The 55,119-nt window shown below is 70.4% G+C and carries 54 protein-coding genes and 6 pseudogenes (2 of these 60 running past the window's edge); 22 read left to right on the forward strand and 38 right to left on the reverse strand.

The genetic code is table 11. The features are described 5' to 3' along the window. From ACGFZ2_RS19265 to ACGFZ2_RS19285, 5 genes and pseudogenes are all read right to left on the reverse strand, one after another. Positions 1-605 carry the 5' portion of a cytochrome c biogenesis CcdA family protein gene (locus tag ACGFZ2_RS19265; RefSeq protein ID WP_393455220.1) on the reverse strand. Its footprint begins 262 nt before the window's first position, so only the first 605 of its 867 coding nucleotides appear in the window; it begins with the start codon at positions 603-605; its stop codon lies beyond the left edge, outside the window. Positions 606-611: 6 nt separating this feature from the next. Continuing rightward, positions 612-1,367: a DsbA family protein gene (locus ACGFZ2_RS19270; protein ID WP_393455223.1), complete on the reverse strand. Its 756-nt coding sequence runs from the start codon at positions 1,365-1,367 to the stop codon at positions 612-614. Between the two features lie 80 nt (positions 1,368-1,447). Beyond that, positions 1,448-2,656 carry an MFS transporter gene (locus ACGFZ2_RS19275; protein WP_393455226.1) on the reverse strand — a complete coding sequence of 403 codons (1,209 nt, stop codon included), beginning with the start codon at positions 2,654-2,656 and terminating at the stop codon, positions 1,448-1,450. Between the two features lie 111 nt (positions 2,657-2,767). Further along, positions 2,768-2,974 (reverse strand): thioredoxin family protein, encoded by a 207-nt coding sequence (locus ACGFZ2_RS19280; protein WP_393455229.1) that lies wholly within the window; start codon positions 2,972-2,974, stop codon positions 2,768-2,770. A gap of 17 nt (positions 2,975-2,991) precedes the next feature. Next, positions 2,992-3,267: pseudogene (locus tag ACGFZ2_RS19285) on the reverse strand (NAD(P)/FAD-dependent oxidoreductase); the annotation flags it as partial. Between the two features lie 197 nt (positions 3,268-3,464). On the opposite strand from ACGFZ2_RS19285, the gene ACGFZ2_RS19290 reads away from it, so the two are divergent. Continuing rightward, a complete protein-coding gene (locus ACGFZ2_RS19290) occupies positions 3,465-4,124 on the forward strand; it encodes a GntR family transcriptional regulator (protein ID WP_393455232.1) in 660 nt (219 codons plus the stop codon). A 42-nt stretch (positions 4,125-4,166) separates the two neighbouring features. On the opposite strand, the pseudogene ACGFZ2_RS19295 reads toward ACGFZ2_RS19290, so the two are convergent. Then, a pseudogene (locus tag ACGFZ2_RS19295) lies at positions 4,167-4,365 on the reverse strand (glyoxalase/bleomycin resistance/dioxygenase family protein); the annotation flags it as partial. 137 nt (positions 4,366-4,502) lie between these two features. Between ACGFZ2_RS19295 and ACGFZ2_RS19300 the strand changes: the two are divergent. Next, positions 4,503-5,753 carry a hypothetical protein gene (locus ACGFZ2_RS19300; RefSeq protein ID WP_393455235.1) on the forward strand — a complete coding sequence of 417 codons (1,251 nt, stop codon included), beginning with the start codon at positions 4,503-4,505 and terminating at the stop codon, positions 5,751-5,753. Between the two features lie 254 nt (positions 5,754-6,007). Here ACGFZ2_RS19300 and ACGFZ2_RS19305 read toward each other — a convergent pair whose 3' ends face one another. The 3 genes from ACGFZ2_RS19305 to ACGFZ2_RS19315 form a co-directional block, all read right to left on the reverse strand. Beyond that, positions 6,008-6,832 carry an SAM-dependent methyltransferase gene (locus tag ACGFZ2_RS19305; protein WP_393455238.1) on the reverse strand — a complete coding sequence of 275 codons (825 nt, stop codon included), beginning with the start codon at positions 6,830-6,832 and terminating at the stop codon, positions 6,008-6,010. Between the two features lie 204 nt (positions 6,833-7,036). After that, positions 7,037-8,152, reverse strand: a complete 1,116-nt coding sequence (locus ACGFZ2_RS19310) for an McrC family protein (RefSeq protein WP_393455241.1) — start codon at positions 8,150-8,152, stop codon at positions 7,037-7,039. A gap of 76 nt (positions 8,153-8,228) precedes the next feature. After that, positions 8,229-11,033 (reverse strand): McrB family protein, encoded by a 2,805-nt coding sequence (locus ACGFZ2_RS19315; protein ID WP_393455244.1) that lies wholly within the window; start codon positions 11,031-11,033, stop codon positions 8,229-8,231. A gap of 435 nt (positions 11,034-11,468) precedes the next feature. Here ACGFZ2_RS19315 and ACGFZ2_RS19320 point away from each other — a divergent pair, with 435 nt between their 5' ends. Genes ACGFZ2_RS19320 through ACGFZ2_RS19345 form a run of 6 tightly spaced genes read left to right on the forward strand, consistent with a single transcriptional unit; the run spans position 11,469 to position 22,577 of the window. Continuing rightward, a complete protein-coding gene (locus ACGFZ2_RS19320) occupies positions 11,469-12,074 on the forward strand; it encodes a VWA domain-containing protein (RefSeq protein WP_393455247.1) in 606 nt (201 codons plus the stop codon). 2 nt (positions 12,075-12,076) lie between these two features. After that, complete coding sequence (locus ACGFZ2_RS19325) at positions 12,077-13,453, forward strand: protein kinase (RefSeq protein WP_393455250.1); 1,377 nt, start codon at positions 12,077-12,079, stop codon at positions 13,451-13,453. Further along, positions 13,443-16,754: a DEAD/DEAH box helicase gene (locus ACGFZ2_RS19330; RefSeq protein WP_393455253.1), complete on the forward strand. Its 3,312-nt coding sequence runs from the start codon at positions 13,443-13,445 to the stop codon at positions 16,752-16,754. The genes ACGFZ2_RS19325 and ACGFZ2_RS19330 overlap by 11 nt, the downstream gene beginning before the upstream one ends. After that, positions 16,735-18,339: a hypothetical protein gene (locus tag ACGFZ2_RS19335; RefSeq protein WP_393455256.1), complete on the forward strand. Its 1,605-nt coding sequence runs from the start codon at positions 16,735-16,737 to the stop codon at positions 18,337-18,339. The genes ACGFZ2_RS19330 and ACGFZ2_RS19335 overlap by 20 nt, the downstream gene beginning before the upstream one ends. Beyond that, on the forward strand, positions 18,275-20,668 hold the full coding sequence (locus ACGFZ2_RS19340; RefSeq protein ID WP_393455259.1) for an AAA family ATPase: 2,394 nt from the start codon (positions 18,275-18,277) through the stop codon (positions 20,666-20,668). The genes ACGFZ2_RS19335 and ACGFZ2_RS19340 overlap by 65 nt, the downstream gene beginning before the upstream one ends. A 1-nt stretch (position 20,669) precedes the next feature. Next, positions 20,670-22,577, forward strand: a complete 1,908-nt coding sequence (locus ACGFZ2_RS19345) for a DUF2357 domain-containing protein (protein ID WP_393455262.1) — start codon at positions 20,670-20,672, stop codon at positions 22,575-22,577. Here the strand turns inward: ACGFZ2_RS19345 and ACGFZ2_RS19350 are convergent. Beyond that, positions 22,532-23,320: a hypothetical protein gene (locus tag ACGFZ2_RS19350; protein WP_393455265.1), complete on the reverse strand. Its 789-nt coding sequence runs from the start codon at positions 23,318-23,320 to the stop codon at positions 22,532-22,534. The genes ACGFZ2_RS19345 and ACGFZ2_RS19350 overlap by 46 nt on opposite strands. Here ACGFZ2_RS19350 and ACGFZ2_RS19355 point away from each other — a divergent pair. After that, positions 23,319-23,891 carry a DUF6892 domain-containing protein gene (locus ACGFZ2_RS19355; protein ID WP_393455268.1) on the forward strand — a complete coding sequence of 191 codons (573 nt, stop codon included), beginning with the start codon at positions 23,319-23,321 and terminating at the stop codon, positions 23,889-23,891. The two genes, ACGFZ2_RS19350 and ACGFZ2_RS19355, sit on opposite strands and share 2 nt — an antisense overlap. A 21-nt stretch (positions 23,892-23,912) precedes the next feature. Here the strand turns inward: ACGFZ2_RS19355 and ACGFZ2_RS19360 are convergent, their stop codons facing one another. From ACGFZ2_RS19360 to ACGFZ2_RS19375, 4 genes are all read right to left on the reverse strand, one after another. Then, complete coding sequence (locus ACGFZ2_RS19360) at positions 23,913-26,672, reverse strand: DNRLRE domain-containing protein (protein ID WP_393455271.1); 2,760 nt, start codon at positions 26,670-26,672, stop codon at positions 23,913-23,915. Between the two features lie 22 nt (positions 26,673-26,694). Continuing rightward, complete coding sequence (locus tag ACGFZ2_RS19365; RefSeq protein ID WP_393268789.1) at positions 26,695-26,823, reverse strand: hypothetical protein; 129 nt, start codon at positions 26,821-26,823, stop codon at positions 26,695-26,697. A gap of 148 nt (positions 26,824-26,971) precedes the next feature. Then, positions 26,972-27,694, reverse strand: a complete 723-nt coding sequence (locus ACGFZ2_RS19370; RefSeq protein WP_393455629.1) for a dihydrodipicolinate synthase family protein — start codon at positions 27,692-27,694, stop codon at positions 26,972-26,974. 26 nt (positions 27,695-27,720) lie between these two features. Beyond that, positions 27,721-28,956, reverse strand: a complete 1,236-nt coding sequence (locus tag ACGFZ2_RS19375; protein ID WP_393455274.1) for an RNA-guided endonuclease InsQ/TnpB family protein — start codon at positions 28,954-28,956, stop codon at positions 27,721-27,723. A 34-nt stretch (positions 28,957-28,990) separates the two neighbouring features. Here ACGFZ2_RS19375 and ACGFZ2_RS19380 point away from each other — a divergent pair, with 34 nt between their 5' ends. Continuing rightward, positions 28,991-29,161 (forward strand): type II toxin-antitoxin system Phd/YefM family antitoxin, encoded by a 171-nt coding sequence (locus tag ACGFZ2_RS19380; RefSeq protein WP_393268795.1) that lies wholly within the window; start codon positions 28,991-28,993, stop codon positions 29,159-29,161. 147 nt (positions 29,162-29,308) lie between these two features. Here the strand turns inward: ACGFZ2_RS19380 and ACGFZ2_RS19385 are convergent. The 7 genes and pseudogenes from ACGFZ2_RS19385 to ACGFZ2_RS19415 all read right to left on the reverse strand — a co-directional run. Then, a pseudogene (locus ACGFZ2_RS19385) lies at positions 29,309-29,842 on the reverse strand (family 20 glycosylhydrolase); the annotation flags it as partial. Beyond that, entirely contained in the window at positions 29,842-30,696 is an 855-nt protein-coding gene (locus ACGFZ2_RS19390; RefSeq protein WP_393455277.1) for a sugar phosphate isomerase/epimerase family protein, read from the reverse strand. The gene ACGFZ2_RS19390 and the pseudogene ACGFZ2_RS19385, both read right to left, overlap by 1 nt. Then, positions 30,693-31,721, reverse strand: a complete 1,029-nt coding sequence (locus ACGFZ2_RS19395) for a Gfo/Idh/MocA family protein (RefSeq protein ID WP_393268801.1) — start codon at positions 31,719-31,721, stop codon at positions 30,693-30,695. The genes ACGFZ2_RS19390 and ACGFZ2_RS19395 overlap by 4 nt, the downstream gene beginning before the upstream one ends. A 112-nt stretch (positions 31,722-31,833) precedes the next feature. Further along, on the reverse strand, positions 31,834-32,694 hold the full coding sequence (locus tag ACGFZ2_RS19400) for a carbohydrate ABC transporter permease (protein WP_393455280.1): 861 nt from the start codon (positions 32,692-32,694) through the stop codon (positions 31,834-31,836). Continuing rightward, positions 32,687-33,655: a sugar ABC transporter permease gene (locus tag ACGFZ2_RS19405; protein WP_350705220.1), complete on the reverse strand. Its 969-nt coding sequence runs from the start codon at positions 33,653-33,655 to the stop codon at positions 32,687-32,689. The genes ACGFZ2_RS19400 and ACGFZ2_RS19405 overlap by 8 nt, the downstream gene beginning before the upstream one ends. 35 nt (positions 33,656-33,690) lie before the next feature. Next, entirely contained in the window at positions 33,691-35,010 is a 1,320-nt protein-coding gene (locus ACGFZ2_RS19410; protein WP_393455283.1) for an ABC transporter substrate-binding protein, read from the reverse strand. A gap of 87 nt (positions 35,011-35,097) precedes the next feature. Beyond that, entirely contained in the window at positions 35,098-36,210 is a 1,113-nt protein-coding gene (locus tag ACGFZ2_RS19415) for a substrate-binding domain-containing protein (protein ID WP_393455286.1), read from the reverse strand. Between the two features lie 160 nt (positions 36,211-36,370). Between ACGFZ2_RS19415 and ACGFZ2_RS19420 the strand changes: the two genes are divergently transcribed. Beyond that, positions 36,371-37,588, forward strand: coding sequence for a mandelate racemase/muconate lactonizing enzyme family protein (locus ACGFZ2_RS19420; protein WP_393455289.1), 1,218 nt, complete (start codon positions 36,371-36,373; stop codon positions 37,586-37,588). A gap of 78 nt (positions 37,589-37,666) precedes the next feature. Here ACGFZ2_RS19420 and ACGFZ2_RS19425 read toward each other — a convergent pair whose 3' ends face one another. After that, on the reverse strand, positions 37,667-38,470 hold the full coding sequence (locus tag ACGFZ2_RS19425) for a metallophosphoesterase (protein WP_393455292.1): 804 nt from the start codon (positions 38,468-38,470) through the stop codon (positions 37,667-37,669). Next, positions 38,428-38,766, reverse strand: a complete 339-nt coding sequence (locus ACGFZ2_RS19430) for a sigma factor (protein WP_393455295.1) — start codon at positions 38,764-38,766, stop codon at positions 38,428-38,430. The genes ACGFZ2_RS19425 and ACGFZ2_RS19430 overlap by 43 nt, the downstream gene beginning before the upstream one ends. Positions 38,767-38,993: 227 nt before the next feature. On the opposite strand from ACGFZ2_RS19430, the gene ACGFZ2_RS19435 reads away from it, so the two are divergent. The 3 genes from ACGFZ2_RS19435 (at position 38,994) to ACGFZ2_RS19445 (ending at position 39,869) form a co-directional block, all read left to right on the forward strand. After that, positions 38,994-39,290 (forward strand): hypothetical protein, encoded by a 297-nt coding sequence (locus tag ACGFZ2_RS19435; protein WP_393455298.1) that lies wholly within the window; start codon positions 38,994-38,996, stop codon positions 39,288-39,290. Beyond that, on the forward strand, positions 39,287-39,448 hold the full coding sequence (locus ACGFZ2_RS19440; RefSeq protein WP_393455301.1) for an NAD-dependent epimerase/dehydratase family protein: 162 nt from the start codon (positions 39,287-39,289) through the stop codon (positions 39,446-39,448). Before ACGFZ2_RS19435 ends, ACGFZ2_RS19440 begins: the two co-directional genes overlap by 4 nt. Positions 39,449-39,584: 136 nt before the next feature. Further along, positions 39,585-39,869 (forward strand): winged helix-turn-helix domain-containing protein, encoded by a 285-nt coding sequence (locus ACGFZ2_RS19445; protein WP_393455304.1) that lies wholly within the window; start codon positions 39,585-39,587, stop codon positions 39,867-39,869. 22 nt (positions 39,870-39,891) lie between these two features. Here the strand turns inward: ACGFZ2_RS19445 and ACGFZ2_RS19450 are convergent, their stop codons facing one another. The 3 genes and pseudogenes from ACGFZ2_RS19450 to ACGFZ2_RS19460 all read right to left on the reverse strand — a co-directional run. Then, the gene (locus ACGFZ2_RS19450; RefSeq protein ID WP_393271113.1) at positions 39,892-40,098 is read right to left on the reverse strand and encodes a hypothetical protein; all 207 of its coding nucleotides are present in this window, start codon (positions 40,096-40,098) and stop codon (positions 39,892-39,894) included. A 545-nt stretch (positions 40,099-40,643) separates the two neighbouring features. Further along, positions 40,644-41,291: pseudogene (locus tag ACGFZ2_RS19455) on the reverse strand (PQQ-dependent sugar dehydrogenase); the annotation flags it as partial. 55 nt (positions 41,292-41,346) lie between these two features. Further along, positions 41,347-41,580: pseudogene (locus ACGFZ2_RS19460) on the reverse strand (PQQ-dependent sugar dehydrogenase); the annotation flags it as partial. A gap of 393 nt (positions 41,581-41,973) precedes the next feature. Here ACGFZ2_RS19460 and ACGFZ2_RS19465 point away from each other — a divergent pair. Further along, positions 41,974-42,621 carry a hypothetical protein gene (locus ACGFZ2_RS19465; RefSeq protein WP_393455307.1) on the forward strand — a complete coding sequence of 216 codons (648 nt, stop codon included), beginning with the start codon at positions 41,974-41,976 and terminating at the stop codon, positions 42,619-42,621. Between the two features lie 26 nt (positions 42,622-42,647). Here ACGFZ2_RS19465 and ACGFZ2_RS19470 read toward each other — a convergent pair whose 3' ends face one another. Continuing rightward, positions 42,648-43,535, reverse strand: coding sequence for a LysR family transcriptional regulator (locus ACGFZ2_RS19470; protein ID WP_393271109.1), 888 nt, complete (start codon positions 43,533-43,535; stop codon positions 42,648-42,650). Between the two features lie 73 nt (positions 43,536-43,608). On the opposite strand from ACGFZ2_RS19470, the gene ACGFZ2_RS19475 reads away from it, so the two are divergent. Together ACGFZ2_RS19475 and ACGFZ2_RS19480 are read left to right on the forward strand one after the other, a co-directional pair. Next, positions 43,609-44,877, forward strand: a complete 1,269-nt coding sequence (locus ACGFZ2_RS19475) for an MFS transporter (RefSeq protein WP_393455310.1) — start codon at positions 43,609-43,611, stop codon at positions 44,875-44,877. A gap of 13 nt (positions 44,878-44,890) precedes the next feature. After that, entirely contained in the window at positions 44,891-45,307 is a 417-nt protein-coding gene (locus ACGFZ2_RS19480; protein ID WP_393455313.1) for a hypothetical protein, read from the forward strand. Between the two features lie 78 nt (positions 45,308-45,385). Here ACGFZ2_RS19480 and ACGFZ2_RS19485 read toward each other — a convergent pair. The 5 genes and pseudogenes from ACGFZ2_RS19485 to ACGFZ2_RS19505 form a co-directional block, all read right to left on the reverse strand. Then, a pseudogene (locus ACGFZ2_RS19485) lies at positions 45,386-45,791 on the reverse strand (WxL protein peptidoglycan domain-containing protein); the annotation flags it as partial. A 405-nt stretch (positions 45,792-46,196) separates the two neighbouring features. After that, entirely contained in the window at positions 46,197-46,502 is a 306-nt protein-coding gene (gene rpsN / locus ACGFZ2_RS19490) for a 30S ribosomal protein S14 (protein ID WP_393455316.1), read from the reverse strand. Beyond that, complete coding sequence (gene rpmG / locus ACGFZ2_RS19495; protein ID WP_013287204.1) at positions 46,502-46,669, reverse strand: 50S ribosomal protein L33; 168 nt, start codon at positions 46,667-46,669, stop codon at positions 46,502-46,504. The genes rpsN and rpmG overlap by 1 nt, the downstream gene beginning before the upstream one ends. Continuing rightward, a complete protein-coding gene (gene rpmB / locus ACGFZ2_RS19500) occupies positions 46,669-46,905 on the reverse strand; it encodes a 50S ribosomal protein L28 (RefSeq protein WP_393271103.1) in 237 nt (78 codons plus the stop codon). Before rpmB ends, rpmG begins: the two co-directional genes overlap by 1 nt. A gap of 69 nt (positions 46,906-46,974) precedes the next feature. Continuing rightward, complete coding sequence (locus ACGFZ2_RS19505; protein WP_393455318.1) at positions 46,975-47,184, reverse strand: helix-turn-helix domain-containing protein; 210 nt, start codon at positions 47,182-47,184, stop codon at positions 46,975-46,977. A gap of 45 nt (positions 47,185-47,229) precedes the next feature. Between ACGFZ2_RS19505 and ACGFZ2_RS19510 the strand changes: the two genes are divergently transcribed. The 3 genes from ACGFZ2_RS19510 to ACGFZ2_RS19520 are packed head-to-tail and all read left to right on the forward strand — an operon-like array spanning position 47,230 to position 49,168. Continuing rightward, positions 47,230-48,561 carry a CobW family GTP-binding protein gene (locus ACGFZ2_RS19510; RefSeq protein WP_393271100.1) on the forward strand — a complete coding sequence of 444 codons (1,332 nt, stop codon included), beginning with the start codon at positions 47,230-47,232 and terminating at the stop codon, positions 48,559-48,561. Further along, a complete protein-coding gene (locus ACGFZ2_RS19515) occupies positions 48,558-48,818 on the forward strand; it encodes a type B 50S ribosomal protein L31 (protein WP_393271098.1) in 261 nt (86 codons plus the stop codon). Before ACGFZ2_RS19510 ends, ACGFZ2_RS19515 begins: the two co-directional genes overlap by 4 nt. After that, on the forward strand, positions 48,815-49,168 hold the full coding sequence (locus ACGFZ2_RS19520) for a hypothetical protein (protein WP_393455321.1): 354 nt from the start codon (positions 48,815-48,817) through the stop codon (positions 49,166-49,168). Before ACGFZ2_RS19515 ends, ACGFZ2_RS19520 begins: the two co-directional genes overlap by 4 nt. 116 nt (positions 49,169-49,284) lie before the next feature. Here ACGFZ2_RS19520 and ACGFZ2_RS19525 read toward each other — a convergent pair whose 3' ends face one another. From ACGFZ2_RS19525 to rpmF, 6 genes are all read right to left on the reverse strand, one after another. After that, a complete protein-coding gene (locus tag ACGFZ2_RS19525; RefSeq protein WP_393271117.1) occupies positions 49,285-49,677 on the reverse strand; it encodes a Fur family transcriptional regulator in 393 nt (130 codons plus the stop codon). Between the two features lie 90 nt (positions 49,678-49,767). Beyond that, positions 49,768-50,004: a hypothetical protein gene (locus tag ACGFZ2_RS19530; RefSeq protein ID WP_393455324.1), complete on the reverse strand. Its 237-nt coding sequence runs from the start codon at positions 50,002-50,004 to the stop codon at positions 49,768-49,770. A gap of 18 nt (positions 50,005-50,022) precedes the next feature. Then, complete coding sequence (locus ACGFZ2_RS19535) at positions 50,023-50,358, reverse strand: hypothetical protein (RefSeq protein ID WP_393455326.1); 336 nt, start codon at positions 50,356-50,358, stop codon at positions 50,023-50,025. Beyond that, positions 50,355-51,068: a class I SAM-dependent methyltransferase gene (locus ACGFZ2_RS19540; protein ID WP_393455328.1), complete on the reverse strand. Its 714-nt coding sequence runs from the start codon at positions 51,066-51,068 to the stop codon at positions 50,355-50,357. The genes ACGFZ2_RS19535 and ACGFZ2_RS19540 overlap by 4 nt, the downstream gene beginning before the upstream one ends. Positions 51,069-51,070: 2 nt before the next feature. Further along, a complete protein-coding gene (locus tag ACGFZ2_RS19545) occupies positions 51,071-52,303 on the reverse strand; it encodes a GTP-binding protein (protein WP_393455331.1) in 1,233 nt (410 codons plus the stop codon). Then, entirely contained in the window at positions 52,300-52,479 is a 180-nt protein-coding gene (gene rpmF / locus ACGFZ2_RS19550; protein WP_393271089.1) for a 50S ribosomal protein L32, read from the reverse strand. The genes ACGFZ2_RS19545 and rpmF overlap by 4 nt, the downstream gene beginning before the upstream one ends. Positions 52,480-52,627: 148 nt before the next feature. Between rpmF and ACGFZ2_RS19555 the strand changes: the two genes are divergently transcribed. Then, entirely contained in the window at positions 52,628-53,350 is a 723-nt protein-coding gene (locus tag ACGFZ2_RS19555) for a class I SAM-dependent methyltransferase (protein WP_393455334.1), read from the forward strand. 175 nt (positions 53,351-53,525) lie between these two features. Continuing rightward, positions 53,526-55,119, forward strand: partial view of an ABC transporter ATP-binding protein/permease gene (locus tag ACGFZ2_RS19560; protein ID WP_393455337.1) — the 5' portion only. It continues 131 nt past the right edge of the window; only the first 1,594 of its 1,725 coding nucleotides appear in the window; it begins with the start codon at positions 53,526-53,528; the stop codon falls past the right edge of the window.

Here is a 55,119-nt window from a genome sequence, read left to right on the forward strand (position 1 = left end):
GTGAGCGCGCCGCCGATGATGCCGGTCCAGGTGTTCCACCACCGGCCGATGGTGACGGCGCGCGGGCGGACGAGCCGTTTCACGAACGGCAGCCGCCCCCACAGCAGGGCGAGAACAAACAGGGGCAGCGCCATGCCCGCGGCGAAGACCAGCAGGACGATTCCGCCGGACAGCGCGTTGCCGGCGACGGCGGCGAAGGTCAGCACAGCGCCCAGCAGCGGCCCGGCGCAGACCCCGGCCAGGCCGTAGACGGTTCCGAGCGCGTACACGGCGGCGACCGACGTGCCCTCGGCGGCCTTCCGACCGGGCACAAACGGCATCGGGATATTCAGCAGCATGATCACTCCGAGGACGATCACGACGATCGCGGCGACGGTGACCAGGACGAAGCGGTGCTGGTTCACGAGCGCTCCGAGGGTCCCGGCGAGCACCCCGAGCGGGACCAGGGTGGTGATCAGCCCGAGATAGAACACACCGGTGCGGGCGACAAGCGCGGCGGGGCTGCTGAACGCATAGGAGAAGAACGCCGGTAGCAACATCGCCGAGCACGGGCTCAGCAGCGTGAGCACGCCGCCGAGGAAGGCGCCCAGAAGGCCGAGCTCCATGGAGATCTACTCCGCCTGCGCCAGCGCCGTGTCAAGGAACTCGCGGAACGCGCCGAGTGGCTGCGCACCCGACAGCGCGGTGGTCCCGGCGACGAAGAATGGCACGCTGTTGACGCCAAGCTGTTGCGCCGAACGGGTGCTCTCCTGCCCGGCCGCGCGAAGCTTCGGGTCGTCGAGGTCGGCGGCGTACCGGTCGATGTCGGGCACACCCGCCTTCTTGGCGAACGCGATCAGCTTCTCCCTGGGCAGATCCGGGTGCCCGCGCTCCGGTGCGGCGTCGTACACGGCGGTGACGAACTCCATGAACTTGCCTTGCTTCGCCGCGGCGCCCGCAGCGACCGCCGCGTCCTCGGACTGCTCGCCGAAGAACGCCACGTCGTGGAACTCGATGCGCACCTTGCCCGTGTCGACGTACTCCTTGATCAGCGTGGGCAGGGTGTCCCTGCTGAACACCGCGCAGTACGGGCATCGCAGGTCAGTCCACTGGGTGAGCACGACGGGTGCGTCGATGTCGCCGATCGCCATCGGATCGTCGGCGTCCCGGCGTACAAAAACTGGGTCGTCTGTCGCTTCCTCGGACCGTTCCGATGACGCCGACGTCGAAGGTGTCGATGCGCTGGTCGGGCTCTGCCCGGGCAGCGACTGAGCTGCCACCACTACCCCGAGGAACGCGGCGATCACGCCCAGCACGACGTTCAGCCGTCGTGAACGGCGATACTTCGCCTCCATCACTTGCAGTGAGGCCTTTGTCGAAGAGGTCACCCCGCTAGGATACAAGATGAATCCAAAGGGGGGCCTGGCAGCGGTACCTCATGACTGGCGACAGCGCGCGATCGCCGGGCTCACGATGCCTGCGGGGTGAGTGCGCGGGTGACCATGAGGACGGTGAGTGGGATGAGCGTGATCATCGCGAGGATGGACAGCGCCGAGAAGCTGGTGAGGACGAGCAGGGGGCCGGCGGCGAACGCTGCGGTTGCGCCGCAGAGGTTCGAGAGCGCGTCCACACCTCCTTGGGATGCGGCTCGTGTCTGGGTGGCGACGGCGGTGCTGAACAGTGCGGATCCGGCGACGTTGACGAACGACCAGCCGATGCCGAGCAGGATCAGCGACACGATGATCCACGCGGTGTCGTCGGGTTTCACGGCACCGATCACGAGCGAGGCGAGGAAGATGACGATGCCGGTGCTGATCGCGAACCGGTGACCGCGCCGGTCGGCGATCAGGCCCACGAGCGGGGAGAGGGCATACATTCCGGCGATGTGCAGGCTGATCGTGATCCCGATGATGCTGATCGATCCGCCTTGGTGGGCGACGTGAACCGGGGTCATGGTCATGATCGAGACCATCACCACCTGGGCGGTGAGAATCGCGATCATCGCCACTCGGGCCCGCCGGTTCGTGCGCAGCTCGATGAGTACCTGGCGGATGCGGCCGGGGCGCTTGCCCGCGGGAGTGCTTCGTGGCGTCTGCGCAGACTGTTCGAGCAGGAGGAGAGGGTCGGGGCGCAGCCACGCGAACACGACGACGCCGGCGAGGGCGAGGCAGACCGCGGCGATGAGGAACGCGCTGGCGAAGATGGTGAGCCCGGTGGCGGCACCGACGAGTTCGCCGGGCATGCCGAGGTTCGGGCCGAGGACGGAGCCGAGTGTTCCCACCCAGACGACCAGGGCGAGTGAGCGGGCTTTGTGTCGGGGTTCGGCGAGGTCTGTCGCAGCGAATCGTGATTGGAGGCTCACCGCGGAGCCGGCCCCGATCAGGAGGAGGCCGATGAAGAGCGGGACGACCATGCTCCACTGTGCGGCGGCGACCAGCAGTGCTGCGCCGGCGGCGGCCATCCACCATCCGCCGCTGAGTGCGACGCGACGTCCGCGGCGCGCGGCGAGGTTCCCCAGTGGCAGGCCCAGGAGCGCCGCACCGAGTGTGCTGGCGGTGCGGGCCAGTCCTGCCCAGGCTTCGTTGTCGGTGACCTCTCCTGCCAGCAGCACGCCGATCGAGGGTGCGACGCCGACGCCGACGGTGCCGATGATCTGCGCGATGACGAGCACTGTCATCGTGCGTCGTTGGACGGCGTCGACGGTCGGACCCGCCGGGGTGAGGGAGGCGCTGTCGGCGCGGACCGAGCATTGGGGTTCTAGCACGTGATTCCTTGTCTGCGTGACGTGTCAGGCGAGAACGTCGCCCAGCAGTTGCGATTCGATGACCCGCTTCGGTGCCGCTCCCACCATCTCCTTGGTGACCATCCCGGCGGAGAACACCTTCAACACGGGGATCGAGGTGATGCCGTACTTCGCGGCGGTCGCAGGGTTCTCGTCGACGTTCAGCTTGAACACGCGCAGCTTGTCGACGTGCTCATCGGCGATCTGCTCCACGATCGCTCGACCGTCTTGACCTCGCCGGCCAGCGACACCGCCGTGACATCGTCCAAGATCACCTGCGCGCCGAACCGTTGCGCCTGGGCCTGCATCCGCGCCATCAGCTCCGGGCCCATGACCCCCTCGGGGAACCCGGGGAAGTTTTCGACCTCGGTGGTGTTCATCAGCTCACCGCCCGCCTCGACCGAGGAGGCGACGACCAGCGGGTGAAGGTTCGCGCGGGCTGCGTAGACCGCAGCGGTGTAGCCGGCCGGCCCTGAACCGATGATGATGAGCTGCCTCACGGGCACTCCTTCCTCTCGCGCCCGTCCGATGGGTGCTTCCCGAACAACGCCTGTCACCAGCGTTGGATTCCTACAGGACGCAACTTGTATCCTAGATACCGAGGCTCGTTCCCGCCAGTCGGGCGGCGGCCCGGTATGCTGGGCCGGTTGAATGCCAGTTGCACTGAAACGGAAACAAGATGTTCCGAGGGGAGGGGCCGCGAGTGACGTCCGCTGCTGGCGAGTCAGCCACCGACCAGGCGTACCGCAGGATTCGCGATGACATTCTCGGCGGCGTGTTTCCCAGCGGCACCATGCTCGGGGAGGCGGCGCTGGCCGCACAGATCGGCGTGAGCCGCACCCCCGTCCGCACCGCCCTGGCCCGGCTGCAGGACGAAGGGTGGATCACGATCTACCCCAAGCGCGGCGCCCTGGTCCAAGGGCTCAGCGACCGCGCGATCAAAGACCTGGCCGACACCCGTCTCATCCTCGAGGTCACCTCCGTTCGACGCGCCTCAAGCCAAGCGCGTGAGATGCTCGCGGACCGTCTCGAGCAGGCGGTCGTCGAACAGGAACGCGCGTTCCGGGAACGCGATCTGGACCGCTTCATCGAACTGACGATCGCGTTCCACCGATCGTTCGTGGAGTCCAGCCGCAACGAGGTCATGCTGGAACTCAACGACCGCCTCGCCGATCGACAACGGTTCCTCCTGTTCAGCCACGGAGAACGCCTGCTCGCGCGGTGCGAGGCCATCATCGCCGAACACCAACACCTGCTCGCATCCCTGCGCACCGGTGACATCACCGGTTTCGGCGACGCGCTCCGCTCCCACCTCAGCGACAACTACGGCAAACCACTCGACCCCGTATGCCCGCCACCGTGACTGTGTGTGCTCACCTCCCGTTCGATCCCCGACACCGGCGGTCTTCTCCAACTGCGGGGAGTCGGCCTTGACGGTGTGGACCTCCCCGGGCTCGTTGCCAGCGCCGCGTACCCAGACCTTGTCCTGGAGGGTGTGACCAGCACTCGGTGTTGTTCTCCTCCAAAGTGATCAGACCGGCGTCTGTGAGGCGCGTGGTGGCGGCGTTGACCTCGTCGGTGCCGAACACCTCGACGTCCAGGTGGTGATGAATGGATGGCCTCTCATCGCCATACCCGGTTCGCCCGCCCTGGCCGACGCCCGTGAACGTCCCCACCTGCCCCGGCGTCCGAGGCGACACCCCCACCCGCACGCCGGTATGGGCGACGGGGAACATAGGGCATGCTCGAAGGCCTTGACGACATCGAGTGGCGGCGGCTCGGCCACGCCTACGGGGCGGCCGACGACCTGCCCGGCCAGATCCGCGCCCTGCGATCGCCCGATCCGGCTGAACGAGACGAGGCCCTCGGTACCCTCTACACCAACATCTTCCACCAGGGCAGCCGGTTCCAGGCGAGCGCCTACGCAGTGCCGTTCCTGCTGGAACTGCTCGCCGACCCCGCCACTCCGGACCCGGCGGCGATACTCGCCCTGCTGACCTCCCTGGCGGTCGGCTACGACGAGAACTTCCTGCCGGACGGTTTCCCGGTGACCGACCAGCGCCGGGCCGCCGAAGGCGGGCGAGAACTGCTCGCCGCCAAGCCACCCCCCTGGACCGGCGAGGACGAGGCGAAGAAGGAGTACGTCGAGTACGCGTACGTCCAGTCCCTGACCGCAACGGAGCAGAACCGGCTGTGGTCGTACATCGAACTGGCGGTGTACGACGCGGTACGGGCCGGGGTGCCGCTGTTCCGTAGCCTGCTGGGCCACCCTGATCCGGGGGTGCGAATCGGGGCGGCGCACGCCCTCGCCTGGTTTCCGGAGGAGGCCACCGGTAGCCTGCCCACGCTGACCCACGCGACCGCGGCCAGACTGGAGCCCGACGGGACGGAGGTCGTACCGGAGCCCGATGCGGTGGCCACCATGCTGGTGGCCACCGGGTTGCTCGGCGCCGCGCCGGACATCCGGTTTCTGGCCGACCCGCACCCGCTGGTCCGCTGGGCCGCCGCGATCGGGCGGGCCCGGGTACTGGGTGCGAAGGCCGACGAGGCGACCGTTGACGAGCTGTTGGCCTGGGCAGCCGCCCCGCCCGATGACACGGTGAACCCGCCGGCGGACGCGGGGTGGGTGCCGTTCCTCAATGGAGACCTGGGCGGGTACGCCGGACTCGCCCTGCGGCAGCTCGGCCCCCAGCACACGGACCGCGCCTTCGACGCGCTGCTCCGCCGGCTGCCCACCGTCAGCGGCGACCAGTCGCTGACCGTGCTGGGAGAGGCGTTGCGCCTCGCGTTCCCGGATGGGCCGCTGCCGGCGGCGACGCCCCCTGCGGCGTTGACGCCACGACAACGACGACTCGCCGAGGTGCTGAGCCGGTCACCCGTTCCCTGGCTGATCGACGGGCAGGACTTCGGCAACGTCGCCGAGCTCGTTGACGAGTACGGGCTGCCGGACAGCCGTGAGGCGCTGCTCGCGTACCTCACGCGTCTGCCGTAGACCGCCGCGTGCCGGTCGCAGAACCTGCTGGACACCTGCGCCTACCACGCGATGCGCTACTCACTGGCGGCGAAGTCGACCGGCGACCGCTGCCCCGTACGGGTAGCGGAAGTCGAAGGCGACCGCCCGCCTCCGGTGCCAGTGTGGTGCCGTTGTCGACCTGTGCCCTGCCGCGGCGATCGTCCTGTCGACCGACCGCCGACCACGGGGTGAGTGGGGGACGGTGGTCGAAACGGGTCCACCGACGCAGAGGGTCAGGGCTTGCGGGCGACGCCGGCCCAATAGTAGGCCGCATGCGGGTCGTCCGGGCCTGCGTCATCGGGCCGCCACGCCATGACGGGCACGATGCCCGGCTCGATCAACTCCCACCCGTCGAAGAACCGCTCCACCTCGGCGCGCGTGCGCGGCACCAGCGTCATGTGGCCCTGATTGGCGGCGGCCACCGCCGCGCCCATCTCTGAGGGGTTGAAGTCCTGCGTCGGATGGGTGATGGCCAGGTAGCTGCCAGAAGGCAAGGCCCGCGTTATGGTACGCAGCCTCTCCCCCGGCTCGTCCTCGTCGCGCAACAGCATGAGCACCGCGATGAGCGTAAGCGCCACGGGCCGGCTCAGGTCTAGCGTGCCAGTGAGGCGGTCGGCGAGGATCGTCTCCGGCCGGCGCAGGTCGGCGTGGATGTACTCACTGCGCCCCTCCTCGCTGCTAATCATCAGCGCCCGGGCGTGCGCCAACACGATGGGATCGTTGTCCACGTACACCACCCGGGTCTCGGGCGCCAGCGCCTGGGCGACCTCATGCAGGTTCGGCCGGGTGGGGATGCCGGTGCCGATGTCGAGAAACTGGCGGATTCCGGCCTCGGCCACCAGGTAGCGGGCCACCCGGTGGACGAACCGCCGGTTCTCGGCGGCCATCATCCGCAGGGTGGGGATCGCCTCGATCAACGCGGCGCCCACCGCCCGGTCGACAGCGAAATTGTCCTTTCCACCGAGCCACCAGTCGTAGACCCGGGCCGAATGCGGTACGGAGACGTCCACACCGGTGGGCGGGATCTCCTCGGTCCGACTTCCGGCGTAACGCGTCACGGTCGACTCCCTCAAAGAGGCCGGGATAGACGTGCGTAGCCTAGACGACGTCCACCCACCTCGCGATCCGGTCCTAATCAGATGTGGGCCCGACCCGCTTGGACGAACATCCGGCATCCTTGGCGCACTGCGGCGCAAGACGTGGCCGGCGACTCGTCTCCGCACGCAGGCCGCCAACGGCCATCGAGAGTTCCGTGTGGGCCGTCAGGCCAGCTTCCTGATCGACTCCGCGACCACGTCAAGCGCCTCGGCCACCACTTCAGGCGACCCACTCAGATCCACGGGACGGGTGTGCAGGCGCTGGTTGCCCCCGACCACTGTGATGACTCGGTCCGGAGCGAGGTCGGCACGGCAGTAGATGAGCATCCCGCGCGGTAGTCGCAGGGCCGTGGTGTAGGCCAGCAGTTGGTAATAGTCGCTGGTACGTGCCAGACCGCCCCCGGTCAGCTTGTACTTGACGTCCGCAACGAAAACGACCTCCGCGCCCCGCAGGAAGAGCAGGTCGGGGTTCATGGTGACGGGTGGCGAGACGCTCAGGGGAACGTCCATCTGCTCGAGGACCTCGATCGTGGGGTAGAGCCTTGCGCGTAGCTCGTCCCCGATCCACTTCTCGAATAGCCTGTTCATGTCGACCAGGAAGCTCTGCGCTGTCAGTCCACCCGCGCCTTGGGTGAGGCCGAAGCCCTCGAGGACCAGCCGAGCAAGGGCAAGAGCCGGTTGGTAGTGCTCATTGAGCGGTGTGCGCCGGATCAGGTCGCACTCGGTAAGCGCGACCGGCGAGTCACCCACTCCTTCGAGGCGCTGGAGCAGCTCACCGGCCATGCGACGCAGGACGGGGCCCACTGGCCACCGCACGACATGCCGGACGGCCGCCAGCAGAATCCGGTTCTCGGGGATGTCCGCGGTGAAGTCGTCGAAGCGGCACGGCACTGGCCAGGAGTCCCACGGCCGTGCGGCCAACTGCTGGACGTCCATGCGTCCACGGATCACCGGGAGTCGCTGGTCGACAGCACGGTAGCCGTGGACGAGCCCTCGGCGGGTCGCCCCGTTGATCGCCCGTAGCACCAGTTCCGCGACGCCTTCGACGAAGTCACTCCGGTCGTACGCCGCCGCGTCGGTTCCCCACTCGACCAGGCCCGCGCCGGAGGTGAACATGGTCAGAACGGTCCGCAAGTCCCGCACCTTGGGCAGGATCTGGATGGTCAGCCGAGGCAGGACCACGGCGCCCACCCAGGAGGTGGCCTGAAGGAAGTACGAACCGGCCTCGTCCGACGGGGTGAGTTCGAGGCGGCCGCCGGGGAGGCCGCGGAGCAGGGACACCTCCGCGACGTCGAGAGCTACGGGTCGCGGCGAGGCCTCGTACTCGCGAAGCCTCACCACGCCGGCGACCTGGGATTCAGAAGGAAGACTCATCGGAATCGTCCGAGGCGGCATCCACGGCCGCGCTCCCCGAAGCGGAGGACGGCCCGTACGCGGCGTGCACCTTCGCCCAGGCGAACTGCTCCAGTTGGTCGGGCCGGCCGTACAACTGGTCCTCGATGAAGGGGTAGACGTCGTACTCCCAGATGCGTGCGAGCCGCTCGTCGGTGAGGCCCTGTCTCATGAAGTGGCTGTGACCGACCTGCAGGTGCGGCCCCTTCAGCAGGACCCGGAGCCGCTCGTTCACCTGATCCACCAGTCCGGCGACCCACACCGGTTCCCCGTTCTTCTTCAACCAGGCGGCGAGCACCGACCGCATCGCTCCCTCGTGCGGCATGAACGGGATGAAATGGAACCGTCGGCGCAGGGCCGCATCCACCATCGCGATCGACCTGTCAGCGGTGTTCATGGTGCCGATGAAGAAGAGGTTGCGCGGCAGCTCGAATGGTTCGTCGGGTCGATAGGCGGTGCGTACGGCCTTGTTCCGGTATTCCAGCAGGAACAGCAGTTCGCCGAAGACGCGCGGCAGGTTGGCGCGATTGATCTCGTCGATGATCAGGTAGTGCGGCACGCCGGGGTTGTTCTCCGCCTTCTCCGCCATCAGCGCAAGCGGCCCGGAGCGAAGCTCGTAGGTCAGCTGCCCCCGGTCATCGGTGCGGGGCCGGTAGCCCTCGAAGAAGTCCTCGTACGAGGTGGACGGATGGAACTGGACGAGCATCCGCCTTTCCGGGTCCTGCTGCAAGGCGCCGGCGAGCCGGTCCGCCAGGTAGGTCTTGCCGGTGCCCGGAGGGCCGTAGAAAATGAGTTGTCCCTTCTCGTGGAGCAGTTCAGCGAGCTCGCGCAGGAACGGTTCGGGCAAGAGGAGATCCTGCGCGGTCCGGGCGATGCGGTCCTCCTCCTCGACCGGCTCCACGGCGTCGTGGTTGAGCATCCAGTAGGCGAACTGGCCCTGCCCCCAGGGATCGCCGGGCAGCAACTGCTCGAGGGTTGCCCGCAGCCGGTCGTTCGCCTCGACGTGCTGCTGGCCGCGGCTCAGCGCGCCGTTCGGCTCCGCAAGCCCGAACCGGCGAAGCATGGCGATCTTCCCCATCGGGCCCGTCAGCGGGAAGATCGGCAAGAAGCGCCGGGGGTCGGTGACGGCGAACAGCTTCAGCAGCACGCTCTCGCCCAGCCCTTTCGTGCCGAGGTCTTTCCAATCCAGGCCTCGGTCGATGCGGGTAGCGACCTCCCCGTCGCCGAAGAGGATCTCACGAAGTTTGTTGGCGAAGGCGTCGAGGGCGACCGAGTCCATGCCCGAAAGGCTGGCGTTGAGCACCGACTGGGGACCCGGGTTGCCGTAGCGCTTGCCGTTCACGAGCAGCCGGAACTGGTCCAGGTCGAAGATGGTCAGGTTCTCGGGTGAGAGGGCCTCAGCGAACTGCTGTCGCTGTTCGGCATGCCACTCGTCCTTGTCGTTCGGGTAGGGGCGCTCAGCCTTGAACCTGGCGAGCGCCGCCGCCAGGTCCTCCCCTTCGGAGGTTGTCGCCGGCCCGGCCTCTCCCTGACCGGCGACCAGCCTCACCAGCGGCTTGAGCCGACCCACCTCCTCGAGTATCGCGTCCCTCAGGGCGACGCCCCGGGGAACCTCGGACCAGGGCCACCACTTCCCCACGAGCGTGCTCCCACCCGGATCGGCGTCGACCGGAACGAGCCGGTCTCCGGTGAGGTGGGGCCGGATCTCGAAGAACCGGTGACCCGAGGGGAGCGGACCCGTGGCAAGCGCCGCGCCGGCGACCGGGTTCCGCCAGTCATACAGGCCGAGCGCAAGCCCCGAGCGCGTGGCCCACAGCCGTAGGCCGGCCGCAGACACCGCCCCGGGCAGCGACCAGGTGGCGTAGGCGTCCGCGCGATACGCAGCCGCCTTGTCCGAGGCGATTCGGTCCTGCGGTTGCGAGGTCTCCAGCTCGAGTCCCGTGGCGGCCCGCAAGTCCGCCAGCAGCCCCTTGGCGGCGATGTGCAGCTCGCCCTTGAGTTGGGCGGCGAGAGCGGCTGCTCGACTCGAACGTTCCTCGTCCGGATAGCGCGCGCCCACCTCGTAGGTGGCCATGATGCCGGCGGCCTCGTCGCACATCTCGCGCACGGCGGGGTTGACTCCCACGAACCCCTGGCGCTCGGCCAGGAACCACATCAATCGCTCGAACCGGTGGACATCGTCGGGACAGAACGCGCGTGCCGCTTCAACCACCGCCAGGTAGCGGTCGGCGTTCTCCCATGTCCGCAGCCAACCCAGCGCCCACATCCGCTCCGGCGCGCTCTTCCACATCACCGGCCAGCCCGGCTGCACATCGTCCGTCGACCAGAACACCGACAAGACGTACGGGATCCGCCCGACGGCCGGTTGCCCCTTGCTCGCCAGGTCCCGGGTCACCCGCTCGACCTCGGCGAGCCGGGAGCGCGCCTCATCCACGGTCGCCGGCGTGGTGAACGCGCGCACCAGCACGTCCAGCGCCTCGGGGTCATCGGGCAGGTTGTTGGCGACCTGGTTGAGCCACATCTGGCCGAAACCGGAGAAGGCGATGTACGGGCCTTCCCGACGCGACCACTTGTCCGAACCTGCCCGGAACGCCGCGAAATCCCGGGTGGCGACGAGCTCCGAAACCAGATCACGGGCCTCGGCGTCCCGGGTGGGCCGCAGCTCGTCCGCCTCCGCCCAGCGCTGCTTCACTTCCTCGTCGAGGTCCACGGCCGCCTCGATCTGATCGAGCTTGCGCCGCCACCGGGGCAGGTCGTCGGGATGGATCACCAGAGTGCACTCGTCCCTGTCATCGGCTCCATGCCGCAGCCACGGCACACGACAGCATCCCACGATCGTGTCGCCAGCTAACAAAGGAAAGCGACCGAGATGGAAGGGCCAGGTGGAACGAGCAACAGGTGAAGACCGCCAAAGGGCCAGCTCCCTGGCTGCCTGGATCAGCGTGGCGGCAGCACGCCCAAGGCGCTCGAGATAGCCCGTTGCCTGTCGGGATACCGACACAGTCCATTCTGGTCGGAAAGAGATATTGACCTGTCGGAAGGTGCCTGAGAGCCTGACTGGCTCGGTCGCGTGACGAGCACACGTACAGAGCGGTTTTGGAGAGGAGCCGGTGGAGTGGCGCCGGAAAACCTGACGGCATATGGCTCAACCCTCGACGCCGACCAGCAGGTGTTGGCGAACCAGTCGCGACGTCCGCCCCGGCCGATGCCAGTGATCGTCCTCGCCGACATCAGCGGAAGCATGGACGGCGAGAAGATCCACGTGCTCAATCGCAGTATCCGGAGCATGCTGCACGCGTTCGCCATGGAGGACTCCGCGCGGGGAGAGATCCACGTCGCGGTGATCGCTTTCGGCGGGGACGAGGCCGTCGTGCACCAGCCGCTGGTCCGCGCCTCACAGGCACAGTGGGCCGAGTTGACACCGCGGGGCAGGACCCCGATGGGTGGTGCGTTCAACCTGGCCCGGGCGCTGCTCGACGACCCGACCGCCGTGCCGAAGCGGGCCTTCCCGCCCACCCTGATCCTGGTCTCCGACGGGCTGCCCACAGACGACTGGCAGGGTCCGCTGACCGCGCTGCTCGGCACCCGTTGGGGTGCCCGGGCACTGCGGCTGGCCATCGGGATCGGCGTCGATCGGACCTCGGAGGCCGACGAGGTGCTGACGCAGTTCAGCACTCCCGGCACCGAGGTGCTTCGGAGCGACCAGGTGCACGAGATCCCGGCGCAGTTCCGGTGGGTGACCGCGACGGTGACCGAACAGCTGCACCAGCGCACCGCACCGAGAGCCGTCCGGTTGGAGGATCTGGATTGAGCATGCAAGGCGCTGCGTGGCCGAGCAGTGTCCGGGCCGCGAGCAACAACCTGCACCTCGATCTCCTGCTCGACAACCAGTTGGGAAGCGGCGGCGAAGGGGCGGTCTTCCGCACCCGGTACGGCGGCCTGGCTGTGAAGCTGTGCGCCCCCGACGATTCCAGCCGGGACCGGATGGCCGAGCTCTTCGCCCGCCTTCGGTGGCTGCCACTGGACGGCATTCCCCTCTGCCGCCCGCTGGAGCAACTGGCGCCGCCGCATGTCGGCTACGTCATGGAACTGTTGGAGGACATGGTTCCGCTGCGGGAGCTGTGCGACCCGCCCCAGCAGGACGAGGACGCGTGGTATCTCGGCGGTGGTGGCCTACGTCGCCGGCTCGTCCTGCTCGCCCGGTGCGCCGGTGTCCTCGCCACCCTGCACGACCGGGGAATCGTCTACAGCGACGTCTCTCCGGGTAACGTGCTGGTCTCCGCCGACCTCGGATACGACGAAGTCCGGCTGATCGACGCCGACAACCTGCAGACCGAGAGCAGCACGGCGGCCCGTCGGCTCGGAACGCCCTTCTACACCGCACCGGAGCTCCTGCGCGGGCAGAGCGGCAACACCGTCTTCAGCGACGTCTACTCGTTCGCCGTGCTCGCGTACGAGGTCCTGACCATGAATCACCCGCTGATCGGCGACTACGTCAACGAGGGCGAGGTCGAGCTGGAGGACGACGCCCAGCGTGGGCTGGTGCCGTGGATCGACCACTCCACGGACGATCGTAACCGGACCCGGTTCGGCTACCCGGCCGACCGGGTGCTCACCCGGCGCCTGCGGGATCTGTTCCGACGTACCTTCGAGGAGGGGATGACCGACCCGTGGGCGCGCCCCGGCGCCGGGGAGTGGTCGGCGGCCCTGCACGCCGCCGCCGACCGCTGCCTGGTCTGCCCGTGCGGTCAGAGCTTCCTCGCCGCGCACCCCACCTGCCCGTGGTGCCGGGCCACCCGCCCGCCCGCACTGACGGTCACCGTGCTCGAACAGTTTCCCCGCCTGGGTGAGGGGCCACCACCGTTGCTCGCCCAGGACGACCTGGCGCTGGTGCTGCAGGCGCACCGGCCGCTCCTGGTCACGAACCGCACGGCGGTCCGACACGCGGAGGACCCGACCGTGGCGCTGCTCAGGATGGAGTGGGAGGGCGGCGCCGAGGTCCGGGTGCGCAACTGCGGACGGTCGATGGTGCGCCGCGTGCCGCCGCAGGGCGGCACCGGACTCCAGCTCATTCCCGGCTCCGCCACGGTCGAGCACCTGCGGGCGCCGTGGTGGATCCACTTCGACACCGAGTTGCGGCCGCACCGGATCCTGGTCCTGCAGTCGGTCGGGGCGCCCGATGCGCGCTGACGAACTGACGGTGGGCGACACCCGGCTGATCCGCGTCCACCCGGTGATGGGAGCGGTGGTACCGCCGTGGCTGAAGGCGCTCGCGGAGAAGGATCGCCAGGACCGCGAGATCGAGGTGCGGCTGCCCGCGGCGACGGCCGCGTACGACCTGGCGGTGCACCAGGGCCGCCAGTACGGCCCCCTCCGAACCCAAGTGACGGATCCGGACGCGCGGGACTGGATCTCCGCGGCCGGACAGACCGTCGTGGCCTGGGTCGCCCACGCGACCGACCGCGAGGCGCACCTCCAGTGCCACGGCTTCGCCGGTGCCGACCTCGGCCCGCGGTTGGAGATCGGTGTCGACGACCGGGTCGCCGGGCAGGTCCGCGTCGCCGCCCGGGCGCGCACCGCAGGCTTCGACGAGGTGCGGGACTGGCTGCGACGGGAGTTCTGCCTGCCCCCGCCGGCCGGGGGCGCGCGGGACCGGATCGTGCACAGCGGCGGGCCCCGGGACCAGCCCGCCGGGAGCGCGTTCACACTGCACGGCACCCGCTGGGTCGCCGACGTCGCGCTGGTCGGGAACGTGCTCCGGATCACCCGCATGACCGGCGCGGACGCCCGGGGGCGAGGCCGCTGGCACCGGCTGAGCGAGGTGGACGTACGGTTCGTCGACCGTGGCGCGGAGGCGGACGCGTCGGAGGCGATCCGGGCCGCCCTGCTCGGCCTCGAGTCCGACGGACGCACCTACCTCGACCTGTGGCAGGCGTACAACAACATCGAGCGGGAGGCCCTGGTCGAGGAGGCCACTCGGCTGCGGTGGGCGAAGTTCCAGTCGTGCAAGGTGACCGCCCGGGGCGACTGGCGGTTCGAGCTCCAGCCCGGCGACCGGGCCGCACGGTTCCTCGGCGCGGTGGCCGCGTACCCGGGGCGGCTGGAACTGGAAGCGGCGGGCGACCTTCCCCCGGAACTGGCGGAGGGGCGCGGCCGGGCCACCGTGGGGGTGCACGGCGAGGTCCGTGGCGCGGCGGCGGGAAACTGGACCGTGGACCTCACCGTCACCGGGGACGAGCCGCCCCCCGTGACGGGCTACCTCTTCCGCTCGCTGTCCGGAGACCGGTCCCGGTTACGGCGGCGGGACACCGCACGCGAGCGGATCGAGAACGACCAGGCCGAACTGCCCGGCCTGCGACTGCTCATTGAGGGACGCCCGCGGCCCGGCGCGCAGCCGCGCGTCGACCCGGCACACGACAGGGCGGTGAACCGGGTCATCGGCGCGGCTGCCGGCGAGAGACCGACGGAGGTGCAGCGGGCCGCTCTCCGGATGGCGCTGCGCACCCCGGACGTCCTCCTCGTGCAGGGACCACCCGGCACCGGCAAGACGCGCTTCATCACCGACCTCCTGCGCTGCCTCGACGAGCTGGGTGACCGGGCGGTGGCGGTGAACCGGACGCTGCTGTCCAGCGTTCAACACGACGCGGTGGACAACGTGGCGCGCCGGGCCCGGCGGCTCGGCCTGCCGCCGACCCGGGTGAGCAACAAGCCGGAACGGGACCGGCAGAACACCCGCCAGTGGCGGGACGAGACGGTGGCCGCGGTCGACCGCCATCTCGACCGGCACCGCCCCGAGGTGGCCGGCTGGGACCGGGTCGTGCGGCTGCGTCAGCTCGCGGCCGCCTACAGCCGGCAGCCCGTCGCCGGGCCCGATCTGACCAACCTGCTGACGGAGACGAAGCGGCTGGCCGGGGCGGAGCTGCCGGCCCGACTGCGGAGCCGGCTGGACCGGACGCTGGCGGAGCTGCAGGTGACCGGCACGCTCGGCCGGACACTGACGGACGAGGAACGGGCCGCGGTGGCTCGGGTCGTCCGGTCGATCCGGGTCACCCCGGTCTCCTTCGCCGACGACGGCCCGGAGCGAGCGCGCAGCGCGCTCCGGCTGCTGACCGACGTGCTGGACGAACCGGCCCGGGTCCTGCTGACGCGGGCCGCCACCGGGGACGCGAACCAGGAGGCCCTTCTCCCCAACCTGGCGGACCTGCGGTTGGCGCTGCTCGACCGGCTGGCAGCGGCCACCGGACTGCTCCACGCCCCACAGCACGATCCGGCTGTCGAGGACCTGCTGATCGAGGTCGCGGACGTGGTGCACCAGGTCCACGCCGCGTCCACCGACAGCACCGCCGAGGTGCTTCGCGCCTACCAGGACGACCTGCGGGAGGACCTCGACCTGGTGGAGCGGACCCTGGCCCGGTACAACGCGGTGCTCGCCTCGACCGTGCAGCACGCCGACTCCCGCGAGATGTCCCGGGTGCTCGACGCGCCGTTGCCGGTCTTCGACACCGTCGTCGTCGACGAGGCGGCCCGCGCCAACCCGCTCGACCTGATGATCCCGATGGCCTTCGCCCGCCGGCGGATCATCCTGGTCGGCGACCACAAGCAGCTCCCGCACATGCTGGAGCAGAAGGTGGAGCGGGAGCTGCGCCGCAATCGTTCACTCGACGGGTCCGAGCTGTCCCAGAGCCTCTTCGAACGGTGGTTCGACCTCTTCGCGAGCGAGCGACCCGCGGTGCGGACGATCCGGCTCGACACCCAGTTCCGCATGCACCCCGCCCTGGGGCGGTTCGTCAGCTCGGTGTTCTACGGCGGCCCGGACGTGGTCCGATCCCACCCCTCCACCCATGAGCTGACCCACGACCTGAGCCCCTGGGCCGGGAAGGTCGCGGGCTGGATCGACGTCCCGCTGGGGGCGGGTGCCGAGGAACGGACCGGGTTCAGCCGGACCCGGCGGGTGGAGGCGATCCGGCTGGTGCGGGAGCTGCGGGAGCTGGCCCGGCGGGACCAGGCCCGGCAGCTCACCTTCGGCGTGATCACGTTCTACCGTGAGCAGCAGGTCCTGCTGGAGACCGAACTGGTCGACGCGGGCCTGGCCGTCCTGGACGACGAGGGAGGGTTCGCACCGGTACCGGCGATGGCCTACACCGCCGAGCCCGTCCCCCGTCAGCGGCTCCGGGTGGGCACCGTCGACGCCTTCCAGGGCATGGAGTTCGACGTTGTTCTGCTGTCGGTGACCCGGAGCAGCCCCCCACCGAGGTCCGCCCCCGACCCCGCCGAGGCCGTCCGGCGGTACGGGCACCTACTCAGCGACAGCCGCATGTGCGTGGCAATGAGCCGGCAGCGCCGGCTGCTCATCGCGGTGGGTGACGCCGCGATGGCGGAACGTTCGGCGACGCCGGAGGCGCCAGGACGTCCCGGCCGGTCGGTGGCCGAGGGGCTGGTGGCGTTCCGGGAACTCTGCGAAGGGGTGGACGGTGGCGGGATTCGGCGTTGACAGCCCGGTGGTCCTGCCGGACCACGTCCGGTACCGGGGCGACCAGCTCTGGCTGCTGTGGCCGGCCCTGCGGTACCGGGTGGTCGCACCGCTCGTGCACGAGGAGCGGCTGAACGTCTTCCAGTCGGCGGTGCTCGGGCTGGCCCGGTCCGGCTACCGGGAGGTGGGCGAGATGGCGGCGCTGCTCGGTCTGCAGGGTGACCTGGTGGAGATGGTCCGGTCGGACCTGCGTGCGCTGTCCTACCTGGACCGGTACGGCGCGGTGACCGGCACTGGCCTGCAGGCGTTGCGGGACGGCTTCCCCGACCCGACCCGGACCATCACCACGTACGTCTACCAGGACGCCACCACCGGATCGCTCTGGCCGGCGTCGACCCTGCAACCCCGGCTGGCGCAGGCCGACTGGCGGGCCCGACATCAGGTCTCCCTGCAGCTACGGACCGCCGGCGCGCCGTTGCGGGTGACCGCCTTCCCGGTGCCGCCGGAGGGCTGGACGGACACCGATCCGCCCAGCCACGAGGAGGTCGTCGAGGCTGTCTCGCGTGGTGAGCGGGCCAAGCAGGCGCGGGGTCGGGCCCGGCGGTGGGACCGTGCCGCACCGGAGCGGGTGGTCTCCCGCGTGGCGTTGATGACCTCGGGAGTGCCGGTGTGGATCCCGGTTCCACTCGTGTCGCACCAGCACGACGCGGCAAGTACGGAGACCGTGAGCTGGGACGCGTTCAGCCCGTTCACCGGCCGGTCCAGCACCTACCTGCGACGCCTGGTGGCGACCAGGTTGCAACAGGTCCCGGCGCTGCGCGAGCAGGTCGAACGGTTCGTCGGCCGGCGCAGCGAAGCGGTGGTGCTGGAGTACGACCGGCTCGACATCGCCCTGCGCCGGCGGATCGGCGAACTCCTGGAGGACCGCTTCACCGGTCTGGTCCGAGAGCACCGCGATCTCTTCGAACTGCTGACCCTGCTGGAGCGGGACATCGGCCGGGCCCGGCTGGCCGGGGACGGCTGCACCGAGCTGGGGGATGCCGTCCGCAATGCCTGGCGCCTGCACGAGGTCGTCCTGCGCGACATCGTGGCCCGGCATCCGCCACCGGCGAACGCACCCGAGCTGGACCGGTCCCTGTCCCAGTTCTCCGGTCAGCTCGGACGCTGCTGCCGGCGGCTCGGAATGCCCTTCGGTGAGCACCTCCGGGTGAGCAGGATCAAGCCGGACGACCTCCGCAACGCGGTCCGTAGGCCGGAGCGGGCCAACACGCCCGCGTTGCTCGCCGCGGTGCTGGTCTCGGGCGCTCACGGTGGGCCGGACCATCCCGTCCGACGACTGGCCGAGGTCCGCCCGAACCTGCTCACAGAGCTGACCCGCCTGTCGGCCGACCGGAACAGGGGCGGCGCGCACGCCGAGGTGGTGCCGCTCAACCTCGACACCGGCGAGGCGGCCTGGGGGCTCGCCCAGCACACCTCGGCCGCGTACCTGGGCGTCGCCCTGCCCGATCTGTCCCGGCCTCCGCGAAAGGACAACCACACCCATGGGGAAGAAGCCCCGGTCGCCGCAGCACCGCAACCTCGGGGCCCGGTCCCGGCCCCGCGCTGACGAGGTCCAGGCCGATCTGGCGCTCGCCGCGCGCCGCGCGGAGGACGACGCCGAGCTCGTCGACGCGCTGGCCACCGAGGCCCTGACGCCCGCGCAGCGGTCCCCGGAGGCGGTGCTGACCACCTACGACAAACTCACCGCGCAGATCGACGAGTACCGGCGCTGTGCCCTGGCCGCCACGGCGCGGGAGGAGGCGGCACGGACACGGGAGGAAGCAGCCGAGGCGGACCGGCAGCGCATCCGGACGGACCTGGACCTGGCGGCACAGGCCCAGGCCGAGGCGGAGGAGATTCGTGGCCGGCTGGCCCGGGCGGAGGCGCGGCTCGACGAACGGGATGCGCAGCTGCGGGACCGGGAGAAGGCGGCCGAGGCGGGCTTCGTGGCGGAGGCGAAGCGGGCCCGCGCGGCGCTCGACGCGGAACTGGCGGAGCTGCGTCGGGGCGTGTCGGCGGAGGTGGCCGCCGAGCGTGAGCGGTGGGTGACGGAGCGGACCGAGGCTCTCGCCGAGATCGAGCGGACCCGGCGGGAACAGCTCGCCGATGCGGAACGCGTCCACGCCGAACTCGCCCGGGAACACCAGCGGCTCGCGACCCGGGCGCAGCAGCTCGAGCACGACCAGGGCGCCCTGCGGGGACAGGAGATCCAGCTCGAGCGGCGGGAGCGCGACCTGGAGAGGGAGGTGACCGCGCGGGCCGCCGCAGAGGTGACCGCGCTCGACCGGGAGGTCCAGATCCTCCGGATCCAGTACGCGGCGGCCCAGGAGGCGGTCGCCGACCTGCATCGTCAGCTGGCCGAGCGGGAGCAGGCGCTACTCAAGATCGGCTCTTCGGATCCCGCGCACGTGCTGGACGAGCTGGAGCGGCTCCGCGTCCGGAATGCCGAGCTGCGGGACAAGCTCGCCGCCCGGATCGGCGACGAGGACCTGGATCGGCTCCGCTGGCTGGAGCAGCAGAATCGCGAGTTGAACAGCGCACGCGAGCAGCTCAGCTACGAACTCCAGGAACTCCGGGGCGCGGCCCTCGCCGACCGGATCAACAACCTTCAGGTGAAGCAGCTCGCGGACGCCGAACGGCACTTCGAGGTCCTCACCCGCGGGTACGAGGGGCGGATCGCGGAGTTGCGGTCGGCAATCGACATCCTGTACCAGGACCGCCCCGACCCGGGTACGCCGCTCTTCCCCCGATGCGTGGCGATGGACGACGACCCCGCGCTCGACGAGCCCGGCGAGGTGTCCGGCGACCTACCGGACCTGGCAGTGCTCGCCCGCTCGCTGCAGACGACGATGTTCGCCGAACACGACCGCGCGTACCGCCTGAACGACATCTGCGTGCTGCTCGGCGGACTGGCGATGAGCCGCCTGCACCTGCTGGAGGGGATGAGCGGCATCGGCAAGACGTCCCTGCCGAGGGCGCTGGCCGGCGCGCTCGGCACCGACTGCGCGGTGATCGAGGTGCAGGCCGGCTGGCGTGACCGCACCGACCTCTTCGGCCACCACAACACCTTCGAGCGACGGTTCGAGGAGACGGAGTTCCTGCAGGCGCTCTATCGGGCCCAGACACCACGGCACCGGAACCGGCCGTTCTTCATCGTGCTGGACGAGATGAACCTGTCCCGGCCCGAGCAGTACTTCTCCGTGCTCCTGTCGAAGCTGGAGAACGACGACGGGGTGCCGATCCAACTGGTGACCCGCGGGGACGGCCGGGCGCCGCGCCAACTGGTCGACGGCACGAGCATCGCCCTGCCGCCCAACGTGTGGTTCATCGGCACCGCCAACCAGGACGAGTCCACGTTGGAGTTCGCCGACAAGACCTACAACCGGGCGCACCTGATGGAGTTGCCGGCGCAGCGCCCCTGGCTGAACCTGGACCGCAGGCCGGTGCCCGCCCTGCCGCCGTACGGGACGGACGCCCTGCGGCGGGCCTTCAAGCAGGCGAGGCGGACCCATCGGGAAGAGGAGAAGGCCGTCCTGGCGTTCGTCGCGGACCTCGCCGGCGACCTCCACGAGCACGGCCGGGCCGTCCTCGGCCCCCGCGTGGAGAAGCAGCTGCGCACGTTCACGCCGGTGGTCGTGGCGGCCCGGCAGGGCGACCCGACCGGCGAGCAGCCCGAGTACGGCGACGCCGACCAGGACGGGCGGTCCCTGGCGGCCGACCACTTCCTGGCGACGAAGGTGCTCCGTACCGTCCGAGGCCGGTACGACGTCACCGTGACGGGCCTCGGCAAGCTGCGGGAGGCAATCCGGACGGCGTGGGACCTGCACAAGATGGCGGGTGAACCGGTTCGCTGCGTCCGGTTGCTCGACGACGAAGTGCACCGCCGGGAGAGTTGACGTGGCCGATCGGACGGGTGCCGCCGACCCCCTGGTCGTGGGCTCGGTCATCGACACCTCGCGGGTTCTCACCCGGGCCGGCGACGTCGGCGCCTGGATGACGACGAACATGTTCGTCCCGGACACCTTCGAGCGGGCCTCGCTGCGCGACTTCGACCGGGAGATCCAGCGCGGCCTGGACAACCTCGCGGACGTCTGCCTCCGCCCGCACGACCGCCTCGCGCGGACGGAGGAGGTGGTCCGGGCGGATGTCGCCCGCCGGGTCCCACCAGCCGGCCTGGCCCGACTCGCCGGCCATCCGGAGGAGTGGGCCGGGGTCGAGCACGGACGCATCCATCCGCTGCGAGTGCTGTCGCTGCGCTACGTCGAGGACGTCGACTTCTACGAGAACCGGGTGGCGGCGCAGCTGGTGGACCGGTTGGACGAGTACCTGACCAGGCGGATCCACGAACTGGCCCTGCTCGGCGCGGGCCTCGCCGACATGAGCGCGTTCGTGGGCGCGCTGCACGGCACCAGCTCCTGGCGGCGGCGGGAACGGATCGCCGAGCTGGTGGCGGTGGCGGTGTCGGACAAGGCGGCGTCGGCCGTCGCCATCGAGGCGACCCACGCGGAACTGGCGAACGCGCGGGGCCGGCTACGGGCCCTGCGCCACTCCCCCGCACTCACCCACGCCGACCGGCGGGCGCGGTTACCGATGCGGCTCAGGTGGACGAACCTGTTCACCAACGATCGCCGGTACCGGCGGGTCGGGAAGCTCTGGGAGCGTTGGGCGGTGCAGCAGGCGGCGGAGACGGACCAGGCACGGGCCGACAGCCGGGACTTCCCCGCCGCCTACCGAACGTACGTCGCCGCACTGTCGCTGCGGGCCCTGGCGCTGCTCGGGTACCGGCCGGACGACCCGGACGCCCCCGCTCCGGCAGCGGGCACCCGGCTCCGGCTGCGCGGCCCGGCGGAGGAGTTGACGTGGTCGATGAGCGAGGACGGCACGGTCGGCGTACACGCCGGCGGGACGGAAGTGACCCGAATCGTGACCGACCCGCGAGACCTCGGCGCGAGGGTCCCCGAACCTGTCCGGCAGGGCTGGCTCGCCGATCTGGCGGCACTGCCCGGTCCGGTCGTCGTCGTCTATCCCGGCCTCCGGACCACCCGGTCGTCGCTGCCCCGCCCGGTACGTCGGGGGCTGCATCCGGCGGGTTTCGGGACGACGGCCTGCCTCGTGCCGATCAGCCCGTTGGAGGTCGAGGGCGAGGAGCGGCTGGGGCGGGCCCTCCGGTGGACGCTGCAGGGCCGGTGGTTCAGCCACGGATACCCGCTACCGGTGACACTTCCCGGTCCGGTGCCGGAGCTGCCGGCCGCAGACTGGCTGCGCCCGGTGGGCGGCCGGCGGGTGCTGCTGCTCCGCCGCCCCACCCCCGAGGAGCGGTCGCACCTGATCCGGCAGGCGGTGGACGGGCACCAAAGTCGAAGCCGGGAAAGTCAGAGTCTGCCGGCAGCGCTGACGGCCGCCCTGGATGCGGCGGGGGTGGCCTTCTGCCGGTTCGACACCTGCCCGATCTGCCAGGAGCCCGGGGCGCGGCTGCACATGCGGGACCGCGACACCTTTCAGGCGCGGTGCAGCACCTGCGAGGCCGTCTGGGGCAGCCGGGTCTGTTCGTGTGGTGCCCGGTACCCGGTGCTGTGGCCGCACAACGCCATCATCGACACCGCCGACGGCGATCGAATCGACCGGACAGCCGGTGCGGATGTGCTGGCAATGCCGTGCACCGCCACGGAAACCACTCCCGGATCGCGGTTCCGGTGCCCCAGATGCCAAGAGTGTGCTGGGCGACCGGGATGCACCTGCTGGGCTGACTCCGACCGGCGTCAGACAGCGGAAGGCGTTATCGAGGCCTTCGCTTCGGAGACGTGAATGGTCTGCACGGGCACTATCTTCGACCAACCCGACGCCGACGCCGTCCGAGCCCAGTTCGACCGGGTCGTGGCCACCATCGAGGCCAAGCGGGTGTTGACGATGAGCATGGCGACGAGCGCGGTCGTGGTGATCAGCGTGTTCACGGTGACCAGCCGGGCGCGGCGGGGTCGGCGCGCGTTGATGCGCACCCCGATCAGCAGGGCGGTGGGCAGCCGCCGCGATAGCCAGATACGTCCCCGCCGGCGCCGCGGTGGCGTTGCAGCGTCGGCCAGCGCGTGAACGGTGCTGGTGGCGGCGGCGCGCACCACTGGTACCAGAGTCGCCGCCACAGCGATCGTGAGGGCGAGGGCCGTGACGGCGATCGCCATGCGCAGGGTGGGTGGCTGGGCGTTGGCGGAGCCGATGAGTCCGGCGCTGGGGCGGATCAGCACGGGTGCGGCGAACCAGCCCGTGGCCAGGCCCGTGGCGGCGCCGGCAAGCCCGATCACGAGGTACTCGGCTAGGTGGACGGCGGAAGCGGACTGCCAGCTTGTCGTAGCGGGTGGCGACACCACGGTGACAATGTCATCGGGTGCACCGCCGCGATGGCGCAGTGGGCCATGGTCGTCGTCCTGACCCGACGGCTGGTCCGCTTCCAGCGCACCGGCCGCCTCCGAACCGTCACCAGCCCCGCCTGACTCGAACGACGACCCGCTCCCCGTCCTAAGCCAAGCCGGGTAACAAGATACGGTCGGGATCATGACCCTCATCTTCGCCGACCTCGGCCTGCACCTGGGCGTCCTGGACGCCCTGCTGGATGACGCGATCGCTGCCGACGACCTCAAGGCGCTCATCGATTCGACCGGCCCCGATGGCCCCGAGGACGGCTACCCAGGTCCAGGCCCGCGCCTGGAGGCGTCACTGAAGCTGTTACATGCCGTCGCGGTGCCGTCAGCCGAGGCTGCAGCGATCACCCACTTGCAGTTCGACGGCGGCAGCGACATCTACATGCTGATCGAGCAGACCCTGGACATCGACACCGGCGGCGAGTCCGACGACTACAACGTGACGTCGCTAAAGGGCATTCACGCACTGTCCAGCCTGCGGTCCCTGGACCTGGACGGCCACGGCTACCGTCGAGGGCCGTTGGAGCTGACCCCGCTGACCGGCCACCCGGCCCTGTCGGAACTGGTACTGACCGGGAAATGCACGGGAGCGGCGGCGCTGGAGTCGCTGCCTGCGCTACACACCCTCGACGTCTCGCTGGCGCACCTCGACGACCCCGATGTCCTGACCCGCTTGGAGGCCCGCGGAACGACGGTCCACCGTTGATGGGCGCCAGAGCCACCGGTGTCAGTAGATGATCAGGTACGGCTGCCGGTCGCTCTCCCGACTGTCGATGGCGACCAGTCGCCCAGCGGTCGTGTCGTCGGAGAGTCGAAGCGTCAGGGCTCCGTCGGCCAGGTTGGCGTTGACCGCGCCGGTGACGTCGACCGAGTACCAGCCGGGGCGATCCACCCGGACGGTCCCGAGCACGCTTCCGCCCGCGCTGGACGGGCGGCTGTTCCAGCTCACGCCGCTCTCCGACCATGAGTCGTCGGCCAGCGCCCGCACCGTCACCGGTACGGCGCCAACGCCCGGCGACACCGAACCGACATGGAAGTACAGCCGGGCGGAGACAGTCGCAGTGCCCGGGTAGCCGCCGAGTCCGGCCTTCAGGTAGGCCATCCGGTCGCCGTCCGGACTCTGCGTGTCGGGGAGGTCGGCGATCTCCAACTCGCTCGCTGAGCCGTAGGCGGTGTCCGCGTACGCACCGGCGCGTACGAAGGCGTCGGCGACCACCGGCGTCGTGGTCTGCCACCTGGTCTCCACGTTCCGGGCCCGGTCGTGGGCGGATGCCCAGTAGTAGCCGGGTGCGGTGATCCGCAGTGGTTGGAAGCCCACCTCACCGGCCCGGAAGCCGATCGTTTCCGAGACGCCCGACGCCTGGCCGTCCGAGTTCGCGTTCATCGTCAGGTACCGGCCCGCCATCTTGGTGAACCGGCCGTGCACGGCCGCCGCCACCGGCTCCCCGGTGACCAGATCGGTCACCCGGAGCCGCACGGTCGCCGGACCGCCTGCGGCGCTCACCGTCAGCTCGGAGACGATCAGTGGCCGCAGGTGGGTGCCGGCGGTGGTGGCGGAGACAGCCGGCGAGGCCGGCCCGACGTTGCCGTGTACGTCCACGGCGGCGACCCGGTAGTGGTGGGTGGTGTCCGGCAGCAGGCCGGAGTCGGTGAAGGTCAGGCCGCGCGACTGCCCGGCGAGGTTCTTCGGGTCGGGCGTGAAGCCCGGATCGGTGGACCGGTAGATGTTGTAGTGCTCCACCTCGGTGTCGTCGAAGGCCCGGCCGTAGACGAGATCGATGCTCTGGTGGTCGAAGGCGTTCGCCGTCGGCGGCGAGCTCACCACGCCGGGCGGGCCGGTGTCGGCCGGCAGCGGCGCGTACACGGCGTTGGGCCCCCACACCGACGGGAGCCAGCGGATGGAGTCGTAGTGGTGCATCGCGACGCCGCCGAATGCCGGACTGCCGGCGAAAGCGTCGTACACCTTCCGCAGTTCACGCTCGGCGACGGCGCGCCCCTCCTCGCGGAAGGTGATGGTCTCCGGGTCGCCGCTCCAGGCGATGTCCAGCGTTTCCACCCCGATCACCACCGAGTTCGGCTTGCCGATCGCCTCGGCGTACGCGATCTCGGACTGGGCCTGGGCGATGATGCCGACCGACCCCTCCGCGGTGTCCCGGTAGTCCATGATCGAGATGTAGTCGCTCAGGTCCTGGATGTGTTCGCTGAGCGGTTTGGTGGCGCCCTTCCAGGTGATGCCGGTGCAGCACGGGTTGACGTCCAGCCAGCGCGGGATCGCCGGGCCGAACGCCAGTGGCGAACCCGCCGCGTTCCTGCGCTGGATCAGCTTCTCCAGAATCTCGAGCCACTGCAGTTGCAGCGCCGGCTTCTCGGCCGCGAACCCGGGATAGATGTAGGGCTCGATGTCCACGTTGACCCCGTCGAACCGCTCCGCCGGCCGCGAGGCGAGGTTGTAGTTGAGGATCTTCTCCATCTCCCGGACCGCGCGGGGGTGGTAGCGCTCCAGCCCGCCGAGGAACGGCGGTTGGGTCCCGCCGGCGATCGTGGCGTACACCGTGAAGCCCTGCGCGTGGGCCCAGCTCACGAAGTCCCGCACCTCGGCGCGCTTGTCGTAGAGCATGTCCAGGTCGCCGTACCGGTCCACGCCGACATAGAGCGTGGTGATCGGCCGCGAGCCGAAGGTGTCGGCGTCGCGCGCCGTCGTCGCGAGCAGCCGGCGGGATCCGGGGTTCAGGACCAGGCCGTACGACGCCCGCTCCCAGATCCACATCGCCCGGTCCTGCGGGCCGACCCGTACCGGCTCGGCAGCGCCCGCGCCGACCGCGACGTAGACGGTCGGGCTGTACCCGGTGTTGCCGTACGCGTCGACCGCCCTGGCCTCGATGCTCACCATGGCGTCACCGAGTTCGCGGGGATCCCACAGATGGGTGTAGGTGCCCTTCTCCCCGAGCGCCCGCAGCCAGGCTCCGCCGTTGACGCGTACCGACACCTCACGCACGGTGTTGTGCGCGGCGACCGAGACGCGGACCGGTGTCGGCTGCCGCACCGTACCGCCGTCATCGGGACTGGTCACCGTCACGACCGGGACGTTGGCGGCCGGGTTGTCCACCCGCAGGGTGACGAACGGGGACCAGACACCGTAACGGTTGTCGGTCCGCTTGGCGCGCACCGCGACCTCGATCTCACCGTCCACGCCGGTCGTGTCCAGGTCGTAGTACCAGGTGCCGGTGTCGTCGCCGTCCGGGTCCACGGTGTGTACGCGGGGAGTGCTGCGGCCGTCGAGCACGACGGTCAGTTCGTACGCGTCGGTGTAGCTGCCCGACAGGCGGACGGTCCCGGCCGGCACCGCGGCACCGCTGGTGTGCGAATCGATGGTGACCGAGGGCGCGGCGGCGGAGGCGGGCTGCCCGGGCGGCAGCAGCAGAGCGGCCAGCACGGCGGCAGACAGCGTCAGCCGCGAGCGCCAGGACTTGCTTCGGATCAGGGACACGGGGGTGCTCCTCTCGGGGGGTTCAGGAGATGAGGAGGTACGGCTCGGTGCCCGCGGCGTACTCGCGGGAATCGATGACCACCAGCCGGTCGGCGACCGAGTCGTCGGCGAGTCGGAAGGTGATCTGGCCGTCGTTGAGATTGCTGTTCACGGCACCGGTGACGTCGATCGCCTACCACCCGGTGTCGTCACCGGCAGGGTGCCTAGCGGGGTCGCTCCCGCGGTGGGCCGGTTGTTCCACGTGATCGTGGGCTCCGACCAACTGTCGACGGTGAGCACGCGGACGGCGTGGGGGACGTTCACGGCTCCTCCTGCCATGTGTCGAGCCAGCGGTCCAGGTGCGCGGCGACGAACGCGTCGTCCTGCAGATCGGGGTACGCCCGGATCACCCGGTCGAGCTCCGCCGCCTGCCCGGGCGAGAGCCGCTCCCGCTCGTCGAGCAGCCGTACTTTGTCCAGCAGGCCCTGGCGCCGCAGCACCTCGTGGATTCCGGCGACACAGCCGGCGAAGCCGTTGGCGACGTCGAAGACGGCCGCGTTGGCGTCGGTCAACCTCGCGGCCGTCGTGAGCAGCTCCTCGTCGAGCTGTCCGGTCCGTGCCGCCTCGCGGGCCCGCTCGAACAGTTCCACGGCGCGGCGGGTCCACACGGCGTACTGGCCGAGCAGCCCACCCACGATCCGCTTGCTGACCTGGCCGCCACTCACCGGGAAGCGGTACGTGGTGAGCAGGTCGACGATGATGTTGTCGTCGTTGCCGGTGTAGAGCGCGATCTCCGCCGCCCGTGCGGACTCGCAGACCGCCCGGACCACGTCGAGGGTGCGGTACCGGTCGAACGGCGCGATCTTGATCGCCGCCAGGCAGGGCAGTTCGGCGAGCCGGGCCCAGAAGTCGAACCCGAGCGTCCGACCGCCGACCGCGGGCTGAAGGTAGAAGCCGAACACCGGGAGCACCTCGCCGACCGCCTCGATGTGCGCGATGAGCTCGTCGTCCGTCAGCTCCGCCAACCCGCGCAGGATCACCATGGCGAGGTGTTGACGATCTCCCCGCCCTAAAGGACGGGGATTCCCTCCACGCTTCGCGTGGAACACGCGGCGTCCGGGCGGATTCCTGCTTCCCGGCGCGGTGCCAGCACCCGTGCTGGTCTTACCTGCGCTCCACAGGCGTTTAGGCTCTCGGCGCGTCCCGCCGCGAGCACGTTGATGGCCGCGTTGATGTCCCGGTCGTGGGCCGCGCCGCACGGGCGGGTCCACGACCGGACGGACAGCGGTTTCGGTCCGTCGATCCGGCTGCACGCAGAGCATGTCTGCGACGTGGGCGCGAACCGGTCGACCTTGGCGAACACGCGCCCGTACCGGGCGGCCTTGTACTCCAGCATGGCGGTGAAGCTGGCCCACCTGGCGTCGTGGACCGACTTGGCGAGCCTGGTGCGGCCGAGACCGGTCACGCACAGGTCCTCGACGTACACCGCTTGGTTGTCGCGGATGATCCGTGTCGAGAGCTTGTGCTGCCAGTCCCGCCGGGTGTCGGCCACCCGCGCATGCGCGCGGGCGACCTTGACGACGGCCTTCTTGCGGTTCTGACTCCCGCGCTGCTTGCGGGAGAGGTCCTGCTGCAATCGCTTGAGTTTGCGCGCGGCGCGACGCAGGAACTTCGGCGCGGCGACCTTCGTGCCGTCCGACAGCACCGCGAAGTGCGTCAGGCCCAGGTCGATACCCACCTCGGAGTCGACCGGCGGCAGTGTCTCCTCCGTGTTGGTCTGCACGACGAACGAGGCGACGTATCGGCCCGCCGCATCCTTGATCACCGTCACGGACGACGGCTCGGACGGCAGGTCCCGCGACCAGCGCACATGCACGTCGCCGATCTTTGGCAGGCGCAGGCGGCCGTTGTCGAGGACCTTGAACCGGGAGTTCTTGGTGAAACGGATCGCCTGCCGGTTGTCCTTGCGTGACCGGAACCGTGGTGGCGCGACCGTGCGCCCCTTGCGCTTGCCCGTGATCGAGGCGAAGAAGTTGCGGTACGCGGTGTTCAGATCCGCCAGGGCCTGCTGCAACACCACGGCGGACACCTCGCCCAGCCACGCCCGTTGCGGGGTGTCCTTGGCCTGGGTGATGACCAGCTTTGACAGGTCGGCGTCGGAGACGTACTTCCCGCCCGCCTCGCGGACCTGCTGGCGCAGGCGCAGCCCGTCGTTGAACACCACCCGGGCGCACCCAAACGACCGTGCCAGCGCTTCGCGCTGGGCGGCGTCCGGGTAGAGCCGGTAGTTGTAACGGAGCTGCACGTACAACAGCGTACAACGGAGTACGATCAGCGCCATGACCGACACGAACGACATCAGCGTGGCCGACCTGCGGAAAAACCTGGCCGAGATCCTGAACGACACCGCCGTCCGCAACCGGACGATCTACGTGACCCGTAACGGCCGTCGGATCGCCGCCATCGTGCCGGTTCCCGTGGCTGAGCAGAGCGAGCAAGCTGCAGGTTAAGGCACCGCTCGGGCCTTGGCGGCCCTCCCAGCGCGGGCCTTCACCCCCGCCCTGAAGGGCGGAGCACTGGCCCGCATTCCGGTAGCCGCCATGCCGCAGCCCGTCGTACCGGCGGGGGGTCTGGCGGGCGTGTCCGACCAGGGTCTCGGCGCGCCACGCCCCGATCTCGGTCAACCGCGGGTAGCGCGGGATCTCCAGCCGCCAGCCCTGGTCGTCGGTGAGGTGCAGGTGCAGCACGTTGAGCTTGTGCAGCGCGAGCAGGTCGATGAAGCGCAGCACGAACTCCTTGGGCATGAAGTGCCGCGCCACGTCGAGCATCACGCCGCGCCAGCCGAACCGGGGGGCGTCGGCCACCTCGAGGTGCGGAAGGCTGACGGTCCGGCCGGACGCGCCGTCCGGCAGCAGCTGGCGCAGCGTCTGGGCGCCGTAGAACACCCCGGCAGGCGCGCCTCCGGTGATCTCCACACCGCGCTCGTCGACGGTGAGCCGGTAGCCCTCCGGTGCCAGGCGATCGTCGAGGGTCAGGCGCACCGGGGCGTCGGACAGCACGGCGCGGGTGAACCCGGGCACCTCCGCGAGCCAGTCGGCCTCGGGCACGGCCACGACCGGCACCGGCCCGGCGACACGCAGCGCACCGGAGTGCCGGCGAACCGCCGCGGGATACGGGATCAACGAGGTCATCACGCCGCCCGGTGCGCAGCGAGTACCGCCCGGAACGCGCCGAGCGCGTCGGCCAGCGGCGGCGCCTCGGGGAACCAGGCCCGTTCCCACTCCAGGGACAGCCAGGCCCGGTAGTCGAGGCGGTCCAGCTCGCTGAGGATCTGGCCCAGCGGGACCGCGCCATGCCCCGGCAGCACCGGAGCCAGGTCGTCGGTCGCCCGGACGTCCTTGAGCTGTACGTGTCGCAGCCACGGCGCCAGCGCGTCGGCCGCCTCGCGGGCGCTCTCCCCCACCCGCCACGGGTTAACCGCGTCCCACAGGGCGGCCACCACGGGCGAGTCGACCTCGGCGAGCACCGCCGCGACGGCGCGTGCCGAGCAGAACACGTCGTGGGTCTCCAGCAGGACCGTCACCGGCCCGCCCTCGATCCTCCGGGCCACCTCGCCGAGCCGCTGCACCGCCACCGGATGCGGGTCGGCCTGGCCGTCCCGGCCGCCGAAGACCCGCACGTAGCGGGCGCCCAGGTGCTCGGCGATCTCGACGTGGTGCAGCAGGTCGGTGACCGGGTCACCGTCCGGTGCCGCGACACGCACGTACGAGGCGACGCAGATCGGCTCGACACCCGCGTCCGCGAACCGCTTCCCGGTCTCTCGCAGCGTGCCGGCCGGGGTGTCGGGCGCGACCGGCTCACCCTCGGCGCAGCGAAGCTCCACGCCGTGGCAGCCGGTACGCCGGGCCAGCTCCAGCACCGATTCGACCGGCTCGGCCGAGCAGCCGAGGGTGCTGAACGCGAGTCGGCCCGCTGCCCACGCCGGTACCGTGTCGACGCCGCTCACGCCGCTGAGCCGAATGGTTCGCTCGCTCCGCTCGCTCACGCCGCCACCTCCACGGTCGGACCGGGGATCCGCACGGTGTCGGCACGCTCGGCCGACTCGTACAGCGCGAGCGCGGTGGCCACGACCGACTGCCCGTACGCCGCGTCGACCGCCGGCACCCGCCCGTCGCGGCAGCTCGCGACGAAGTCCGCCAACTGCTCCCGGAACGCCGCCACGATGTCGTCCTGCTCGGGCGTGACCACCTGCACCGCGTCGTCCCCCTGGTACGTCCACAGCCCGTCGCGCCGGGACAACCGCAGCGCGCCGTGCTCGCACACCACCTCGGTCTCGTCCTGGAACGGCAGGCCGGTCCCGGTGACCGAGAGCATGACCCGTACCCCGTTCGCCAGTTCCAGCAGGCCGACCGACTCGGTTTCGACCTCGACGCCCGGCTGGTGCCAGACGTACCCGTGCACGCTGACGGCGGGCGCGTCGCCGAGCCAGTGAGCCTTGTCGATACTGTGTGTGCCGACGTTCATCACGATGCCGCCGCCGGCGAGCGTCGGGTCGAAGAACCAGTCCGGCCGGGAACCCCGCTCGTACCGCGCGGTACGCCGCTCGGTGATCACTACGGGCCGGCCGAGGCTTCCCGACCGCAGGGTCCGCCACGCCTCGCGGACCGTCGGCAGGAAGTGCAGCACGTGGCCCACGGCAAGGCGTACCCCGTGGGTCGCGCAGGCGTCGATCATCCGCTGGGTGTCCTCGACGCTGGTGGCCATCGGCTTCTCCACCAGGACGTGCAGTCCGGCTGCGGCGGCGTCCACGGTGATCGGTGCGTGCAGCGTGTGCGGCGCGGTGATCAGCACTCCGTCCAGCCCGCCGGCGGCGAACATCACGGCGTGGTCGGCATACGCGCGGGCGCCGAACCGGGCCGCGAGCTGCTCGGCGGCCGGCAGCCGTACGTCGCAGACCGCGGCGACCTCGACCTCGGGCAGGCCGGCGGCCGCGTCGAGGTGCAGGGCGGCGACGCTGCCCGCCCCGATCACGCCGACGCGGAATGGTCGATTCCCCCATGTTTCGGTCACTGCACGTTCCTTTCGATCAGGACAGGTGTGTCGGTAGGGCGAGGGTGGCCAGGGGCGCTCGGGGGCGGACCGTCCCCACGCTCGTGGTGACGGGGCGGCAGGCGAGCGCTGATCAGCCCTTGAGACCGCTGGCCATCGCGCCGCGAACGAAGTAGCGCTGGGCGAGCAGGAACAACAGCAGCATGGGCAGGAGCGACATCAGCGCGGCGGCGGTGACGAGCTGGTCGTTGCCCATGAACTGGCCCTGCAGGCTCATCACCCCGATGGGCAGGGTGTAGTTCTCCGGCGAGGTGAGGTAGATCGTGGGCTCGAGCACGGCGCCCCAGGACGCCATGAAGGTGAATACGCCGAGTGTCGCGAGTGCCGGCTTGGCGAGCGGCATGTGGACCCGCCAGAACACCTGCCACGGGTTGGCTCCGTCGAGCGCCGCCGCCTCCTCGAAGTCGCGGGGGATCGCGAGGAACGTCTGGCGCATCAGGAAGATCCCGAACGGCGTCGCCAGCCAGTACGGCACCACCAGCGGCAGCATGGTGTCGAGCCAACCGAGGTGCTTGTACAGGATGAAGTTGGGGATGATCGTCACGACGGTGGGCAGCATCAGGGTGCCGAGCGCCGCGGCGAGCAGCACGTCCTTGCCCGGCAGTTTCATCCGGGCCAGCGCGTGGCCCACCATCGCGCTGGTGACCACGTTGCCGACCACGGAAAGGCTCGCGATGAGGAAGCTGTTCCAGGCGTACAGGCCGAAGGGGGCGCGTTCCCACACCTGCGTGTAGTTGGACCACTCGGGCGGGTGCGGGAGCCAGACCGGCGGCACCGCGACGTACTGCGCGAAGCTCTTCAGCGAGTTGGCCACGGAGGCGACGAACGGAACGACCATGATCGCCGCACCGAGGCCGACGAACAGGTACGCGGCCGGGTGTCCACGTCGGTCCTGGCGGCGCCGGACCCGGCCGCGCCGACCGGTCTCAGGCATAGTGCACCCACTTCTTCTGCAGGCGGAGCTGGACCAGCGTCAGGAGGAAGATCAGCGCGAACAGCACCCACGCGACTGCCGACGCGTAGCCCATGTTGAAGAACTCGAAGCCCTGCTGGTACATGAAGAGCACCGTCATCTCGCTCGCCCCGTTCGGCTGGCCGGCCGGTTGGCCCCGCATCGGTCCGGTCATCACGTAGACCTGCTCGAAGGCCTGCAGGGTGGTGATCGTCGAAAGGACCAGGACGAGGAACGTCGTCCCCGATATCCCGGGGAGGGTGACGCGGCGGAACCGTTGCCAGGCCGACGCGCCGTCGATCTTGGCGGCCTCGTACAGCTCCTCCGGGATGTTCTGCAGCCCGGCGAGGAAGAGCACCATCATGTAGCCGACGCCCTTCCAGACCGCGACCAGGGCGAGCGTCGGGATGACGAGCACCGGACTCTGCAGCCAGGTCGCCTGGGGCAGGCCGAGCCACCCCAGTACGGTGTTGGCCATCCCGAACTGCGGGTTGAAGACCGCGTCGGCGACGTACGCCACGACGACCCACGACGAGATGACCGGCACGAAGTACGCACTGCGCAGTAGCGAGATCCATCGCAGGCGTTGGTTCAGCGCGACCGCGAGCAGCAGCGCGAGGATCGTCTGGGTGGGTACGAACAGCACCGCGAAGTAGGCGGTGTTGAGCAGGCTCCGCCAGAACGCCTCGTCACCGAGCAGGCGGCGGAAGTTGTCCAGCCCGACCCACCTCGGTGGGGAGAGCGTGTCGTAGTCGGTAAGGCTGAAGTAGAGCAGGGCGAGTACGGGCCACGCGGTCAGCACCACCAGGTGTGCCAGGTACGGGAAGGCGAACACGGTCGCCCACGCCCGCTGACCGAAGCCCGGCCGTTCATCCCCGGTTCTCCTTCCGTCCCGGGGGGAGGGGCGACGCCCCTGTTCCACCCGGTCCTCGATGGTCGTCACAGCGCCACCTCCTCCCTCCGTCTGGCGGGGCTGACTCACTTCTTCGCGTAGAAACGGTCGATGATCTGCTGCGCATCCCGTTGCGCCTCGGTCAGCGCGTCACCGACGGGCCGCTCCTTGGCGAGCGCCCGGTCGACCTGGTTCGCCACGGCCGTGGTGTACTCGGTCCACACCGGGTTGAGGCCGAGGTCGTCGGCGTCGGCGAGGGCGTCGAGGAATGCCTGCCGGTCGGCCGGCGGGGTACCCGGCTTCAGGAACACGTCGGACGCGGCCACCTTCTTGTTGATCGGGATCGCCTCGCCGATCCCGGCCCAGGTGGTCTGTGGTTTCTCCGAGGCAAAGTAGGTAATCCATTTCCAGGCGGCCTCGGCCTTCCGCTGGTTCGCGGCCTTGTTGATCACCCAGGAGTTCGCGATCGCCACGTGGCCGCGGCCCGCCGGGCCCTTCGGCATCGGTGCCACGCCGAGGTCGATCTTCGCCGCGTTCGCCGGGATGGTGCGGGCGTAGATGCCGAACTGCATCGCCACCCGGTTGCTGGCGAACATCGTGTGCGGGCTGCCCAGCGCCTTGGTCGTGACCACGTCGGGGCCGGCCTTCTCGGTGTACATCGCGTTCAGCATCCAGTCCAGCGCCGCACGGCTCTGCGGGCTGTCGACGACGACCTTCCGCCCCCCGTCGGCGACGACGTCCCCACCGAACGCCTTGACCATCGGCCACCAACTCTCGGTGAAGCCGGGCGAGTAGACGCGCATCCCCCACACGTCGGGCTTGCCGTCACCGTTGGTGTCCCGGGTCAGCTTCTTCGCGGCCGCGGTGAGGTCGTCGTACGTCCAGTCTCCGGTCGGCTCGGCGACGCCCGCGTCGGCGAACATCTTCTTGTTGTAGAAGAGCACCGGGGTCTGCGCGCCCTGCGGGAAGCCGTAGATGTGGCCGTCGGAGTCGCGGTTGAGGTCCACGCCGTAGTAGTCGTCGGTGTTGACGGTCTTCACGAAGTCGCTGAGGTCACGCAGGCTGTTGCGGCCGGCGTACTCCTGCACCAGCACCCCGTCGGAGAGCCACACGTCAGGACCCTTGCCGCCGGCGAGTTGGGTGCGCAGCCGCTTGAAGAAGTCCGTGTACGGCGCCGACTCCAGCTCCAGCTTGATGCCGGAGTTCGCCTTCATGAACTCGTCGGCGAGCGAGCGCATCGTCTTGTCAGCCGGGCCGCCCGCTTCCGCGTAGTAGCCCAGCCTGATGGTCACCCGGCCGCCGCTCTCCTCGTCGCTCGCGCCGCAGCCGATCATCGTCGCGGCGAGCGCCGCGACGCCTGCCAGGGCGACGAGACGCCGGCCTGGCGAGAAGCGTTGCATCCTCATCGTGGATCTCCTTGTGTTGGTCGCCCGGCGGGCAGCGGTCTCGGGTCACCGCCTCGACGGTGCGCCTGGCCCTCGGCCGGTCACGGACTACCGGTCGCGGGCGGCGCCGCACGAGGCCCGGATCGCCAGGCGTGGTTGCAGTTGGGTCTGGTGCACGGGGGCCGAGGCTCCCTGCTCGATGCGTCGCAGCAGGACCTCGGCGGCGAGCTTGCCCACCTCGGTCTTCGGCGGGGAGATGGCGGTGAGCGGCACCTCGCCGAGGTCGGCCACCTCGTCGTCGTAGGCGATCACCGCCAGCCGGTCCGGCACGGTCAGCCCGAGCCGGCGCGCGTGGGGCAGCAGTCCCGCGGCGTCCCGGTCGCCGAGGCAGAACACCGCGGTGATCTCGTTGTCCCGGCAGATCTGTGCGTACGCCGCGAGCTGGTCGGACGTCCATTCCTCACGTCGGACCGCGGCCGCCGGGAGATGAGGCAGGCCGAAGTCTGCGACCGCGCGGTCGAAGCCCTCCGCCACCATGTCGGCGGTCGCGGTCCGGATCCGGCCGAGGTGGCCGATCCGCTTGTGCCCCAGCTCGACGAAGTGCCGTACCGCGGCGTAGCCCCCGCCGAGATGGTTGGTGCAGACGTACGGCGTCGCGTCGTCCGGCGCGGGAGCCGGCGGCCTCCGTTCCACGAGCACGTACGGGACCGGTAGCCGGTGCAGTTGGTCGACGTACTGCTGGGGCTTCTCGATCAGGTGCAGGTTGGGCACGAGCAGCAGGCCGTCGACGTCTGCGGCGAGCAGTTGGTTGATCTGCTGCGCCTCCAGATCCGGGTCGTACTCGGAGCTGGAAAGGATGATCCGGACGCCGGCGCTGGTCATCACCCGCTCGATGCCCTCGATCACCCGTGGGTAGAAGTACGAGGTGGACGGTACGAGCACCCCGACGAAGCGGGCGCTACGCCCGACCTGCGCTGGTATCGCCACCACGTAGGTGCCGGAGCCCTGGCGACGACGTACCAGCCCCTCGTCCACCAGCAGGTTGATCGCGCGGCGGACCGTGTTGATCCCCACCTCGTGGGTGTGGGCGAACTCCTGCTCGGTGGGCAGGCGTGCGTCGACCGACCACCGACCTTCGGCGATCTGTTGCCGAAGGTAGGCCGCCAGGGCTCGGAATTTCGTCCCCTGAGGGAATGAATCCAAACCATCAATGTCGGTCATGGCTGAGGATTCTTGAGCAGCAGACAAACCTCCGTCAATCCCTCCCGGCAAGAATTTTCCCTGCTTGACGCGGCTCGCCGGGCAGGTATGCTCCGGATTGCCATCGACTAGTGGGAATGAATTCATTCCCAAATAGATGCCACGGAAGGTGGGATTCGGCATGCCGGCTCTTGGGCCCGAGCACACCGGGGCACTGAACGGTCTCGTCGTGGAGCGGGTGGAGACCTTTGTGGTCGAACTCCCGACGATCCGTTCGTTCGAGATCGCCGGAGGGACCGTCGCGACCGTCGGGCAGCCCAGCCGGCGGGTGCTGGTGAAGGTGACCGCGGACGGAGTCGTCGGCTGGGGCGAAGCCACCCCGACGCCGTCCTGGACCTACGAAACCACCGAGAGCATCGTCACCACCATCGATCGCTACCTCGCGCCCGCGATCCTCGGCGCACCGGCGTGGAACCTCGACGCGGTCACGGCAACCTTCGACCGGGTCATCAACCGCGGCTTCACGATCGGTGCGCCGATCGCGAAGTCCGCGATCGACATCGCGCTACACGACCTCGTCGGACGGGCGGTCGGCGTCCCGCTCGGAGTGCTCTGGGGGCAACGTCGCGTCGGACGGATCCCACTCGGCTGGATCATCTCCGCCAAGACCCCCGAGGCGGTCGCCGACAGCGTCACGGAGGGCCACGCCCTCGGGTACACGGCCTTCAAAGTCAAGATCGGGCTGGCCGAGATCGACCAGGACCTCGCGTTCGTCGAGGCGGTACGCCGAGCGGCGCCGAAGGCGGCGATCTGGGTGGACGCCAACCAGGCGTACCAGGTCGACCAGGCACTACAGGTGGCCCGCCGGCTCGCCGAACTCGACGTCGCCGCGTTCGAGCAGCCGCTGCCGGCCAACCAGATCACCGGGCTACAACGGCTGCGGGACCACTCCCCCGTGCCGGTCGCGCTCGACGAGAGCCTGCGCCACCCCAGCGACCTCGCCACCTTCGTACGCCTGGACGCGGTCGATGTCGCGATCGCCAAGGTGCAGCGCAGCGGCGGCCTCACCCTGTCCCGGCGGATGTGCGCCCTCGCCGAGGACAGCGGGGTACGCCTGATGGGCTCCGGCCTCACCGACTCCGACCTCGGCTTCGCCGCCTCGCTGCACCTGTTCTCGGCGTTCGGCATCGACACGCCCGTCGACCTCAACGGCCGACAGTTCATCGAGTCCGCCTACGTCGGCGGGCACACGGTCGAGGTACGCGACGGGGAGGCCGCAGTACCCACCGGCCCCGGCCTGGGCGTCGACGTGGACGAAGCCGCAGTACGAGCCCTGGCCGTCGACGTGCTCCGCGCCGATCCGCCGGCCAGATCCCACAGAACTCGTGATGCCGAGTAGGCCCAGGCCGGGTCCGATGTGCGGATCTTTGTGAATAGGCAAACGGTCGGTGGTAGCCGTGTCACCTGCGATCGGTCGTCAGTCAGGTTCACACGTCAACACGATGGCCCGGCCGTCGACGTTGAGCACGTGCCCGGCGCCGAGGCGGGCCAGGGGCGTTTCCCAGTGCACGTGCCCGCACACGGTCAGGGCCGGCGCCTGGGTGCGCAGATGGGCGCCGATGGCGGGATGGCCGGGCTGGTCGTTGCCCTCACCCTGGGGGCCTTCGTGCAGGACGAGCACGGCGGGATCGGCGGTGAGCGCGGCGCCGATGCGGGCCAGCTGGGTGGGTTCGCTGCGGCGGCCAGACCGGCGCGGGTCGCCGATGATGCTCCCGACGCCGGCGAAGCGCACCCCGCCGTGGTCGATCCAGCCTCCGTCCAGCAACGCCGCGGCTGGGCCGAGTTCGGCCAGCTGGTCGCTGGCGATGACGTCGTGGTTGCCGGCCACCCCGACGACCAGCCGGCAGCCGACCGCGACCAGCGCCCACCACACGTCGGCGACCTCGCCGGAGGCGCCGCGCCGGTCGGCGTGGGTGGTGGAGTACAGGTCCCCGACGAGGACCACGGCGAGGCGCTCCGACGGTGGGATGAGCCCCTGCTCGGCCCACACCGGCAGATAGTCAGCCAGCGCGACGCCCAGCAGCACGGGCGGGCCGCCCCACGGCGACGGCGCCACGCCCTGCAGATCCCCGGTGACCAGCACCGCGTCGCAGCCGGAGGGTAACGCCTCGACGCCCAGGCGTCCGACCGTTAGCCGGGCCGCCTCGGTGCCGCCGCCGGACCGCGCCCGCTGGTAGGTCACCTCGGTGACCGGTTCGACGCCACGGCCGGTGATGCGCACGCCGACACCGTAGCCGCACCCCGCCACCACAGCGCTGAGATTTGCTGGCGGCAGACGGGGCAGGCTGCATGGGACTCCTTGCGCCGGCCCGGCGTCCGCAGCCGTTTCAGCGCCTGCCTGGTGGCGATCCGGATCAGGAACGCGCGCTGGTCCAGCACCGTGCCGAGGTCGACGCCCACCCACAGCAGCCAGGTCTCCTGCAGGACGTCTTCGGCGACGGCGGAGCCGAGCATCTCGTAGGCGGGAGTGAACAGCAGGTTATGGTGAGCGACGAACGCCTCGGTGGCCGCGTCCATGCGACTGCCACGAGCTGTGGCCGTCGGTTGCTCACTTCGTTCGCTCATCGCTGGTTCCTGCCTGTTTCGTTCGCGACCGTGCCGATTCCCCTGCGATCCCGGTCCCCGCCGCTTTGTGACACCGACGATCGGTGGGCTACGTCACATAGGTCCCGCTGTCACAAAAAGCGGGCCGCCGGAATCTCTTGCACGTAACGACGCAACACCACGAGCAAGGAAGTCCCAGCATGTCCACCCACGACGACCAACCTCCGGTCGCGCATGCCCAACCCTCTCCCGTTCGGCCCCGAGATGGCGGAAGTCGGCGCAGGCCTGCACAAGGTCTCAAGAACGGTTCGATCCACCCGACGACCATCAGCCTGCTGCAGCTGCGCGCCGGGCAGATCCTCGGCACGGCGATGGGGTCGCTCATCATCGCGATCGCCCACATCGGCTTCCTCACCCCCGCCGCCCTCATCGCCGAGCCGATCCCCGGCATGCCCCCCGGCCAGGACTACAGCGAGCAAGAAAGGCACACAGCATGAGCATCACCAAGTTCGCGGTGGCGGGAGCAACCGGACGGCTGGGCCGCCGCGTCGTCGACGTCCTGGTTGAGAGAGGACACCAGGTCGTGTCGATGTCCCGAGTGAGCACCGACCCGGCCACGGGCAACGCGTTCACCAAGCTACGAGACGTTCCTTAGAGCAACTGGGTCAGCTTGCCACCGCGTTGGAGGAGGGGCCGGCCGCGCACGGCTGGGTCGAGGACCAGCGCTGGACCCTGGGCCGGGTGGCGGGAGCTGATCGCCCGGCTGTTCCGGCAGCGGTACCCCCTGCGGGGTGTCGTTGTTGTTGCACCGCATCGGGTCCAGCCCGCAGATCCCGAAGCATCGACCGGTCGAACGCGACGAGGCGGCGATCGCGACGAGGCGGCGGGAGGTGTGGCCGCAGGCAAAAACAGCGGCGGCCGAGCGTGGAGCGTGGATCTGCTTCCAGGACGAGGCAGGTCACACGCTTCGGCCGCCCAAGGCCCACACCTGGGCGCCCCGCGGACGCACGCCAGTGGTCCGGTGTCCGACCCTACTGGGTCGGCCTGGTCCTCATCGCCGCCGCCTGGGTTGCTGATCGAGGACATGCCTTACATGCCTCAGATACCACCGACCCCGCCCGCGCCGCTGCCTGCGCTGCCGTCACTCGGGTTCCGGTGTTCGTCAAGTCGTCTGCGGGCTTCAGTCGACGCCTGCAGGTTACGAATCTGGCCATCGTCGAGTGATGCCTTCTGCTGGGAACGACGCCACAGCCAGACCGCTGCAACGACCGCCAACACGATGATCAGAACCATGAGCCAACGCATGTCGACCTCCGCCTGGTGAGCGACCATAAGCCCGATTGACAGCCCGTGCACCTATCGCTGCTCTCAGTATGCGCAGCTCCAGTCAAGCGGACGGCTTGCTGACGCGCTGTCGGGCATCAGCTCGCGGTCGGGCATCTCGTTCACCTCGCGGCAGGTCCAGGCTCCGTGGATCGGTGGACGGTGCCGGCAGATGAAACTGTCAGTGCCCCAGTGATGCTGGTGGGCGATTCGGGCGAGAGCCGGGGCTGCGGGATCGACTTCGGTGGTGCGACGGCGGCCACGTCGGCGACGAACGCGTCGATCTGGCCGCGGGTAATGCCGGGCATGCAGATGATGTGGCTGGTGTCGCCGCCACTCCCCCACCGCCGCCTGGGCGAGTCAGATCGGCCGGTCAGGGCAAGGCCCCGATGTGCCCGATCCTCCGCTTGCGCGTATCACGGGAAGCCCGGCCGGTCATGTAAGGAACCCCGGTGCTTGATCAGGCCGGTAGGACGCTTGGGCCCCGTTGTTCGACGGCGGGCATGGCGCTGTCGACGACCAGATGTTCATCCGCGTGGCCGGATCCAGAGCAGCCTGTCGGCGTCGTCGGACTGGCTGTCTGGCCGCGGCGACGTGCTGGTCGAGGTGACATAGACGCCGTCTTGGTACGGCAGGACCGCTCGTGCGCGTTCTCCGGAGCTGAAGGTGGGTTCGAGCGTGCCGGTGGCGTTGTTCAGAACGTAGAGGATCTGCTCGCTGAGCGCGGCGATGAACAGGTCGTCGCCGGCGAAGGCGATGCCGGAGGACGCCCAGGTGTTGCTGCCGGATTGGACATGAGGTGCGTGCATGCCGTCGCGCTGTTCGTCGCCCTGCACCAGCGGCCAGCCGTAGTTGCCGCCGGCGACGATCCGGTTGATCTCGTCGTGGCCGGATTCGCCGTGTTCGGACGACCAGTGCTGGCCGGCCGCGTCCCAGGCGAGGCCTTGCGGGTTGAGGTGCCCGTAGGAGTACACGTACGAATCGTCGAAGGGGTTGTCGGCCGGGACCCGGCCGTCGGTGGTCAAACGCAAGGTCTTCCCGGCGAGGCTGTCGAGATCTTGCGGTGCGGCATTGTCGTGCCGCCATTCCGTCGTGGCGTAGAGGTGGCCATCGACTCCGACGGCCAGGCGGCCGCCGTTGTAGAGCTCGTGGCCCGGGATGCGGTCGAGAAGTACACGTCGCTCGGTCCCAGGCGTTGCCGTCGAAGGCGAGTTCGGCGGTGCGGTTGGTCAGGCCGGTGCCCGGATCGTAGGTGTAGTAGACGTAGGCGGTCCCGGTGTCGGCGAAGTCGTCGGCGAGGGCGAGGCCCATCGGTCCACTGCCGCCGTTGCGTACGACCAGGTCGGAAGTCTGCACGCGGTGGCGGGTGAGGGTGCCGTTGGGCCCGATCATGGCGATGGTGCCGTCGAGTTCGGTCACGATGATGGTTTGATCGGAGATCCTGACTTCCCACGGGTACGAGATCGTCGCTGACGACGGTGACTTCCCAGTCGTCGGTCGTCCGGCCGATCAGGCCGGGACCGGTGTACGCGTCGTCGTCAGTCCCGTCGGGGAGCGCGGCGGACGGTGCAGGTCCGGTGTTCTCGGGTAAGGCGACCCGTCGGCGACGACGGCCGGCAAGCACCAGCAACGCGGCCAGCGTGATCGTGATTATGTGCGTGTGGAGTCTCCTGGAGGCATTCGTATCGACGCACTCGCTGACAGCCGGCGCAGTGCCGTCGTCAAGGTGTGCAGTCGGTGTTCGGGGTGGGCCGACAAAAGCGCGTTTTTCCGCCGCTCTATAGACGTCCTTCAAAGCGCTTCTTAATATGATCCCTGCCGTTCGGCGAATTCCCCGCCCCCCGTCAGGAGACAGACTTGTTCAGGCATTCACTTCCGCTGGTCGCGGCGGCTGTTCTCGGCCTTTCCGCCGTGGCCACTCCCGCCCAGGCCTCCCCCGTCCAGGCCGCTCCCATCCAGGCCGCCCCGGCCCAGGCCCGCACGGTGGCGCACTCCGACCTGGGCGTCCAGGTCGCCCCCACCGGTTGCACGACGTGGGTGGAGTGGGTCCAGGAGGGCAGCAACAGCTACTACTACGGCCGCGGCAACGTGCAGTGCGCCACCGGCCGCTACAAGGTCAAGCTCCAGTGCCGCAACCTGCAGACAGGCGTGGGATACGTCGTCTACGGCGGCTACGCGGTGAACGCTCCCGGCACGGCCACTACCCAGTGCTACAGCGGCAACGTCGCCGAGGGCGTGTACCCCGTCGAGGACCCGCTGCCCACAGTCGGTGTCACCGGTTGCGTCTCGTGGGCGGAGTGGGTCCACGAGGGGAGCAACCACTACTACGGCCGGGGTACCGCCCAGTGCGACACCGGCCGCTACCGGGTCCAGATCCAGTGCCGCAACGTGCAGACGGGCCAGCGGTACATCGTCTACGGCCCGACGGTGAACGCCCCCAGCATTTCCACCACCACCTGCTACCAGGGCAACGTCGCGGACGTCGTGTCGGGCGTGCCAGCGTGAGGGCTGACGGGTAGCCTGCACCGCGACTAGGGCGTGTCCTGTGAATCAGGGCTGGCTCCGAGAATCCCCTCGGTGATGCCCGGCAGAGCTTGGGTTAGGACAGCGGGCTGGGGTGGCCGGGTGATCAGAGAGATCGTGACCTGGCCCGGTACTGGGGAGGGCAATAGCTGATCGCCGGGATTGGCCCACCAGCGGGCTGCCAGGAGCGGCACGAGAGCCGGAGTCTGGCGGTGGCAGGCGATACGGAGGGTGGCCTCGATGGTGGGGCCGAGCTGTGGAGCGGCTCCGAGGGCGGAGAGCTTGGCTCGGACAATCTCACCGGCCAGGTTGATCGTGGAATAGAGCACCGTTTGACCTGCCAGCGGCCGCTTTCCTTCCCGCGGGGGTGCTGCTCCTTCGGGCAGGACCAGGACCAGGGGCGAGACCCCAAGGAGCGTGCGCTGCAGCCCGCGGGGCAGGCTGGTCTGCTCGGCGATCGAGATGATCGCGGCGTCCAGCAGGCCGTCATGGATCTGCTGAACCAGCACCGGCCCGTGGTCGACCTCGGGATGGACCGTCACGCCGGGCAGCTCGACGTCCAGGGCGGTGAACACGATCGGAGCAAGGGCCTGGATCGTGCCGACGGCCAGAGAGGGCGCGTCGGTGGTGGCCGCCAGGACCTGGTCGGGCAGCGCATCGATCTCGGCCAGCAGGCGGGCAGCCTGACGGGCCAGTTCCCTCCCGACCGGGGTAGGCCGAGCCCCTGTCGTGTCACGGTCGAACAACCGGGTCCCGAGTCGGCGTTCCAGGGCCGCCAACCGACGGGACGCCGACGGCTGGGTGGTCAGCAACTCCTTCGCGGCCGCACCGACCGAGCCGTGGCGGGCGACGGCCTCAGCCAGCGTCAGGTCCTCGATGCTCAGGCGGGAGGTCATGCCCACAGTGTATGAGCAGGCTTCGCCGAGTGTTCTCTACCTGCGGTGACGTTGCCCACGCAGGATCGAGGACGTGAGAAGATCTCTGCTGCTGCTGACCGTGATCACGTTCGTGACCTGGATCGGGACCCGCATGACCGCGGTTGCCCTGCCCCTGGTCGCACTGGCCGAGACTGGCGAGGTCTGGGCCACCGGGCTGGTCGGTGGGATGGCCGGCCTGCCCCTGCTGACGGTGGGGTGGTGGGGCCGAGGACTGCGCGACCGGCTGATCTCCGGACGGGCCCTGGCAGCGGTGATGGCCGTGAACGCTGCCGGTCTGGCCGTCGTGCCGGTGGCGGCACTGGCTGGGCAGGTCGGCGTGTTCGCGTTGTGCGCCTCCGGGTTGGTGACCGGAGCAGCGGGCGCGCTGCTGGGGCCGGCACAGCGGGCCTTGGTTGCCGACCTTGCCGACGTGCACGTGGCCCAGGGCGGCCAGACAGGTTCGGCTCGGTGGTTGGCCTGGCAGGACCTGGCCCACCGGGTCTCAATGATCCTCGCCCCGCCCGCCGGGGCCTGGCTCGTCGTCGCGTGGGGCGCGCAGCCTCTGCTGTGGTGCGAGGCCCTCGTCGTCGCTCTGGCGGCCGTGGTGATGCTCGCAGTACCCGCAGCCCACCGGCACGAGCCGACCCCGGAGGGCGAGACGCCCGAGGGTGTTTCTGCGCTGGACGTGGTGCGGTCTTACCCTCAGGTCGCCGCAGGGGTCCTCATGGCCGGGGTCGGCGGGGTCTGCTGGTTCGGGTTCAGCCTGGGCCTGGCCGTTCTCGGCGTCGAGCACGGCCAGCCCGGCGCGTTGATCGCTGCCGGGATGAGCGGGTACGGGACCGCCTCCGTGATCACCTCGCTCCTGGTCCCGCTGGTCATCGACCGCTTGCCACGGGTGCCGCTGATGGTGGTCTCCTGGGTCGTGCTCGGGGCCACGTTCGTCCTACTCCCCACGGCGGCGCCGAGCCTGGCCGTCATCGCCGCACTGGCAGCGGTGGGTGGGGTGGCCATGCCGTGGGGGATGGCGGCCCTGAACGCTCTGATCAGCGAGCAGACCACCGGGGCGGAACGCAGGGCGGCGTTCACCGTGCAGACCGTCCTGCACTCGGGCGGGTCCTCCCTGGGCCTGCTCGTCGGCGGCGCGCTCATCGGGTGGGCCGGGACCGGCCCTGTCCTGGTCGCTACCGGCCTCGCCCAGGTGCTGGCCGCAGCAGGCGGGGCACTGTGGGCCTGGCAGGCCCGCGACAAGGCCATCGCGGGGCAGGAGCGTTGGCGGGTACAGCGCGGGACCGTGGCAAAAGGCGCACGCACCAGTTCCTGAGGAAGAGCACGACATGACTGGGCGTGACGACCTCACCGACGAACAGTGGGACCTGATCGGCCCCCTCCTGCCTTCCTCCGGCAAGGGCGGGCAGTGGCGCGACCACCGGCAGGTCGTCGACGGCATCCTATGCGCGGTGATCACCCCAAAACCCAAACCACGGAAAGCCCAGAAGTCGCTGCCAACGAGCGTCATCGCCGCCCACGACGCGGCTCGAAAACGGCACTCCTCACAGCGCATCCGAGTCGAGCACGTCATCGGCCACCTCAAGAACTGGCGGATCCTGGCCCGCTACCACGGCCGACGCGAACACTTCGACGCCTCCATCCGCGCCATCGCAGGACTGCTGTCCGACCACCAACACACCGACCGCACCGAACACACCACCAAGCGACCGAAGGCCCTACCAGCCACAGCCCACCACCGATGAAGCGGCCAATCCCCGAGGAGACGGCGACTCCAGACAACCGTGCACGAGGTCGTAAGGGACGTCTCGTAACTCGGTGGCCGTGGCGTTGGCCGGCACGGTCAGGGGTGAACGGGACGTTCAGGCGGGACGTCGACGGGATAGCCACGCTGCGTTGAGCCAGGCGGACCCAGGCGCCGACATCGGTGGGTTGCTGGCCACCAGCCAGGAGGTCGAAGCCACCCTGTGTGGTGGTGAACGCGTCACTGGCGTAGAGGTTCAGGGTGAGCGGGCGTCGAGTGGTTGGTGACCGCGACGTAGTCGGTCAGGGTGGCGCCGGGGTCGAGCTTGTAGGTGAACGCCGGCCGGCCGGGCCCTTCGCGGTCGACGGTGCCACACCCCAGGTCACGGCCGACGGAGCCGACGGTGCGCCAGGCGTCGGAGCGGGCGGTGCCGGAGCAGCGCCGAGCAGAGCGATGCCGGTGGCGATGGCGGCGAGCAGGCGCATGGGGGAGACGGTTTCCGTTCGTGAAGGTACGAGAGGCGGGGCGGGCGGGTCGCGGCAACGGCCCGACCGCCCCGCGACCGTCCGGCGGCCGGCTTACGGCCACCGGACGGGTTCGGGCGATCAGATCGCGGTGAGGGTGAGGGTTGCGGTGTAGGTTCCCGCGGCGTCTCGGTGGGCAGGCTCAGCCGCAGCCCCGCACCCAGCTGTGCGGTACCCCGCCCGGCGCCGATCCCAGCACCGCGCTGTTGCCGAGGCCGCCGCCGACGCAGCCATGGGCGCCAGCACCGTGCCGGCGACCACCACCGTCCCCGCGACCAGGGCCGCGAAGCCGCGAGCCCTCACCGTCGCATTCATTCCTCCCTTTCACATCGCGCGCACCTGCACGCGGTGGTACACGTGGTGAAATCACCACGACGCCTTGCGCACTCCCGGCATCTCCCCGCGCAGGGCCAGCTCTCGGAACCGGACCCGGGAGAGCCCGAACCGGGTCAGCACCCCGCGCGGGCGGCCGTCGATCTGGTCCCGGGACCGCAGCCGCACCGGGCTGGAGTCACGCGGCAGCCGGCTGAGCCGGCGGACCGCCTCGGCGCGTACGTCCGGGTCGGTGTCCGGGCGAGCGACCAGCCGCTTCAGCTCCGCCCGCGCCTGCGCGTGCCTCGCTACCAGTTCCTGCCGGCGCGCCTGCCGGTTGACCAGGCTCTTTTTGGCCATCAGCGGGCCTCGCGGAACTCGACGTGCCGGCGCACGACGGGGTCGTACTTGCGCAGGACCAGGCGGTCGGGATCGTTGCGGCGGTTCTTGCGGGTGACGTACGTGTAGCCGGTACCGGCGGTGCTGCGCAGCCGCACGATCGGGCGGACATCGGTCTGGCGGGCCATCAGAGCTTCACTCCCCGGGCGCGCAGCTCGGCGACGACAGTCTCGATGCCCTTACGGTCCACGGTCTTGAGCGCCTTCGCCGTCAGGGTGAGGCTGACCCAACGCCGCTCCGAGGGCAGCCAGTAGCGGTGGTTCTGCAGGTTGGGGTTCCACCGGCGGCGGGTGCGCCGGTGGGAGTGGGACACGGCGTTGCCGAAGCTGGGCTTCGCGCCGGTGACGTCACAGCGTCTGGACACAGTGGTCGCTCCTTGATCTGAGCCGTAACGATAACGACAATGATTTTCAGTCTTGCATCAGCCGTTCGGTCACGTCCACGCCGGGTCGTCGACGATCTCGACGGCGCAGTGGGCGCCCAAGCAGTAGCCGACACCGCGCAGCGTCGTCACCACCGGCAGATCGGTGCCGATCTTGGCGCGCAATCGCCGGATGTGGACATCCACGCTGCGGACGTCGCCTGCGCGCCGCGCCTCGACCACCTGAGTCCGCACATCACCGTTCGCTCCGGCGGCTTCCATGTGCTTAGAATGACAATCGTTTTCAAGTAAGTCGAGAGGAATCCGATGTCGTCGTCACCACAGGCCCCGACCCACACGCCGACGGCCGGCGCGGACACCCGCCCGTCGCTGACCGTGCTGTCCGGGTTCTGGCCGGCAGTGACCTTCGCCGTCGCCCGCGCGCTCCTCGCCGCCGACGAGTCGCTGTTGCTGGTGCGGCACGACCTCACCGGGATCCGTGACGGCGTCGTCCGCCGAGTGGTCCGTTCCGGCACCGGCATCGTCGAGGACGAGCAGGTTGCGCTGCGGCACGGATGCGTCTCCTGCACCCTGCGTGAGGACGTGCTGCCCACCCTCGTCCGGCTCACCCGTACGCACCCCGGCCGGGACCTGGTGCTGATGCTGCCCGAGGTGGTGGAGCCAGAGGCGGTCGCCGCCGCCTGCGCCCACTGCCTCGTCGACGGCGCACCGATCACCGATCTCATCCGGGTCGACTCCTACGTCACCGTCCTCGACGCCGAACACCTGCTCGACGGCCTGGCCAGCACCGAGGACCTCACGACGCTCGGCATCCAGGCCGCCGAGAACGACCACCGCGCGCTGGCCGACGTCGTGGTCCGCCAGATTGAGTACGCCGACACCCTGGTGCTCTGGGGACAGTCCCGGGAGGGGGAATTCGACACCGGCCGGATGTCGATCCTGCTGCAGCGGATGGCACCATGGGCGACCCACCTCCGCGTCGACGGCGACCTCGTCGACGCCGGCACGCTGACCCGCCAGCTGCGCCACACCCATCGGCACCGTCCGGAGACCCCCGGGGTGCTTGCCCGTGGTCTGCAGGGCTACCTCCTCGGCGCGCACGAGCCGGAGCCCGACTGCGGAGTCGTCTCCGCCGTCTTCCGGGCCCGCCGCCCGTTCCACCCGCAGCGCCTGCACGACGTCCTCGAAGAGGTCAACGCCGAGGTCATCCGCTCCCGGGGCCACTTCTGGCTGGCCAGCCAACCCGACACGGTGGTGGCCTGGGAGTTCGCCGGCGGCGGCCTGGCCATGGGATCCCTCGGGCACTGGCTGGTGAGCCTGCCCGAGGACCGCTGGGACCACGTCGAGGACCAGCGCCGCCTCGCCGCCGCCCTCGACTGGGACCCCTACTACGGCGACCGGCACCAGCACCTGGTCTTCATCGGCCTCGACATCGACCCCGTCGACCTGCACCGCACCCTCACCGGATGCCTGCTCACCGACGCCGAACTCGCCGACGGCGAGGAGACCTGGCGCACCTACCACGACCCCTTCGCCGGCTGCTTCCCCCTCGGGGCGGAGGAGCTGACCGACACCGACACCGACACCGACACCGACACCGACACCGACACCGACACCGAAGGAGTACAGCCCGCATGAAGCCCGGCATCCACCCCGAGTACCGCCCCGTCGTCTACCGCGACAAGGGCGCCGACTTCGCCTTCCTCACCCGCTCCACCGCCACCAGCGACCAGACGATCGAGTGGACCGACGGCAACACCTACCCCGTCATCGACGTCCAGATCTCCTCGGCCAGCCACCCCTTCTGGACCGGCAAGCAGCGCCTGCTCGACACGGCCGGCCGGGTCGAGAAGTTCCGCCAGAAGTACGCCCGCCGCGGACCCCAGGGCAGATGAGCACCGTTGCGCCGGTCGACTGGACCGAGCTGGCACCGCACTTGGTCGACGCCGTCCGGCGGGACCGGGCCTGGTCCCTGACGGTCGCCCGCGAGCTGGTCGCCCCCGGCGACCGGCTCGCGGGCGACGTCGGCTGCGGCGCCGCCGGGATGGCGCTGGCCATCGCCCGGATGTTGGTCTGCGGCCGGTCGTCGCGGTGGACCCGCACCGGCGGGCCATCCTGGAAGCCCTCGGCAGGCGGGTCGGCCGATTGCGGCTCACCGGCCTGCTCACCGCCGCCGACCTCGACGCGTGGGACCGGCTCCTCGATCCGACTGACGAGGAGTGGCCGGGTCACCGCGACGACCTGATGAGAACCGCGGCTCGATGGCTTCGGCACGAGGCCACGACCGTGCCGCCGAACGCGGGCAGCCGCACGGCACCGATCCGGTCGAGCTACGGGCCGCCTCACGAATGATGGCAACGATCAGCGGGAGCACTCCACGCAGCGGCCGAAGATCTCCAGCATGTGGCCGACGTCGGTGAAGCCGTGCTGGGCGGCCAACTGATCGGCCCATCGCTCCACGGCGGGCCCGGCGACCTCCACCGTGCGTCCGCACTGGCGGCAGACCAGGTGGTGATGGTGTTTGCTCTGGCTGCACCGGCGGAACAACTGCTCGCCGCCGGGCAGCCGAGTGGAGTCGACCTCGCCGGCCTCGACCAGCAGCTGCAGCGTCCGGTACACGGTGGTGAGGCCGACCCGCGCCTTCCGGGCGAGCAGCATCTGATGCAGGTGCTGCGCCGAATGGAATCCCTCGACCTCGCGCAGCAGCGCCAGCACCTCGCCACGTTGGCGGGTGTTGCGGGTCACGTTCGGCATCGCCTGGGTCACCGTGATCGGATCCTCCTGTACTGGCAGCCGTCGTCTGCGCGGCGCCTTGGCGCTCGCCTTCTGACTGCGATGCCACCATTATGCGTCGCTGCGATCGACGCCCTGCCTCGCCCGTACGCTCGCCGCACGGCATCGCGACGACGCTTCTTCCGGACGCGCGGCGGCGGGCTGTGGCATCGCGACGGCGACCCAGATTGCGGTGGTCAAGGTCGGGCCGCCGCCGGCTGGTCGGGCAGGATCGATCGTCCGCGCAGCGTCGGTGGTCGCGGCGCCGGCACGTTCGGCCGGAATGAGCTCGAACACCTCAACGGTCACCTTCGACCACCGGTCCCATCAGGGCTCGGAACTGTCCGCCCGCCGGATGAGTTCGACGACCGCATCGATGTGCTGGGGCTCCTGTACGGGACCGATCAGCAGTCCGCGCCGTTGCGCAGGTCGGCTGCCGGCGAGCAGGAGCAGAGCGGGCGCGCGGTGGCAGACGCCGAGGCACTCGGCCCGGATCAGGACACCACCGTGACTGGCCCGGACCGCCTGCCGGAGGACCTCGGTGAGATTCTCCGGCTCGCCCTCGGACACACGCAGATGGCTGCGGTGGCGTAGCGCGCGGCAGCGGTGCCCGTCGCAGTAGGCGACGGTCACGTTGGCGCCCTCCGGCGGCGGGCTGCTCATCGGCGGAACGCCATGAGGGCATGACCGGCGCGCTGGTGGAGCGCCGTCGCGTGGGTGAATCCGGCCCGACGGGCCGTCTCGCCGTGCCAGTCGGCCGGCGCGACGAATTCGGCCGGGTCCAAGCCGCTCAGCGCGGCCCTCCGTTCGTTCAGCAGCGGTGCCATCACCGGTTCCTCGGCCAGCCTGGTCCACCACGCGCTCCACGGGTCGGTGCCGCAGCCCTGGCGCCGCGGGGACACCGGGGCTTCGGGCATGGCGTCGGCGACAAGGAGCAGCCCGTCCGGGCGCAACAGGTGTCGGGCCTCGGCGTACCAGTCGTGTATCCGCTGTTCGGGGAGGTAGTGCACGGTCATCAGGGCCAGCACCAGGTCGTACGGGCCGCCGGCGGGCGGGAGCCAGCGTGCTGAGCTGATGTCGGCCCGGACGGTACGCACCTGGGGCAGGGCCGCATCGGCCAGGGCCAGGAGGGCCGGGTCGACGTCGAGCACGGTGACGTGCGCGTCGGGCCACCGTCCCAGGACCGCCTCGGCGGTGGTGCCCGGCCCGCCCCCGACGTCGAGCACCCGCTCCGGTGGGCGCCCGTGGATCTGTTCGACGGCGGTGAGACCGGCGGCGAGGAGGTCCTCGCGGCCGGGCTGGTAGTGGCGCATCATGGTTTCCCAGTCGCGCCGCCACCGGGCGACATCGTCCGGGTCGAGGGTGCTCGGCATCGTCAGGCCGGGACCGGTTCGGCATGGTCGTGGTCGTGCAGGTCGCCCAGGTCCCATTCGGGGAACGGGTCGGCAAGGGCCCGCCAGGTGTCCTGTCCGGCGGTGAGCTCGGTGTCGGTGAGCAGGCAGGCGGTCAGCGCCGCCCGCAGGCGCTCGCCGTCCAGGCCGACGCCGATGAGGACCAGTTCCTGCTGCCGGTCACCGAAGACCGGATGCCAGCGCGACTCCACCTCGGCCCGCTCGTCGGGATCATCCGGCCACTCGCCGGACACCACCACCGGGACGCCGACCGGGTCGCACCGCCCGGACGGCCCGGCCTGCGACCACAGCGCCTGGACGTCCGGGCGGCTGGCCAGCCACAGGAACCCCTTCGACCGGACCACACCATATTCGTCCAGTCCGCTGGCCAGGAGGTCCCACAGCCGCTGCGGATGAAACGGCCGGTGGTCGCGGAACACGATGCTGGAGATGCCGTACTCCTCCGTCTCCGGCACGTGCCCGCCGTTGAGCTCGGCCACCCACCCGGGTGCGGTCTCCGCCCGCTCCAGGTCGAACCGACCGGTGTGCAGGATCTCCCGCGGCGGCACCCGCCCGTGCACGGCGGGCACCTGCCGGGCGGCCGGGTTCAGCCGGGTCAACAGCGCCTGCACCACCGCCAGATCGTCCGCGGTCACCAGGTCGGTCTTGTTGACCACCAGCACGTCGGCGAACTCGATCTGGTCGACCAGCAGATCGGCGATGCCACGATCGTCGCCCTCGTAGGCGGCCAGCCCACGGGCCTCCAGGCTCTCCCCCGCCTCGATCATGCCCCGCACGCCCGCCGCGTCGACCACCGTGACCGTGGTGTCCAAGCAGGCCAGATCGTCGAGGACCTGCCCGTCCTCCACACCGAAGGCGAACGTCGCGGCCACCGGCATCGGCTCGGAAATGCCGCTGGACTCGATCAGCAGATAGTCGAAGCGGCCCTGCCGCGCCAGCCGGGCAACCTCGTCGAGCAGATCGTCGCGCAACGTGCAACAGATGCAGCCGTTGGTCAGCTCGACCAGCCGCTCCTCCGTGCGCGACAACGACCCACCGTCGCGCACCAGCGCGGCGTCGATGTTCACCTCGCTCATGTCGTTGACGATCACCGCCACCCGAAGCCCGTCCCGATTGGCCAGCACGTGGTTGAGCAGACTGGTCTTGCCCGCGCCGAGGAACCCGGACAGCACCGTCACCGGCAGGCGACCGGTCATGGCTGATCCACCACCTGACGCCCCTTGTACAACCCGCAGTGCACGCACGCCCGGTGCGGCACCACCATCTCCTTGCGCGGGCACGGACACGGCGTCAGCTGCGGCACGTTCGCCTTCCACTGCGCCCGTCGGTGCCGCGTGTTCGACCGCGACATCTTCCGCTTCGGAACGGCCATCAGAGTCTCCTTCGTCGAGGGGTCGCGCCACAGCTTAACGGCACTGGTTTTCGTTTTCTAAACCGCCTTCGCCCTCGGAACCCGTCCCGGGCCTCAAGCCCCCCCAACCGACAACGGAAACGGGAACGGTTTCCACTATGGTGGCGGGATGAGCGACGAGTACCAGACCTCCGGGGAGTACCTGCACCTGCTCAGCGAGCCGGCCTGGCAGGCCCTGCGTACGCCGGTGGCGCTGGCGCTGCGCGACGCGGCAGGTGACGCGACGCTGCTCGACGTGGGCGCCGGCACTGGCCTCGGCACGGAGGTGCTCGCCGCGGCCGTCCCGGACGGCGACGTGGTCGCGGTGGAGCCGTCACCGGTGCTGCGGGCGGTGCTGCTGTCCCGCCTGGCCGCCCGACCCGACCTGCGGCGCCGGGTCACCGTGGTCGCCGGTGATGCGCTCGGTGTCGACCTACCCGCCCGCCTCGGCGCCGTGCTGGCGATGAACATGATCGGCCACCTCGACCCCGACGGGCGCCGGGCGTTCCTGCGCCGGGTGGCCGAGCGCCTCGCCCCCGGCGCGCCGCTGGTGCTCAACCTGCAACCGCCGACGGAACCGACACCGGTCCCGTTCTCGGTCTTCGGCACCGTTCCGGTCGGCCACCACACCTACGAGGGCGGCGGCTCCGCCGAGCCGTCCGGCCCCGACGCGGTGACCTGGCGGATGCGTTACCGGGTCCTCGACGCCGACGGCACCGCGCTGCGCGAGGACCACGCCGACTACCGCTGGCACGTCATCCCGGCCGATGCCCTGCTCACCGAGCTGACCGAGGCGGGCCTGACCGGCGAAATCGGACCACTGGACGTCGTCCGGGCCGTACGCCGAACCTGAGGCGCCGCCGGGCGGATCCACCGCTCCCGAGGCGGCGGGCCGCCGCCAACGGGCCGCCCGCCGAGGTGGTCACGCCGGCGCTGCTCGCCGACGTGTTCGGCGTACGCGGGCGGGTGCTCGCCGACGCGCACACCGGCACGGTGCGCGCGCTGGCCGACGAGCCGCTGGAGCAACGGTGATCGTCCACCGGGAACTGGTCCGGCTGGCCGGTGCCGTCACCGGGCCGGTCGTCGGGTGCGCGGCGCTGGGCATGGCCGTGTCGGCCGCGTACGTCGGTCAGGCGCTGCTGGTCGCCGGCGCGCTGGCGGCGACGGCCCGCCGGGACCTCGACGCCGCCGCCGCGCTGCTGGCCGGTGCGCTCGGGACGATCGCGGCGCGGGCCGTGCTGCTCTGGTGCCGCGAGGTCGCCGGCGCGGCCGCGGATGCCCGGATCCGGGCGCGGCTGCGCGACCGGCTGGTCGCACGGCTCGCCGAGCTGGGCCCCGCCTGGCTCGCCGGATCGCGCACCGGCCGCACGCAGGCCACCCTCGTCGACGGCGTGGAGGGGCTGGACGCCTACTACCGCCGGTACCTGCCGCAGGTGCTGGTCACCATCACCGTGCCGGCCCTCCTGGTGGTCTGGCTCGCCACCGTGGAGCCGGTCGCGGCCGGGCTGCTCGGCGCGGCCGTGGTGCTGGTGCTGACCGTCCCCCGTATCTGGGACGCCACCCTGCTGCGCCGGGGGCGCGGCCGGTGGGCGGCGTTCACCGCGCTCGCCGCCGACTTCCTCGACACCCTCCAGGGCGCGGCCACGCTCCGCGCGTTCGGCGCGGTCGGCCGGATGCGGGACCGCATTCTGGGACGCACCCACGACCTGCACACCACCACGATGGCGCAGCTACGCCTGTCGCTGATCGAGAGCGGGATCAGTGCCCTGCTGATCCAGGCCGGTCTCGCCGCCGCGGCCGTGGCCGCGGCCGTCGCCGCCTACGCGGGCCGGGCCGACGCGGCGACCGTGTTCCTGGTGCTCCTGGTCTCGGTGGAGTGCTTCCGACCCGTACGCGACCTGGGCGCGCACTGGCACGCCGGCTACCTTGGCGTCACCGCCGTCGACGGCCTGACCGAGCTGCTGCACGCCCCGCCTGGCGTCGTGCACACCGGACAGGTCGACCGCCGGTTCGACCACGCCCCGGCCGTGGTCTTCGACGCGATCGGCCACCACTACCCCGGCCGACCCGACCCCGCGCTGCGGGACGTGACCCTGCGGCTCGACCCCGGCGAGACCGTCGCGGTGGTCGGCCGCTCCGGCGCAGGCAAGTCCACCCTGGCCAACGTACTGCTGCGCCACCTGGACCCGGACGCCGGCCGGATCACCGTCGACGGGACCGACCTGCGCGACCTGACCCCGGCGGCGCTGCGCCGCACGGTCACCGTGGTGGCGCAGGAGACGTACCTGTTCCACGGTTCGGTGGCCGACAACCTGCGGCTGGCCCGCCCGGACGCCACCGACGCCGACCTGGTTGCCGCCGCCCGCGCCGCCGGCGCGCACGACTTTATCCAGGCACTGCCGCAGGGGTACGCGAGCCAAGTCGGCGAACGCGGCGGATCCCTCTCCGGCGGGCAGCGGCAACGCCTGGCCATCGCCCGGGCGCTGCTCGCCGACACGCCGGTGCTCATCCTCGACGAGGCGACCTCCGCCATCGACGTCCAGCAGGAGACCGAGATCCTCGACGCCCTGGCCACTGCCGCCCGCGGAAAGACCTGCCTGGTCATCGCCCACCGGCTCACCG

Source organism: Micromonospora sp. NPDC048063 (genome assembly GCF_043202855.1).
Lineage (GTDB): Bacteria > Actinomycetota > Actinomycetes > Mycobacteriales > Micromonosporaceae > Micromonospora.

Coding starts and splice junctions, on each gene's coding strand:
- ACGFZ2_RS19275 (WP_393455226.1), bottom strand. CDS start 2,656: ATGACAGTGCTCGTCATCGCGCAGATCATCGGCACCGTCGGCGTCGGC.
- ACGFZ2_RS19300 (WP_393455235.1), top strand. CDS start 4,503: ATGCTCGAAGGCCTTGACGACATCGAGTGGCGGCGGCTCGGCCACGCC.
- ACGFZ2_RS19320 (WP_393455247.1), top strand. CDS start 11,469: ATGCCAGTGATCGTCCTCGCCGACATCAGCGGAAGCATGGACGGCGAG.
- ACGFZ2_RS19325 (WP_393455250.1), top strand. CDS start 12,077: ATGCAAGGCGCTGCGTGGCCGAGCAGTGTCCGGGCCGCGAGCAACAAC.
- ACGFZ2_RS19330 (WP_393455253.1), top strand. CDS start 13,443: ATGCGCGCTGACGAACTGACGGTGGGCGACACCCGGCTGATCCGCGTC.
- ACGFZ2_RS19340 (WP_393455259.1), top strand. CDS start 18,275: ATGGGGAAGAAGCCCCGGTCGCCGCAGCACCGCAACCTCGGGGCCCGG.
- ACGFZ2_RS19355 (WP_393455268.1), top strand. CDS start 23,319: ATGACCCTCATCTTCGCCGACCTCGGCCTGCACCTGGGCGTCCTGGAC.
- ACGFZ2_RS19350 (WP_393455265.1), bottom strand. CDS start 23,320: ATGATCCCGACCGTATCTTGTTACCCGGCTTGGCTTAGGACGGGGAGC.
- ACGFZ2_RS19370 (WP_393455629.1), bottom strand. CDS start 27,694: ATGGTGATCCTGCGCGGGTTGGCGGAGCTGACGGACGACGAGCTCATC.
- ACGFZ2_RS19380 (WP_393268795.1), top strand. CDS start 28,991: ATGACCGACACGAACGACATCAGCGTGGCCGACCTGCGGAAAAACCTG.
- ACGFZ2_RS19400 (WP_393455280.1), bottom strand. CDS start 32,694: ATGCCTGAGACCGGTCGGCGCGGCCGGGTCCGGCGCCGCCAGGACCGA.
- ACGFZ2_RS19410 (WP_393455283.1), bottom strand. CDS start 35,010: ATGAGGATGCAACGCTTCTCGCCAGGCCGGCGTCTCGTCGCCCTGGCA.
- ACGFZ2_RS19415 (WP_393455286.1), bottom strand. CDS start 36,210: ATGACCGACATTGATGGTTTGGATTCATTCCCTCAGGGGACGAAATTC.
- ACGFZ2_RS19420 (WP_393455289.1), top strand. CDS start 36,371: ATGCCGGCTCTTGGGCCCGAGCACACCGGGGCACTGAACGGTCTCGTC.
- ACGFZ2_RS19430 (WP_393455295.1), bottom strand. CDS start 38,766: ATGGACGCGGCCACCGAGGCGTTCGTCGCTCACCATAACCTGCTGTTC.
- ACGFZ2_RS19435 (WP_393455298.1), top strand. CDS start 38,994: ATGTCCACCCACGACGACCAACCTCCGGTCGCGCATGCCCAACCCTCT.
- ACGFZ2_RS19440 (WP_393455301.1), top strand. CDS start 39,287: ATGAGCATCACCAAGTTCGCGGTGGCGGGAGCAACCGGACGGCTGGGC.
- ACGFZ2_RS19450 (WP_393271113.1), bottom strand. CDS start 40,098: ATGCGTTGGCTCATGGTTCTGATCATCGTGTTGGCGGTCGTTGCAGCG.
- ACGFZ2_RS19470 (WP_393271109.1), bottom strand. CDS start 43,535: ATGACCTCCCGCCTGAGCATCGAGGACCTGACGCTGGCTGAGGCCGTC.
- ACGFZ2_RS19480 (WP_393455313.1), top strand. CDS start 44,891: ATGACTGGGCGTGACGACCTCACCGACGAACAGTGGGACCTGATCGGC.
- rpsN (WP_393455316.1), bottom strand. CDS start 46,502: ATGGCCAAAAAGAGCCTGGTCAACCGGCAGGCGCGCCGGCAGGAACTG.
- rpmG (WP_013287204.1), bottom strand. CDS start 46,669: ATGGCCCGCCAGACCGATGTCCGCCCGATCGTGCGGCTGCGCAGCACC.
- ACGFZ2_RS19505 (WP_393455318.1), bottom strand. CDS start 47,184: ATGGAAGCCGCCGGAGCGAACGGTGATGTGCGGACTCAGGTGGTCGAG.
- ACGFZ2_RS19510 (WP_393271100.1), top strand. CDS start 47,230: ATGTCGTCGTCACCACAGGCCCCGACCCACACGCCGACGGCCGGCGCG.
- ACGFZ2_RS19515 (WP_393271098.1), top strand. CDS start 48,558: ATGAAGCCCGGCATCCACCCCGAGTACCGCCCCGTCGTCTACCGCGAC.
- ACGFZ2_RS19520 (WP_393455321.1), top strand. CDS start 48,815: ATGAGCACCGTTGCGCCGGTCGACTGGACCGAGCTGGCACCGCACTTG.
- ACGFZ2_RS19525 (WP_393271117.1), bottom strand. CDS start 49,677: ATGCCGAACGTGACCCGCAACACCCGCCAACGTGGCGAGGTGCTGGCG.
- ACGFZ2_RS19535 (WP_393455326.1), bottom strand. CDS start 50,358: ATGAGCAGCCCGCCGCCGGAGGGCGCCAACGTGACCGTCGCCTACTGC.
- ACGFZ2_RS19540 (WP_393455328.1), bottom strand. CDS start 51,068: ATGCCGAGCACCCTCGACCCGGACGATGTCGCCCGGTGGCGGCGCGAC.
- ACGFZ2_RS19545 (WP_393455331.1), bottom strand. CDS start 52,303: ATGACCGGTCGCCTGCCGGTGACGGTGCTGTCCGGGTTCCTCGGCGCG.
- rpmF (WP_393271089.1), bottom strand. CDS start 52,479: ATGGCCGTTCCGAAGCGGAAGATGTCGCGGTCGAACACGCGGCACCGA.
- ACGFZ2_RS19555 (WP_393455334.1), top strand. CDS start 52,628: ATGAGCGACGAGTACCAGACCTCCGGGGAGTACCTGCACCTGCTCAGC.